Annotated in this window: 51 protein-coding genes (2 of these 51 cut by a window edge); 23 read left to right on the top strand and 28 right to left on the bottom strand. The window is 45.5% G+C overall.

All coding sequences use genetic code 11. The features are described from left to right. From mtlA to ACVA58_RS10380, 15 genes are all read right to left on the bottom strand, one after another. Positions 1-473, bottom strand: partial view of a mannitol-specific PTS transporter subunit IIC gene (gene mtlA, locus ACVA58_RS10450; RefSeq protein WP_446510383.1) — the start only. The gene continues 1,084 nt to the left of window position 1, outside the view; 473 of the gene's 1,557 nt are visible here — the first part of the coding sequence; it begins with the start codon at positions 471-473; the stop codon falls past the left edge of the window. A 286-nt stretch (positions 474-759) separates the two neighbouring features. Beyond that, positions 760-1,041: a hypothetical protein gene (locus ACVA58_RS10445; RefSeq protein WP_446510382.1), complete on the bottom strand. Its 282-nt coding sequence runs from the start codon at positions 1,039-1,041 to the stop codon at positions 760-762. 248 nt (positions 1,042-1,289) lie between these two features. Then, a complete protein-coding gene (phnE, locus tag ACVA58_RS10440; RefSeq protein ID WP_446510381.1) occupies positions 1,290-2,105 on the bottom strand; it encodes a phosphonate ABC transporter, permease protein PhnE in 816 nt (271 codons plus the stop codon). 8 nt (positions 2,106-2,113) lie between these two features. Beyond that, entirely contained in the window at positions 2,114-2,914 is an 801-nt protein-coding gene (phnE, locus tag ACVA58_RS10435; protein WP_446510380.1) for a phosphonate ABC transporter, permease protein PhnE, read from the bottom strand. Beyond that, on the bottom strand, positions 2,914-3,732 hold the full coding sequence (gene phnC / locus ACVA58_RS10430) for a phosphonate ABC transporter ATP-binding protein (protein WP_446510379.1): 819 nt from the start codon (positions 3,730-3,732) through the stop codon (positions 2,914-2,916). The genes phnE (ACVA58_RS10435) and phnC overlap by 1 nt, the downstream gene beginning before the upstream one ends. An 11-nt stretch (positions 3,733-3,743) precedes the next feature. Then, complete coding sequence (gene phnD / locus ACVA58_RS10425) at positions 3,744-4,682, bottom strand: phosphate/phosphite/phosphonate ABC transporter substrate-binding protein (RefSeq protein ID WP_446510378.1); 939 nt, start codon at positions 4,680-4,682, stop codon at positions 3,744-3,746. 255 nt (positions 4,683-4,937) lie between these two features. Then, on the bottom strand, positions 4,938-5,282 hold the full coding sequence (locus tag ACVA58_RS10420; protein ID WP_446510377.1) for a hypothetical protein: 345 nt from the start codon (positions 5,280-5,282) through the stop codon (positions 4,938-4,940). 226 nt (positions 5,283-5,508) lie between these two features. Continuing rightward, positions 5,509-6,636: an anhydro-N-acetylmuramic acid kinase gene (locus ACVA58_RS10415; RefSeq protein WP_446510376.1), complete on the bottom strand. Its 1,128-nt coding sequence runs from the start codon at positions 6,634-6,636 to the stop codon at positions 5,509-5,511. Between the two features lie 47 nt (positions 6,637-6,683). Next, positions 6,684-7,676 (bottom strand): M23 family metallopeptidase, encoded by a 993-nt coding sequence (locus ACVA58_RS10410; RefSeq protein WP_446510375.1) that lies wholly within the window; start codon positions 7,674-7,676, stop codon positions 6,684-6,686. A 9-nt stretch (positions 7,677-7,685) separates the two neighbouring features. Then, positions 7,686-8,069: a PilZ domain-containing protein gene (locus tag ACVA58_RS10405; RefSeq protein ID WP_446510374.1), complete on the bottom strand. Its 384-nt coding sequence runs from the start codon at positions 8,067-8,069 to the stop codon at positions 7,686-7,688. A 268-nt stretch (positions 8,070-8,337) separates the two neighbouring features. After that, positions 8,338-9,549, bottom strand: coding sequence for an enoyl-ACP reductase FabV (fabV, locus tag ACVA58_RS10400; protein ID WP_446510373.1), 1,212 nt, complete (start codon positions 9,547-9,549; stop codon positions 8,338-8,340). Positions 9,550-9,694: 145 nt separating this feature from the next. Then, entirely contained in the window at positions 9,695-10,156 is a 462-nt protein-coding gene (locus ACVA58_RS10395) for a methylated-DNA--[protein]-cysteine S-methyltransferase (protein ID WP_446510372.1), read from the bottom strand. Then, complete coding sequence (locus ACVA58_RS10390; protein ID WP_446510371.1) at positions 10,153-11,547, bottom strand: AlkA N-terminal domain-containing protein; 1,395 nt, start codon at positions 11,545-11,547, stop codon at positions 10,153-10,155. The genes ACVA58_RS10395 and ACVA58_RS10390 overlap by 4 nt, the downstream gene beginning before the upstream one ends. Positions 11,548-11,777: 230 nt before the next feature. Then, positions 11,778-13,367: a BCCT family transporter gene (locus ACVA58_RS10385; protein WP_446510370.1), complete on the bottom strand. Its 1,590-nt coding sequence runs from the start codon at positions 13,365-13,367 to the stop codon at positions 11,778-11,780. A gap of 21 nt (positions 13,368-13,388) precedes the next feature. Beyond that, a complete protein-coding gene (locus tag ACVA58_RS10380) occupies positions 13,389-15,380 on the bottom strand; it encodes a CocE/NonD family hydrolase (protein ID WP_446510369.1) in 1,992 nt (663 codons plus the stop codon). A 156-nt stretch (positions 15,381-15,536) separates the two neighbouring features. Between ACVA58_RS10380 and ACVA58_RS10375 the strand changes: the two genes are divergently transcribed. Beyond that, on the top strand, positions 15,537-16,403 hold the full coding sequence (locus tag ACVA58_RS10375; RefSeq protein ID WP_446510368.1) for a LysR substrate-binding domain-containing protein: 867 nt from the start codon (positions 15,537-15,539) through the stop codon (positions 16,401-16,403). Between the two features lie 73 nt (positions 16,404-16,476). On the opposite strand, the gene ACVA58_RS10370 is transcribed toward ACVA58_RS10375, so the two are convergent. From ACVA58_RS10370 to ACVA58_RS10360, 3 genes are all read right to left on the bottom strand, one after another. After that, entirely contained in the window at positions 16,477-16,791 is a 315-nt protein-coding gene (locus ACVA58_RS10370; protein ID WP_107299531.1) for a heavy metal-binding domain-containing protein, read from the bottom strand. Between the two features lie 135 nt (positions 16,792-16,926). After that, a complete protein-coding gene (locus ACVA58_RS10365; RefSeq protein ID WP_446510367.1) occupies positions 16,927-19,104 on the bottom strand; it encodes a bifunctional 2',3'-cyclic-nucleotide 2'-phosphodiesterase/3'-nucleotidase in 2,178 nt (725 codons plus the stop codon). 297 nt (positions 19,105-19,401) lie between these two features. Then, a complete protein-coding gene (locus ACVA58_RS10360; RefSeq protein WP_446510366.1) occupies positions 19,402-20,145 on the bottom strand; it encodes a dienelactone hydrolase family protein in 744 nt (247 codons plus the stop codon). Between the two features lie 165 nt (positions 20,146-20,310). Between ACVA58_RS10360 and ACVA58_RS10355 the strand changes: the two genes are divergently transcribed. Then, positions 20,311-21,282 carry a glycosyl transferase family protein gene (locus ACVA58_RS10355; protein ID WP_446510365.1) on the top strand — a complete coding sequence of 324 codons (972 nt, stop codon included), beginning with the start codon at positions 20,311-20,313 and terminating at the stop codon, positions 21,280-21,282. 96 nt (positions 21,283-21,378) lie between these two features. After that, on the top strand, positions 21,379-21,747 hold the full coding sequence (locus ACVA58_RS10350) for a hypothetical protein (protein WP_446510364.1): 369 nt from the start codon (positions 21,379-21,381) through the stop codon (positions 21,745-21,747). A 41-nt stretch (positions 21,748-21,788) separates the two neighbouring features. Here ACVA58_RS10350 and ACVA58_RS10345 read toward each other — a convergent pair whose 3' ends face one another. Continuing rightward, a complete protein-coding gene (locus tag ACVA58_RS10345; RefSeq protein WP_446510363.1) occupies positions 21,789-23,837 on the bottom strand; it encodes a methyl-accepting chemotaxis protein in 2,049 nt (682 codons plus the stop codon). Positions 23,838-24,659: 822 nt separating this feature from the next. On the opposite strand from ACVA58_RS10345, the gene ACVA58_RS10340 reads away from it, so the two are divergent. The 3 genes from ACVA58_RS10340 (at position 24,660) to ACVA58_RS10330 (ending at position 26,899) form a co-directional block, all read left to right on the top strand. Further along, positions 24,660-25,625, top strand: coding sequence for a TDT family transporter (locus ACVA58_RS10340; RefSeq protein WP_446510362.1), 966 nt, complete (start codon positions 24,660-24,662; stop codon positions 25,623-25,625). A 145-nt stretch (positions 25,626-25,770) separates the two neighbouring features. Continuing rightward, positions 25,771-26,157: a DUF2799 domain-containing protein gene (locus ACVA58_RS10335; protein WP_446510361.1), complete on the top strand. Its 387-nt coding sequence runs from the start codon at positions 25,771-25,773 to the stop codon at positions 26,155-26,157. A gap of 562 nt (positions 26,158-26,719) precedes the next feature. Next, positions 26,720-26,899, top strand: coding sequence for a hypothetical protein (locus tag ACVA58_RS10330; protein WP_446510360.1), 180 nt, complete (start codon positions 26,720-26,722; stop codon positions 26,897-26,899). A gap of 603 nt (positions 26,900-27,502) precedes the next feature. Here ACVA58_RS10330 and ACVA58_RS10325 read toward each other — a convergent pair. Beyond that, entirely contained in the window at positions 27,503-28,672 is a 1,170-nt protein-coding gene (locus tag ACVA58_RS10325; RefSeq protein WP_446510359.1) for a p-hydroxyphenylacetate 3-hydroxylase oxygenase component, read from the bottom strand. Between the two features lie 183 nt (positions 28,673-28,855). Here ACVA58_RS10325 and hpaA point away from each other — a divergent pair, with 183 nt between their 5' ends. Then, a complete protein-coding gene (gene hpaA / locus ACVA58_RS10320; protein ID WP_446510358.1) occupies positions 28,856-29,731 on the top strand; it encodes a 4-hydroxyphenylacetate catabolism regulatory protein HpaA in 876 nt (291 codons plus the stop codon). 57 nt (positions 29,732-29,788) lie between these two features. Here hpaA and ACVA58_RS10315 read toward each other — a convergent pair whose 3' ends face one another. The 3 genes from ACVA58_RS10315 to ACVA58_RS10305 all read right to left on the bottom strand — a co-directional run bounded on the left by ACVA58_RS10315 (position 29,789) and on the right by ACVA58_RS10305 (position 33,886). Next, the gene (locus tag ACVA58_RS10315; RefSeq protein ID WP_446510357.1) at positions 29,789-30,736 is read right to left on the bottom strand and encodes a phosphatidylinositol-specific phospholipase C/glycerophosphodiester phosphodiesterase family protein; all 948 of its coding nucleotides are present in this window, start codon (positions 30,734-30,736) and stop codon (positions 29,789-29,791) included. A gap of 684 nt (positions 30,737-31,420) precedes the next feature. Further along, a complete protein-coding gene (gene uxaC / locus ACVA58_RS10310) occupies positions 31,421-32,827 on the bottom strand; it encodes a glucuronate isomerase (protein WP_446510356.1) in 1,407 nt (468 codons plus the stop codon). 72 nt (positions 32,828-32,899) lie between these two features. Then, complete coding sequence (locus tag ACVA58_RS10305; RefSeq protein ID WP_446510355.1) at positions 32,900-33,886, bottom strand: TRAP transporter substrate-binding protein; 987 nt, start codon at positions 33,884-33,886, stop codon at positions 32,900-32,902. Between the two features lie 204 nt (positions 33,887-34,090). Between ACVA58_RS10305 and ACVA58_RS10300 the strand changes: the two genes are divergently transcribed. The 6 genes from ACVA58_RS10300 to kduD (ACVA58_RS10275) all read left to right on the top strand — a co-directional run bounded on the left by ACVA58_RS10300 (position 34,091) and on the right by kduD (ACVA58_RS10275) (position 43,076). Beyond that, positions 34,091-34,609, top strand: a complete 519-nt coding sequence (locus tag ACVA58_RS10300) for a TRAP transporter small permease (RefSeq protein ID WP_446510354.1) — start codon at positions 34,091-34,093, stop codon at positions 34,607-34,609. 11 nt (positions 34,610-34,620) lie between these two features. Then, entirely contained in the window at positions 34,621-35,934 is a 1,314-nt protein-coding gene (locus ACVA58_RS10295) for a TRAP transporter large permease (RefSeq protein ID WP_446510353.1), read from the top strand. 352 nt (positions 35,935-36,286) lie between these two features. Continuing rightward, positions 36,287-38,293 (top strand): heparinase II/III domain-containing protein, encoded by a 2,007-nt coding sequence (locus ACVA58_RS10290; protein ID WP_446510352.1) that lies wholly within the window; start codon positions 36,287-36,289, stop codon positions 38,291-38,293. Positions 38,294-38,843: 550 nt separating this feature from the next. Beyond that, positions 38,844-40,619: a sodium:solute symporter family protein gene (locus tag ACVA58_RS10285; protein ID WP_446510351.1), complete on the top strand. Its 1,776-nt coding sequence runs from the start codon at positions 38,844-38,846 to the stop codon at positions 40,617-40,619. A gap of 103 nt (positions 40,620-40,722) precedes the next feature. Next, positions 40,723-42,129 carry a glucuronate isomerase gene (gene uxaC, locus ACVA58_RS10280; RefSeq protein ID WP_446510350.1) on the top strand — a complete coding sequence of 469 codons (1,407 nt, stop codon included), beginning with the start codon at positions 40,723-40,725 and terminating at the stop codon, positions 42,127-42,129. 185 nt (positions 42,130-42,314) lie between these two features. Beyond that, positions 42,315-43,076 carry a 2-dehydro-3-deoxy-D-gluconate 5-dehydrogenase KduD gene (kduD, locus tag ACVA58_RS10275; protein ID WP_446510349.1) on the top strand — a complete coding sequence of 254 codons (762 nt, stop codon included), beginning with the start codon at positions 42,315-42,317 and terminating at the stop codon, positions 43,074-43,076. An 81-nt stretch (positions 43,077-43,157) separates the two neighbouring features. On the opposite strand, the gene ACVA58_RS10270 is transcribed toward kduD (ACVA58_RS10275), so the two are convergent. Next, positions 43,158-43,484, bottom strand: a complete 327-nt coding sequence (locus tag ACVA58_RS10270; protein WP_446510348.1) for a cupin domain-containing protein — start codon at positions 43,482-43,484, stop codon at positions 43,158-43,160. Between the two features lie 459 nt (positions 43,485-43,943). On the opposite strand from ACVA58_RS10270, the gene ACVA58_RS10265 reads away from it, so the two are divergent. Continuing rightward, positions 43,944-44,582, top strand: a complete 639-nt coding sequence (locus ACVA58_RS10265; RefSeq protein WP_446510347.1) for an RpiB/LacA/LacB family sugar-phosphate isomerase — start codon at positions 43,944-43,946, stop codon at positions 44,580-44,582. Between the two features lie 296 nt (positions 44,583-44,878). After that, the gene (locus ACVA58_RS10260) at positions 44,879-45,289 is read left to right on the top strand and encodes a VF530 family protein (RefSeq protein ID WP_446510437.1); all 411 of its coding nucleotides are present in this window, start codon (positions 44,879-44,881) and stop codon (positions 45,287-45,289) included. Between the two features lie 55 nt (positions 45,290-45,344). On the opposite strand, the gene ACVA58_RS10255 is transcribed toward ACVA58_RS10260, so the two are convergent. Beyond that, the gene (locus tag ACVA58_RS10255; RefSeq protein ID WP_446510346.1) at positions 45,345-45,911 is read right to left on the bottom strand and encodes a YgjV family protein; all 567 of its coding nucleotides are present in this window, start codon (positions 45,909-45,911) and stop codon (positions 45,345-45,347) included. Positions 45,912-46,019: 108 nt separating this feature from the next. After that, positions 46,020-46,781: a 2-dehydro-3-deoxy-D-gluconate 5-dehydrogenase KduD gene (gene kduD, locus ACVA58_RS10250; protein WP_446510345.1), complete on the bottom strand. Its 762-nt coding sequence runs from the start codon at positions 46,779-46,781 to the stop codon at positions 46,020-46,022. Between the two features lie 274 nt (positions 46,782-47,055). Between kduD (ACVA58_RS10250) and kdgR the strand changes: the two genes are divergently transcribed. The 8 genes from kdgR to ACVA58_RS10210 all read left to right on the top strand — a co-directional run bounded on the left by kdgR (position 47,056) and on the right by ACVA58_RS10210 (position 55,189). Further along, a complete protein-coding gene (gene kdgR / locus ACVA58_RS10245) occupies positions 47,056-47,838 on the top strand; it encodes a DNA-binding transcriptional regulator KdgR (protein WP_446510344.1) in 783 nt (260 codons plus the stop codon). Between the two features lie 83 nt (positions 47,839-47,921). Further along, positions 47,922-48,860: a sugar kinase gene (locus tag ACVA58_RS10240; protein WP_446510343.1), complete on the top strand. Its 939-nt coding sequence runs from the start codon at positions 47,922-47,924 to the stop codon at positions 48,858-48,860. 10 nt (positions 48,861-48,870) lie between these two features. Continuing rightward, on the top strand, positions 48,871-49,494 hold the full coding sequence (locus ACVA58_RS10235) for a bifunctional 4-hydroxy-2-oxoglutarate aldolase/2-dehydro-3-deoxy-phosphogluconate aldolase (RefSeq protein WP_446510342.1): 624 nt from the start codon (positions 48,871-48,873) through the stop codon (positions 49,492-49,494). A 222-nt stretch (positions 49,495-49,716) separates the two neighbouring features. Further along, a complete protein-coding gene (locus ACVA58_RS10230) occupies positions 49,717-50,514 on the top strand; it encodes a substrate-binding periplasmic protein (RefSeq protein ID WP_446510341.1) in 798 nt (265 codons plus the stop codon). 402 nt (positions 50,515-50,916) lie between these two features. Beyond that, positions 50,917-52,131: a PfkB family carbohydrate kinase gene (locus ACVA58_RS10225; protein WP_446510340.1), complete on the top strand. Its 1,215-nt coding sequence runs from the start codon at positions 50,917-50,919 to the stop codon at positions 52,129-52,131. Further along, positions 52,131-53,102: a nucleoside hydrolase gene (locus tag ACVA58_RS10220; protein WP_446510339.1), complete on the top strand. Its 972-nt coding sequence runs from the start codon at positions 52,131-52,133 to the stop codon at positions 53,100-53,102. The genes ACVA58_RS10225 and ACVA58_RS10220 overlap by 1 nt, the downstream gene beginning before the upstream one ends. 8 nt (positions 53,103-53,110) lie before the next feature. Next, on the top strand, positions 53,111-54,331 hold the full coding sequence (locus ACVA58_RS10215) for a NupC/NupG family nucleoside CNT transporter (protein WP_446510338.1): 1,221 nt from the start codon (positions 53,111-53,113) through the stop codon (positions 54,329-54,331). A gap of 117 nt (positions 54,332-54,448) precedes the next feature. Then, complete coding sequence (locus ACVA58_RS10210) at positions 54,449-55,189, top strand: outer membrane protein OmpK (protein ID WP_446510337.1); 741 nt, start codon at positions 54,449-54,451, stop codon at positions 55,187-55,189. A 200-nt stretch (positions 55,190-55,389) separates the two neighbouring features. On the opposite strand, the gene ACVA58_RS10205 is transcribed toward ACVA58_RS10210, so the two are convergent. Continuing rightward, a complete protein-coding gene (locus ACVA58_RS10205) occupies positions 55,390-56,841 on the bottom strand; it encodes an NAD-dependent succinate-semialdehyde dehydrogenase (protein ID WP_446510336.1) in 1,452 nt (483 codons plus the stop codon). Between the two features lie 11 nt (positions 56,842-56,852). After that, positions 56,853-57,671: the 3' portion of a 3,4-dihydroxyphenylacetate 2,3-dioxygenase gene (gene hpaD, locus ACVA58_RS10200; protein ID WP_446510335.1), read on the bottom strand. The gene runs 39 nt beyond the window's last position; 819 of the gene's 858 nt are visible here — the last part of the coding sequence; the start codon falls outside the window, past its right edge — the gene reads right to left on this strand; its stop codon occupies positions 56,853-56,855.

The following is a 57,671-nucleotide window of genomic DNA, read 5'->3' as shown; positions in this document are numbered from 1 at the left end:
ATTACGCTTACCGTAGGGCCAATAAAATAAAAGGCCACCACCGCACCCAGCATCCCTACGAGGCCAGCAGAAAAGTTGTTTACCAGCATTTCAAAGCCGCTTTTCACTTTACCATTAACGGCCATATCAAAATGTTTTATTGCCAAGCCACCTAAGGGACCTGCAATCATTGCCCCCATCAGCATCGGTATATCAGCCCCTGCAATCAGGCCCATCGCCGTTATAGTACCGACAATTGCACCTCGCTCCCCAGAGACCAAACGGCCACCGTGGTAACTGATCAATATAGGCAATAGGTAAAACATCATCGGATCGACTAACGTTGCTAAATCACTGTTTGGAAACCAACCAGAAGGAATAAATAGCGCGGAAATTAATCCCCAAGCGATAAATGCGCCAATATTGGGCATAACCATATTCGAGAGAAAGCGCCCAGCCCCCTGGACCTTCATCTTTGAATCTGGTGAAAACATCTGGTTGACCTCTGTACTGTATAGCTCGCTATCCGATATAGCAGGCTGTTTGAATGCAGCAGGAATGTATCATGGCAATATAAAACATCGCGCATGAATAAGGCCAATAAGTAGACATGGATCACACTAACGCAAGAGCGACTCACGACAGCAAAGTGATAAGCGTCACAATAAAATCAAAAAACATTGATTAAAACACCAATTACTCTCTACAAAACAACTAATGTGTAATTTCACAACCGATTCAAAGGATCCTCCAATGACCTAGTGAGCCTGTTTCCACAAGCTATTTCTTGCCACGGATCGATTTGAATGCCTCGAAAACGAAAGTCGCAATACCACCTGCTGGGTCTGAATTCGCATAATCCTCTAGCGGCGCAACGAAGTTTGATTTGAATTTGTCTACAGCCTCCTCTGATGAATCCGCATAAATCACATCACCCTCAACCTCGAATCCCATATCCAATAACTGCTGTTTCTCAGAAGAAAAGCTGTTGCTTGCCATTTCAATATACGTAAACGCTTTACAGTTTGAATCTGGTTTACAAAAGAATTGATACTTTGCCATTCGTCTTTCCCTGCCGTTTTCGTTGATGGTTACTGCACTTCATCATTCTATATGAAGGCGTTTACAGGGACGCATAAGACGCTATTTTTTGCGAGCCACTAGGGACATAGAGATGCTCATCCACCTAAAGTGTACCCAAGTGGCCTCAAGTTGTAGATTGAATAGCCTCATCAGTGCATTGACTTACTGTGTTATCAAAAAAAAGCTCACCGAAGTGAGCCTTTTCGCTGCCGAGAAGTTTCCGACCATTAAATCAGTGCATGACGGCAGCGGGCTGATACCCACTCAGACACTACAACGGTTGCCAGAATCGAGAGAAAAATCACGGTTACCTGCGGCCACGCCAGCACTGCCATTGACTCTTGCAGTTTTAGACCGATACCACCAGCACCGACCAAACCCAGTACGGTTGACTCACGGATATTAATATCCCAACGGAAGATCGATGTACCGATGAAGTTTGGTAATACCTGTGGCATCACAGCGTAATCGAGGATCTGGAGCGATGATGCGCCAGTTGCAGTGATCGCGGCCACTTGGGTTTTGTTCACTTCTTCAATTGCTTCATACATTAGCTTGGCAACAAACCCAATCGAGCGCAGGGCAATGGCAATAATACCCGCCAGCAGGCCTGGACCCAGTACTGCCACCAACAATAAAGCCCAGATCAATGAATTGATCGACCGACTTGCGGCTATGATATAAAGCGCCACCGGACGAACGAATACCGTCGAGGGTGTGGTGTTCTTAGCGGCCAAGAATGCCACCGGAAAGGCCATAACGACCCCCAGTAATGTGCCTAGGGTGGCAATGTTGAGCGTATCCCACAGAGGTTGCCACAATTGCTCCATATAAGACCAACGTGGCGGCCACATCCGACCGGTAATATCTGCCACTTGATTAGGTGCATCAACCACAAAGAACCACATCGTGTCCTTGTTCATCACCTGCCAGCAATAGATACAAACCGACACAAAAATCAACCAACCAAACCAACGCCACAAGCTCTCTTTTGCCGAATATTTTTGCCATTGGGCCTGATACGTAAAATGAGTGTTAGACATACCGGCTCCTATTGAATGCGGTTACGAATGATGGCTGAAACATATTCTGCCAACATGACAAGACCAATTATGATCAGCAAAATCGCAGCTGCCGAGCTGTACTCATAACGATCCATCGCGGTATTGAGTGTTGCACCGATACCTCCGGCACCGACAATACCGATCACTGCAGATTCACGGAAATTGATGTCCAAGCGATACATACTCAGGCCTATCACGCGCGGCATAACCTGTGGTTGAATCGCATAATTCACCTGCTGGAACCAGCTAGCACCTGTGGCTTTCATAGCAGTCAGCGCAGCAGGATCCACCGACTCAATCTCCTCGGCAAACAGTTTTGCCAAAAAACCGATCGTGGCAAACGTCAAGGTCACGAAGCCGGCAAAAGTACCGAAACCAAACAAGGCAACACACAAGATAGCGATGATAATTTCCTGGAAGCTCCGGGCAACAGCAACGAAACTGCGGCAAAACAAGTAAACCGGGCGAGGAGCCAGATTTTTTGCGGCACCCAACCCGAAGGGGATCGACAGCAACACTCCGGCTACCGTCGACGTCAAGGTCATCGTCAGGCTTTCAACCAAACCGATACCGATGTTGTCCCAGCGACTGACAAAGTCCGGTCGCATGAAGGCCATAATAAAGTTCAGGCCCCGATCGGTCCCCTCATAAACTCGCATCCAGTTGATTTCAACCGAACCAATTGCCAAATAAAAATAGATACCGGCACCGAGCCATAGCAGCCAGCGCCAAAAAGGTTGCGCAATAAAAGGCGGCTTTTTCCATTCAGTCGGGTAAGTTTGGGCCATTATGCAGGCTCCAGCATCAGCTCGGCCGTCACAGGCATACACTCTTCTTCCACCGTATCAGAAGCACTGTTCCAATCTTCTTCACCGTAAATACGAGTCAAAGCATCATGGCCAAGTTCTTCAGGCTTACCATCAAAAACGACTTCACCGGCTTTAAGCCCGATAATACGATCAACAAACTGTTTGGCTAAGTTCACATCGTGAATATTAATAATGGCCGGTAGCTGGTTCTCATTACAAATATCACTGATCAGGCGCATTACCTGACGGGCAGTACGTGGATCAAGAGCTGCAGTTGGTTCATCGATCAATAGCAATTCTGGTTGCTGGGCAAGGGCGCGGGCAATACCCACACGTTGGCGCTGGCCACCGGACAGAGCATCGGCGCGTTTATCAGCATGCTCCATCAAACCGACACGATCAAGCAGCGCATAAGCCGATTGGATATCGTTACCTTGATATTTACGTAGGAAACTGCGCCAGAAAGGTACATAGCCCAAACGACCAGACAGTACGTTTTCCATTACGGTAAGTCGCTCAACCAAGGCGTATTCCTGGAAAATCATCGCAATTTTTCGGCGTGATTGACGCAGTTCACGACTTCCCAGTTTGGTCAAATCCTGCCCTTTGAACAAGACCTCTCCAGACGTAGGCTCAGTTAAGCGGTTTACGCAGCGGATCAGTGTTGATTTACCGGCCCCTGAGGGGCCGATAAGTCCAACAACTTCACCTGCTTGGATGTCTAGCGATACATTGCTCAGCGCTTTATCTTTTGGTGAGTACTGCATCGTTAGCGAACGAAGTTGAAGTGTTGACATAATGGTTCCTATTAACGGCAAGTGTAAGAGACATCGTTTGCCTCATCAATGGTACGGATCACCGCCCAATGCTCTTGGTATGTAATAGGAATGAATTTCGCCTCGCCGTTACGAGTGAACTCTTCTTGTAATTGAGTTCCTTCCCAATCAAAGCTGAAGAACGCCTCTTTGATCTTCTCTTGAAGCTCTGGGTGAAGGTTGTGTGCGACACCGTATGCCGTTGTTGGGAAAGTTTGTGACGTGTAAATGTTTTTGATATCTGACTCTTTAACCACTTCACGGTCTAGCATGCGCTGTAGTACAGAGTTCGCTACTGCTGCAGCGTCATAGTCCTTGTGAGCAACACCAATAACCGAGTTATCGTGTGCTCCAGAGAAGGCTGGCGTGAAATCACGTTCTGGGACCATATCGTACTCTGCTTTCAAGATTGCTGAAGGCGCTTTGAAGCCGGAGTTCGAGGTCTGTGCAGTGAACGCAAGATTCTTGCCTTTTAGATCTTCAACACTCTCGATACCAGAGTCAGCATGCGTGATGATTTCCATCTCATAACCAAAAGAGCCGTCTTCACCGGCCATAATTGTAAAAGGTACGAAACCAGAACAATTAACGGCTAGAGGTGTAGAGCCAGTGTTGAAACCCGCAATATGCAAACGGCCAGAACGCATGGCTTCAATTTGCGCAGCGTTATTTTGCACCGGGAAGAAGCGTACAGACTTACCCGTTTTCTCTTCCATGTGCTCTAGAAACTCGCTCCATACGCTAGCGTATACCGATGGGTCTTCAACTGGCGTATAAGCAAAGATTAACGTTGATGGGTTAGACCACTCAGCTTCACTCTGTGGTAGATCGGCAGTAAGATTGCCGGTACGATCTTCGTAACGCGTATCCATTGCAAAGACTGACGTCGTCAATACCAGTGATACCGCCGCAGCTAGTGATTTTTTGAACATATTAATCCCGTAATATATGAGCATGTTTGAAATTCATGCTGAATATAGGGATTGGGAGTGACAGAAAAGCTTAAGTTCGATGATGGAAAAAAGACAAGATGTTTCAATTCATTACAAAAGGGATAACAAGCAAAGACTATGCACGATAGGCTCACATCAAATGAAATTACTTACTATTTCGTACTCGTTAGATAAAAATAACCGCAATAAACAGTCGTTGTCACAACCTAAAGTGCATCTAAACTCAATAAAAAGTTAATAACTGAGTTCAAATTTCACCGCGCCGCTGTCAATATCAACTGTACTGTCATCAACCATTGCGCCACCAGCCTCGACAGAAATACTAAAGTCATTGGTCGCATTGAATTTTAGGCCCGCACCAAACTCAGTAGGATCTTCAACATTTTTATTTTGGTAAATACTGAAATTGTCCCGTCCCGTATTATCGACAGGACGGCTACCCTGACCGATAAACTCTAGCGGCTGCTTAGCTTGTGACTCTTCAATAAAGATCTCACCCAGCTCCCGCTCTTTGACCGCGTGCGCAGTACCAGCAACCAATAACAATACCAACAGTCCATGTCGCCACTGACCCATCATGTATAACCTCACTACTTACCACATACATCTATGGCTTTTACTTACTGATTTATAACCCACTCATCACAATATGCCGGATACTAAGGAGACATTTCTATACTGAAAAGGTCCTTGAGATAACTGGCAGTATATATGGTTGTAAACCATCGCTTTGTGAAAAACAATGCTTATGAATTATCATCTAACCATTTTTGACAAAAATACGCTTAGCATCAACAAGTACCGTTTAGGCTGGGTAGATAACACCTAATGAAGCCAATTCTGCTGCTCCTGTGACTTCCGGTACATTGCTAGGTTGGCCATGAATGCGTTGGCGGGCAAGCCAAGCAAAGGCCATCGCCTCCATGTAATCGGGGTCAATGCCTGCATCGCGGGTATTAGCCACTAACCAGGCAGGCAATAGCTCAGCAAGGCGAGACATCAGAATAGGGTTATTCACCCCACCGCCACACACCAACAAACGTGGTTGCTCACCAATGGTAAAGCAGGCCACCTGTTCGGCAATCGTTTGTGCAGTAAACTGCAACAAGGTTGCCTGTACATCCTGCTCCGAGACGGCGTCTACCAAACCATTCAGTTGGCCTTCCAACCACGGTAGATTGTAGTGCTCTCTTCCGGTGCTTTTCGGATAGGAGCGGCTAAGGTATGGATCTGCCATTAATTTCGTTAGCAAAGGCTGATTGACCGTCCCGGATGCAGCGAGGACACCACATTTGTCATATTTCTGGCCATGATGGAGATACACCCAAGCATCCATCAACATATTACCCGGTCCTGTATCGTAGCCAATAACAGGCTGTTCGGGTTGCAGTACCGAGATATTGGCAATACCGCCTATATTCAATACCACCGTTGTCGAGTCTAGTTCGGAAAATAAGCCTTTGTGGAACGCTGGGACTAAAGGTGCCCCCTGCCCACCCAGCGCCATATCTTTACGACGAAAGTCGGCGACGGTTGTAATACCGGTTTTAGCGGCCACGATATTGGCATCACCCAACTGCATGGTGAATGGGTAATCGCCATCCGGCTGGTGGTATACCGTCTGCCCATGGTTTCCTATGGCTGTTACAGCAGAGGCCTTCACCTCCGCCTTTTCCAGTAATTGATTAACCGCATCGGCAAAAAGATGCCCCAATTGGTGATCCAGCTGACCAATTAGTTTTAGGTTCGTCGCCTGCCCTATGCACACATCAAGCAATGCTGATTTCAATGCCTCAGGCATCGGGTAGGCATCGGTTGCCAACAGTTCAGGCATTGAACTCTGGTGAGACTCACTGTCAAATGCCACCAACGCCGTATCCACGCCATCTAGGCTGGTACCTGACATTACACCAATATATAGCTCGCGGGTCATAGCGTTTCCTTTCACAGACGTGGTAATTTCAAACCTAGGCCGATGAGTTACCCTTCTTCACCTGTGAGGCCTTTTTCATTGCTTGCCGTTTGGATAGGACGAGCAATATGAGGCGACTGGGTGAGCTGTACCTGCATCGACACCACATTATTGATCATATTAAGCAAAGACGCCCATTGAACGGTTTTTTCTTTTTCAAACAAGCTCTCGAAGTTATCCGGTGTCCACTCAACAAATGGTCGAGGATTCAAGGCTCGTCCCAAAAAGCGGATTTCATAGTGCAAATGTGGACCCGTCGACAACCCCGTATTGCCCGTCCAGCCAATCAATTCACCTTTACGGACAAACTCACCACGCTTGACATTAAATTTCTTCAAATGAGAGTAGGTGGAGGTAAAGCCCATGGTGTGATCGAGCTTAAGGAAGTTACCCGACCCCTTGTTACTTGGGCGGATCACTTCTATCACGCCATCTGCTGGCGCGTAGATCTCGGTGCCGGTATTGGCGGCAAAATCCAAGCCCAAATGGCGCTTGCGTTTACCCGTTACCGGATGAACTCGGGTACCGAACTGCGATGACATCCTGATCCCTGGCGTCGGATTGCCATTTGGGATCATACGGAATAAGGTTCCTCTTACTGCAGAGCTGATCGCTGCGCTGTCTACTCGCTCCTCAAGGGTAACCACTTCACCATCTTCGGCGGTTTGCAGACCCAGGATGGTTTCTACGTCATCAATACGCAATGAAAGTGCATCTAGCTCCGCTTTCTTATCATTGAGTTCTTCAATCAATTCACGGTTACTGGCACTTTCTTCAGACAAGGAAGCACTGAGCTGCTGAGCCTGAACATTAAGCAGATTAAGCTGCTGGTTGGAATGAAGCTTCTCTTGATAAAGGGTATATACACTGTACCCACCAGCTGCGGCGGCAGATATAATAGCGGTTGTCGCTAAGGCGATATAACGTTTCTTGAAGCGATTAATAAGATAATGAGAGGTGCCACGATGATCGGACACCGAAATACAAATGTTTTCTGACATGATAACAATTCACGACTCGTCGAGATGGTTTTGCAAATCAGCTAGTTGTTCCAGCTCACGATGTAATAGTTCATCAGTGCCAACATTTAATTCGACCAAACGCCGGAGATGCCCGGCACTTTCTAAATCAATATGGAAGATATGCATACGTAAATAAGCAGCATCATGGTGAACCAGCTGGGTTTCCATCCGCAGCTCAATGTCAGAGTCGTGCAGGCAAAACGATAAAAGATATTTATCGTCAGTATCTTGAACAGTCCAGCTCTCCGGCTTGGTCAACAAGATCCCCTGCAGGGACAGGTCCCGTATTTCCGCCTGCCAATCACCATTGGCATTCGTTAGCGTAGCTGGAGCCTGATATAAAATACGACTAAAGTGACGACGTTCAACCATAATCACTGCATTCTTTGTTGTTGTTTTATTGAACTAATTGTAATGATTATTCGCTGAATAGACCAGATTTATCCTCAGACAGAATTAATAATATCGAGGTTTTATGATCTCAATACTGATAAAACGCTGGAGAAAGGGGCATGTACAATGCAGAGTGCGTTTCATTTGTGAGAAAATACAAGTCGCCATTACCTTCACCTATATTAAGGCGACAAGATAATGACGATATTATCAACAGAGTTGCTTATCGAGTTTGCAACACTATAGGCTAAGGCTGTAATGCTTTGAGGCTATCCAGAACTATATCCTGCTGGTAATCAACACCTGCTAAGCCGAAGCCATTGAGTTCCATAAAGTCCTGCTTATAACCTGCATAGTCACCCAACTCGGCAAAATTATCAGTATTCATCTCGGCCATTAGCTCATTGACCTTCTGCTGCACATCAGGCGCCAACTCCCAATCATCCATACGGATCAAGCGCTGCTCATCGGTTAATACACATTGCTGAGAATCTTTCTGGGTATAAAACCGCGCACTAAACAATCGCTGCATCTGCTCGATACAGCCTTCATGGGTGCCCTTCTCTTTCATCACCTTGAACAAGGCAAGAATGTAAGGGGTGAAAGCCGGAATGAATACGCTGGCTTTAGTCACCAAGGCTTTACACACGGCAACATGGGCTTGTCCGCCAATTACTGCAAGTTGCGTATTAAGTCCCTCGGCAGTGTTATGCATGTGCTCTTTGGCCCGCCCGAGGGTACCATGGTGATAGATAGGATAAGTCACTTCTGGGCCTATGTAGGAATAAGCCACGGTACGGCAACCTTGCGCCATAACACCAGCGTCAGACAAACACTGTATCCAACTGGCCCAGTCTTCCCCTCCCATGACTTTCACGGTATCGGCAATCTCTTCCCTGCTAGCTGTTTCAACCGTCATTTCCGCTAAACTGTCGGTCTCCAGATCCAAGGTCGGACCGACGACTGGCTTACCTGTGGTTTTGATCACCGAGCGCCACATGTCGCCGGTGTCAGGGTTTGGTCGGACGCCGGTTGCCAAGCTATACACGACAAGATCAACTTGGCCGCCAAGATCGTTACTGATCGACTCGATCACTTGCTGGCGAACTTGCTCTGAAAACGCATCACCGACAATATTTGTTGCAACTCGACCCGCGTTCTCCGCTTCCTGCTTAAAGAAGATATTGTTATACCAACCAGCACTGCCAACACCTTTGTCACTTGGACCACGCTCAAACGACACGCCAACAGTGTCAGCTTCTGCGCCACCAAAGGTATGGGCAATACGCGATGCCAAACCAAACCCTGAAGAAGCACCCAGTATCAGTACCCGTTTTGCACCTTGCACAATCGGCTTGGCCTGTTTCACATAGTCAATTTGCTTACGTACCGCTTGCTGGCAACCATAAGGATGGGCCGAGCGAGCGACAACACCTTTTATCACAGGCTCAATAATCATTGTTTACTCCAAACGAATCACTAAAAACCGCCACTGATGCCACCCTATCGAAATTTAATCGGTAGCAATAGCAAAGAAATCAATAAATGCTCAGAGTCCTGATTTCTTAGCACCTAGCTTTTACGCAAGATGATTGAGTGAAATGTTATTTAGCTAAGTGCTGCTTTTCATGATCGAGCAACCATACCTTGATATCCAAGCCACCCGCATACCCTGTCAGCTTACCAGAGCTGCCGATCACCCGATGACAGGGCACAATGATCGGTACTGGGTTTTTGCCGTTGGCTGCGCCGACAGCACGCACCGCTTTCGGGTTGCCGATATCTTTGGCGATATCACTGTAAGAGCACGTATCGCCGTACTCGATACCATTCAATGCCTGCCATACTGTTTTTTGAAAAGTCGTGCCAGCCATTTCCAACTCGACATCAAAATGCTCTCGCTGACCGTTGAAGTATTCAGCCAATTGCTGACAGCATAGCTCGGTCGTCTCTGACGGCTGCTGCACCCGATCATGTTCGGCGGCAAACTCAATGGCAGTAATCGCATTCGCGCTCGCCACTACATTCAGCCAGCCGATTGGTGTATTGATAAGCTGATTACTCATAATGTTTTCCATAAATATAGGGTTAAATAACTTTGCCAAGGCGCCGCCAGATCGGGCTGACATGGCTTTAGCTGATCTTGTCGTTTCTGCAGTGCTTTTTTTACACCCAAATCACCGATAAGGAAGATATTGGGATCACTCAAGCCACGCATTTTAAGGTAATCAACTGTCCACGGACCTATTCCAGGTAAGGCCAGTAACTCATTCGGATCCTCTATCCCCTGTTCAGCCACATAGCGGCCAAATCCCCGCAAGGTCTCCCGGCGACGTTCAGGCATACCCAGCGGGTTCAAGTCATAGTCAACGAAAGCATCAGGCTCAGGGAAGAACAGCCGTTCAGGAAGGTTATCCGGGTTCATTAGAATCAGCTTCTCGGCCAGATTACGCGCAGCTTTTACTGATACCTGCTGGCCCAAGATAGCCCGAATGCCCGCCTCAAACGGGCTCCAAGTTCCCGGTAAACGTAGGCCCGTTTGACTCAAGGGCTGCCCCATTGCCGCTTCAATCGCACTATCAATCACGCCTGAATCGGCATCCAAATCTAAACAACGGCGAATATTGGCAATAGCTCTAGGTAGACGCTGCAAGTCAGAAAGCCTCAGCTCAACCTGAAAGCGCGCTTTACCTTCTTCATGGAAGGCGGTAAACCAACCCTGCCCGTATTCTTTACCAAACGTTCGGCCATAGCTGTTTTCGTCCAGCCACTCCAAACCTTCAACCAAACGGGAAGCGAAGAACTCGCGCACTGAATCCCAGTCGTAAGGCGGCCGATACGACAAGGTGACCGTCACTATCTGAGTTTGGTTGTCCGAATGACGACTCAGTTCAGCGTCATTTAGCTGCTTACGCACTTGCGATGGAGTCAGTGAAAAGTGTTGTTGAAAGCAATCATTAAATCGCCGGATGCTGTTAAACCCACTCGCCAACGCGATATCCGTAACCGGTAATTGGCTTTCATGAAGCAACTTTTTGGCCAACAGACATTGTTGATAGAGGCTATAAGCCTTAGGAGACAGACCCATCTCATCATTAAACAACTGTCTCAAATAGCGATCGGTTACACCGAGGCGCTCGGCCAATTGCACCAAGTTACTGTCGATCAGTGCCCCTTCGTCAATCAAGCGCTGCGCCCGCACAAAGGTCGTGCTTTTGCCCTGCCATGCTGGCGATCCCGGCGCGCTGTCTGGCCGACAACGCAAACAGGGACGATAACCCGCCTGTGCCGCCGCCACTGCTGAGGGGTAATACTCAACATTCTTTTCCAATGGAGAAGGAGCCGGACATATCGAGCGGCAATATATACCGGTGGTTTTCACGGCGGTAAAGAACAGTCCGTCGTAACGTCTATCCCGTGCCATGCGGGCTTGCTGGCATTCGGTTGGGGTCATCATGGTGGGGTGTCCTTGCAGGTACTAAACCATTGGGTTGATAGCTATCCTTTTAGTCTACCCCGCAGTAAGGACAATACTAGCCATTTTCGGAACTGAATGATTTCAATTGTACGCTTGAAAAAATATAGCGCCTTCTAACAAGAAGGCGCTATTTAGCAATGGTTATAAACAACCCAGTGTTAATCACGATAAGTTGCTACAGACTAATGCTCGACATGTACAAACGTCCCCTAATTACCTCTGTCATGCGATTGTGTCAATGTATTGAGCAAAGGTTCACCCACCTTATCGTAGTGGTGAATGTCTGAGGTCAACAGCTCTGGCTTATATAACCAACGAACCAATGTCGCGCTGCAAGCCAGAATGATCACTGTGGCAGGTAACCCACCTAGATTCGACAATTGTTTCACGCCGTTAATACCGACGGTACTGACCATAATCCAAGATACCAAGCCAATGACTCCTCCCCACAAAATTTTGATTGGAAGAGAAGACCCTTCATCGGATTCTGAGTCAAAATCTTTGGTACATAAATCGCCGATAGCATCAGTGCTTGAATCCGCCGCCGTTACATATGAAATGAACGCAATCAAGATCAAAAAGAACGAGGTTATTCCGCTCAAAGGTAACTGCCCCATAATATGATAAAGCAATTGTTCTATGCCTTTTTCGTTGAGAATTGCATACAGTCCACCGTTACTTTGTGTATCCATAAAGATAGCGGTACCTGAAAAAACGGCGACCCACATTAAAATGAACAGACTTGGGTAAAACAGGTTGATCTGGATAAACTCTTTCACTGTATAACCACGAGCAATCTTACCGAGGAACATTGCAGTGATCGGTGCCCATGCAAACCAAACCGCCCAATAAAAAACACTCCACCACTGGGGCCATGGGTCATTGGCTGCCTGGCCGGTAAATAAACTTAACCGAAAGAACGATTGAAGAAATTCACCTAGCCCTTCAACACCAAGAGAGAGTATGTAAGTTGTTGGCCCAACGAAAAGGACAAAGATGAACAACGCAATGAGCATCCAAAAGTTCGCCTGCGACATACGGGCAATACCTTTTATCAAGCCACTGGCTGCTGAAAAGATAAACGTGCCTACGATAACCGCAATGAAGATACCTAACGTAAACGTATTACGCTCTATATCAATAAACTGGCTGACACCACCCACCAAGGTCAGTGCACCGGTACCGAGTGATGAAGCCATACCCACAACCAATGAGTAAAGTGCCAGGGCATCAATCACATCACAAACCTGGGGTGTCAGGTAGCGGCCAAACACCGGACGTAATGAGCTCGAAATAGAAAACGGAAGCTTAAGGTTATAAAAAGCGAGCGCAAAAATAAGCGCAGGAACACAATAGATAGCGTATGGCGTCGGCCCCCAGTGCAAAAACATTGCTGAGATCGCAAACAGTATCGCATTTGCGCTACCTGGTTCGATACCCAAGCTTTCCGGTGGCCCATAGATATGGTAAATAGGCTCAGCTGTCGTCCAAAACAGGACACCCACCGCTAATGTGGTGCAGAGTACTATCATAAACCAACGTTTTTTATTGATACGAGGAGTACTGGATTCCCCCCCAATACGAATATTACCCAATTTTGAAAAGTAGGTGATCACGATCAACACCAGCAGGTAAAAACTCCCTAGGCTGAATAGCCAAGAAAAATGCTGCAATATACTGTTGTTTATCGCACCTGTTAAATCGGTGAACCCCTCTAAGTCAACCAAGCTAAATACTAATGCTGCCATCAATATCAAGAAGGTCGGGAAAAAGACCAAAGGTCGAATATTTTTAATCATTAACTCATCCTTGAACATTGATTACATGTAATTACGCTTGATGGTTTCATCAAAACGTTTTTCAAAAATCAAATTCCCATCGCTACAGGCTTTCCATTGCGCCTGAATATAAAAATGCTCTGCATCACACGTCATTACATAATGTGCCTCTATCGCCGTGCGCCAACCGTCACGCCCCATATCCACACACAAGTGAATATCATTTTTCGCACTTAAAGGGTCTTGCGGGTGAATAGACAACGATTGCTCAATGGTAAAATCAATGTCGCTTTGTGATGAAGTGATAAACTGACAACCAAAATCTTCAAAGGTCTCAAGCGTAGTCATATCGGTTTTATAGTCCCGATGAACGACACGTTTGCTGCTTGACGCACGCAAGACTTGACCATCAAACCCCACAGGTTTGTCATAACTAGGGACCAGATCTGACACTACAGGCGAGTCGTTTAGTGGCATACTCACCGAACATTGTGATGGATATAATGTCAACGTAGCGTCTTCCGCACATGGCCATATCAGAGGCCAGTAAGCAGTTGAAACGGCAATACGCACCTTATGACCTTTTGGCACAACGTAAGCCATATGGTTTAACGCAACATCGACTTCATAGACCGCATCCACAACTAGAGGCTCTGGAAATTCGTGACTGTTACGGTGAGATAGATTCAATAAACCGTGAGTAACTCGAGTCACTTCCCCAGTAGGGTGCACATCAGAGATCCGAACCACTGCATAGGCTTGCGGTTTATCACTTGATAAAGATAGGCGCGCCATTACCTGTCCAGCTAATGGCAAATCTTCCGTCAGTGTATCGGAATCAAATACCAGTGAACCAGCGTCATCTAAACGCTGATCTGCCGGATTTTCCATATCCAGGCGAATGCCAACACAGAAGCGTCCTCCCTCTAAGCCAACAGTTTGCGGCGAACGAATACTCAATGGACAACTGTCTGATATGGTTTCCGACAACCCTTTATCAGATAGGTACCATTTTTTATAACTTGTGTTTATGGATGGCCATGTTGACTCACTGACCCAAGTCCCAGCACGATGTTTATAATCGGTTTGTGGTAGTACGCTGTCTTGCAAGTAATAATGCAGCTCCGGCTCTCTATCTATAGCATTATCAACACCTTTCAACCATCGATCCCACCACCTGACAGACTCAGCAACGTAATCCATTTTGGGATTAGGATAAGCAATATTAGGGTATTTATGGGCCCATGGCCCCACCAGCCCTTTCTTGGGACCAGACAAATTACTCAACAGAGAAAATACAGTGTTGCGGTACCCATCAGCCCATCCCCCCATCGCATACACGGGGATGTTGATGTTTGAATAGTCTTCACAGACCGAACCATGTTTCCAATAATCAGAGCGTGTTTGCTCTGCCAACCACGGCTTGGCCAAAAATGGCATCTGCTCAAGCCGATCAAGCCAGATATTTTTCCATTCTTCGCCAACCAGTTTGGCATCAGGAGCACGACCCAGCGCATAAGCCCAAAAAAAGGCAGCCCAGTCCATATTATCATTAAGTAGACAACCGCCCGCAAAGTGAATGTCATCCCTAAAACGATCATCCGTCGAGCACTGGGTAATAATCGCTTTTAATGCCGTCGGTTTCAGCGCGGCAATCTGTAGCGAGTTGAACCCGCCCCAAGATATTCCCACCATGCCTACGTTTCCATTACACCATTTCTGCTCGGCAATCCAGTCAACCACATTACAGCCGTCTTGAAGCTCCTGCTGGGAATATTCATCCTCAAACAAGCCTTCTGATTCACCACAGCCCCTAAGATCCACACGAATACAGGCATAACCATGTGCGGCAGTTTCCGGCATCGTGATTTCATCACGAATGATGGTGCCGTCATTTTTACGGTAGGGAAGAAACTCTAGTATGGCGGGGACAGGATAGGTAGCAACGTCAGCAGGCATCCAAGCTCGGTAGGCAAGCCGTGTGCCATCAGGAAGGGTCAGCCAGTCGTGATGGATCTCTTGTACGGTCTTCATTATCATCCTTGTTACATAAGCAAAGGACCTCCTATGTTATAGAGTGCCGTTTGTCAGTAAATCAGTATTTAGTTACCATGGTGTTAACTATAAGTTCATACAAGTAATACTATGCCCATAAACTCCAAGTTAATACCCTCCACTAATAGTCTGATAATGTTTGAAGCGGCTGCGAGGTTGGGGAGTTTAACAAAAGCTGCAGATGAACTTTGCGTGACGCCAACAGCGGTAAGTAAGCAGGTTAAACAGCTAGAGTCGCTGCTAAGCACTGAGCTATTTACCCGCTCGCCGCAAGGCGTTCGTTTGTCTGACGAAGGGCGGCGGTATTTAGACCGAGTAACCGAAGCTCTGACAATACTTGCTGAAGAAACACTCCTCATGGATGAGGCTGCTAATGTTCCAGCTTTAGATATTGAAGTCGGCCCTTGTTTTTTGCACTTTTGGTTATTGCCTAGGTTAGATCAATTCCGCCAAGAGCATCCTGATGTTCAGTTCAATATTAATGTAAACAATGAACGTCAAATCGCAACAGATGACAGCTACGACGTGGCGTTTTTTTACTCCCCTATACACTCGCAAAATCAAAATAACTATCTAGTTTTTCATGAGCGGGTATTACTAGTATGTAGCCCGGGATTCCTCGAAAAACACGGCGGAAACATTGATATATCAACAGTTTTTGATTTGCCTCTTGTCATGCTCAAGGATGAACTCGAATTCTGGGAAGGTTGGCAAACCTGGGCTGATAAAGCCGGGTTAGAATACCGTATACCACACGACGCAATTTGCATGACAGATCAAGTTGCCGTAATACAGGCAGCCATCAATGATGCAGGTATTGCCCTCGTATGGGACTGGCATGTTGAAGAGTTATTAGAAGCCGGCCAGTTGGTTGCTCTAACTGAGCTGCTTGATTTTACTGACAAAGCCTACTTTCTTTCGATTGCCGATCACTGTACCGACCCCGCGGCACAGACATTTGTCGAGTGGGTATTAAAACAAGAACAAGAACACAGTTCTTGAAACAAATTAACTAACTCATATTGTCATCACCAAAAGCTTTTGTGGGTTAGTCATAAATAGCGATCCCGACTGCTTAGCGCAATTTCACTGCCGTCCCATAAACCAAAATTTCAGACGCCCCTTGCATGATGGCGCTAGTAGTAAAGCGGACATTGACAATCGCATCGGCACCCAAGGCTTCTGCTTCGGCGATCGCACGTTGGGTCGCTTCCTGCCTGGCTTCTGTCAGCATCTCGGTATAGCCGCGGATTTCACCGCCGAAGATGGTCTTAAAACCTGCCATGATATCGCGGCCAACATGCTTGGACTGCACCACATTGCCAGTCACCGTGCCAAGTACTTCCTTGATTTCGCGACCATATACTTCAGGAGTTGTCACATAGAGCATATTGTTCATCCTTATATTCGAACACTGCTTCATGCGCAGCGGTTTCTTTTTTGACTGTAGGTCATTACAAAGGTTCAGATAGCAAAAAGCCAGCAGGAGTTCTGCTGGCTTCATTATAGGTTCAAGTCACTTGCTTTATTGCATGTTCATTTCAAACACACGATAACCAGACTTATCTTCGATAATGCCAGTTTCATCGGTTGCCTTAAGCAAACCAGACTCAATATGGTCTTCGGCAAATGTCGCGGCGTCTACCAATCCTGATGTCATAAAGGTCACAGTTTTACCCTCAGCACCCGTTAACTTGAAGTTATGCATGTTTTCAAACTCTATCACTGGCTCATCACAGTCAGCATTATCATTGCATTGTTCAATGGCTTCTTCAGCACGCATATCAAGGTATTCAGCAACAATGTCACGGTTCGTGTCAGCCTCGTCATCATAGATACGGTCTGAGTTACCCACCCCAGGATAAGTACTACTTGCGCGGAAGTTATTGGTTACAACCAGAACATAATTATCTAGCTCAACCGTTTCACCTTTATAAGTGAAGTTCTTAATACGGTTGTATTGCTCACGAACTATGAAGTTATCGTCTTCATCGGTTTCAAGCGTGCCATTGGCTTTGGTTAAATAACGCGACGGGACAGAGACATCAATCTCGTACTGCAAGTCATCCAAATCAAAGCCGCCAAAGAACACATCATAATTATAAGTACGGAATGTTTGATGTAACAATGCTATGTTGTCATCAGTGATTTGCTGGTATTGCTGGGAAGCAACCGATTCCAACCACTCAATGACATCTTTAAACGTCAATTTAAGAACTGAAGGCGTGTTGTTATCAAACACATACAGATCGGCAACACTCGCACGGGTAAGCGCATCATCAGTAATGTTGGTGTAATCTTTATGACCGCCTCGACCGCCTTTGAAGGGAGCGGATACCGATAGCAATGGAAGATCTTTGTTCTCTTCGCCAAAGACACCTTCTTCCTGCCACTCCAAGCCTTTATGATATTGCGCTTCGTTAACAATTTGCACCGACAGATCAGGTACAATATTCGAGAAGAAACTATTGATAGGCTCTTCTATCGCACCAATTTCTTCCGCCATAAAGTCAATCGTGCCTTGGTGATCATCTTCGACTAACCAATTCACCACAGCATCTTGTGTATACGGCTTCAAGTCACGAACTTCAGCTGTACTCGCTTCAACCGTCCACGTTGCTCCGTTGACAGACTTAAGGTTTAGATCGATAACACCAATATGATTTCCCCAGAAACCAGGCATAACGGCAGGCTTACCAAAAATAGTTCCTTCCTCAGGATTTACCCCTGGAATACCGTCATAGGCATCACTTGTGGTTGGGAAGTTCTTATGGTCATGGCCAAACATTAAGGCATCAATACCGTCAATTTGTGCCAATTGCCACACCGCATTTTCCATAAATGGTTCAACATTGTGCGAATTAGTTAAACCGGAATGCGGAACCGCCACAATAATATCTGCCCCTTCTAATTTCATTTTAGGGACATAGTATTCGGCTGATTTAGCGATATCCGCGACCATTGCCTTACACTCAAGGTGGCGTTTATCCCAGTCCATAATTCGTGGCGGAACAAAACCAATAACACCGACTTTAACCGGGTAATGGTTTCCATCATCAGCAATGAATTCACGGTCCAAAATCACATATGGGTTAAAGTATGGCTGGTACTCGTCAAAAAATTCATCGTAGTCTCCAGCATAGTGATCTTCAATATCGAAGCTACACTCTTCGGTATTTAATTGAACCTTACCAGAGCGAATGGCATTTTCATCAAACTCAAAGACGTTGGCACTTACATAAGGGAATTGAGCATGGTCAATGGCAGCATCAAGAAAGTCTAAACCATAGTTGAATTCATGGTTACCTATGTTGGCAGCGTCATACTGCAAGTAGTTCATTGCTTTATAAACAGGGTGAGGGTGTCGCTTCAAATGCTCTACACCTAAGTCAGCAATATAATCACCCATCGGGCTGCCTTGAATAAGGTCCCCATTATCAAACAACAGTGAATTATCCACTTCATCTCGAGCTTCTTGAATAATGACGGCTGTGCGGGCCAGGCCATATTCTTGATTGCCTTTTGATGCAAAGTAATCGAATGATCGAACATTCGAGTGCAAATCTGTTGTTTCAATTAATCGCACATTCATTAGAATGCTTTTTTCATCCGTCTTTCCATCTGTTGACGAACTACTGTTACATCCTACTAACCCAGCAACAATAGTAGCCAGAGCTAGATATTTAAAAGGCTGTTTACTCATTAGATATCCATCGATAAATTATTAAAATCGAGAATGAAACTAATCAGAGTTAATGAACAATTTATGACAATACGCCAGCAATCCAAAGCATAATATCAACACTAAGCTAGCGCGCAGCCAGAATATACCTAGAGTTAATGGATTACATGAAGGTTATTTTAACTTTAATAAAACTTGTAGATAATTCCGCTAAATAATTTACAAAAGAGACCAATAACCCACTTTTAAAATCACTATTCCTAGCGAATTATCGATCTTAATTAATTATTTTTGTAATACAGACAATTAAATCGTCATCTACCACTCAACATCATCAAGGTAAGTTAAGAAACGCTGCCACGATTTATAATCTGCATCCTGACGGTAGTTATCCGAACCATACACAGTGAAAGCGTGTGGCGCACCGCTGTAAACAATCATTTCATTGCTCACGTCCGCTTTTTCCAGCTCCCCCGATAAAACAGCAAAATCAGACATTGGGATCGCTGTATCCGCCGCGCCATGAAGAACCAATATATTCCCTTTTGCCTTGGAGTAGTCCTGACCTTCCGGGGTTTTCAATCCGCCATGAAAGGTGGCAAAGCCTTTCATGTCTGAGCCAGAACGGGCTAACTCCAGTACCGCTGCGCCACCGAAACAATACCCCATCGCCACGGATTTATCGGTATTGGCTCCAAGCGAGTCCGCCATTTGCAGCGCCCCATTCATCAAGTCACGCATTTTCATTCGGTCTTTATAGAGCTCTCCGGTATGCTGGCGCTTATCTTCCACTTCGGTCGGCCGTACCCCAGCACCAAACAAATCAGCCGCAAACACCGCGTAACCTTGCTCTGCCAGCATCTCAGCACGCTTAACTTCATAGTCAGTCAAACCATCCCAATCGTGGATCAGCAACACAAGTGGCGCATCTTCTGATGGAGAAATGTAATACCCCTCGTAGGCCTCATCATTGACCTTGTACTCAATCGCCCTACCTTCAGTTGCATTTGCCCCTAAAGGTATCACCGCCAGCAACGCACCTAAAATCAAACGTTTCTTCATCACACTCATCCTTATTGACTGCGTTATAACTTAGTTTCCAGAAATAAGTGTAGGCAAGCACTGACGAAAGTGTAGAAATGACCAGACGACAATCCTGTTTCATTATGTGAATAAATCCATTAGCTTAGTATTTAAATACTTGGGTACATTTACACGGAAGGCACCATGACAGCATTTTCAGAGTTTATTAAACACGTTGGCCGCGGAGAAAAGGGCCGTCGCTCGCTCACCCAAGACGAAGCGCGTGAAGCGCTGGATATGTACCTCGACGGCAAGGCCGAGTTATTACAACTTTCCACCTTGCTGATGCTGCAACGTGTCCGTTGTGAAACCAGCGAAGAAGCCGCCGGATACATTCAATCTCTACGTGGCCGTATCTCAGCAGACTGGCGTGAGCTAGATGTCGATGTCGACTGGCCATGCTTTGCCGGTAAACGTCGCCAGCCGCCTTGGCTTATGCTGGCTGCCAAATTACTCGCGCAAAATGGTATCCGTGTCATGCTGAGTGGCCATATGGCTGTTGATGCGATCAAATATCAGGTTGAAAGTGCATGTCCTGCATTGGATATTCAACAGGCCGCGACACCGGATGAAGCGAGACAGATCCTCGCCGAAGAGAATATTTGCTACATCCCGCTCTCTAGCTATTGCGAGCCACTCATAGATTTGTTGGCACTGCGAAATTTAGTTGGACTCAGAACCCCGCTCAACACCGTAGCCCGGGCACTCAACCCAACCGCAGCACCTTATGCGATTCATGGTATTTTCCACCAAGGCTATGAACAACTCCACGCCGAAGCAGCTCAATTAGTGGGAGACACAAACATGGTCGCCTTTAAAGGTGAAGGTGGAGAGAGTGAACGAAGCCCACGTACAGCCTGTCGTTTATCTGGCGTCAATCAAGGACAGCTATACACGGAAGAGTGGCCAACTTACTTGGAAGGCGCATCCGGTAAACACGGTGAGATCAGTGGCGACTTCTTGCAACAAGTTTGGCAGGGAGAAACCAACAACCATTATGGTGAACACGCGGTGGTTTCTACTCTCGCTATCGTGCTAAAAATGATGGGCATTTGCAGCGAACAAGAGCAAGCCTTGTCGATAGCCCGCGAATGGTGGGAAAAGCGCTTGAGCTAAATTGAACTCAGCAACCTGCATAACTGATAACCACATTTGGTAGTCGAAAATAGGTAGATTATCCGCATTCCCAACCTCTTGCTACGAGACGAATGTATGATTTCCCCAAGACTACCAAGTGTCATCTTCACCCTGCTATTAGGCGCAGCAACAGCCACCAACGCTTCTGCGAGCTCTCTGGCCACCGTCACTTCTGCCGGCCAGTTGCATGGTGTCTTGGACTCTTGCCAATTCTTCGAAACACTGCCCGATATGACTATCCAGCGAGTCAGCGATTACCTGCTCCAAAGCACGCTCAAAGCTGATAACACCGACCATCATGTAGCATGGGTAGAAGCCCGGGTGGAAGGTCGGCAATATGCCGATAAGCTGCATATCGCCAACAACACCCTCCATGATGCCAAATGCAATGGCATTGTAGAGTCATTTTGGAATGGCACCCTACCTACAATAAACAGGGGCTGAAAAGCCCCTGCTAATTAGCTTCTGTATGGCCTGATGCGATTTTAGTGAGACGCTGTTATAGCAAATTCACTGGTTTCTGGTGACTGATTCGTAGTGCGAATGTGAAACTTATCAACTTCTGACATCAATTCCATCATGCGTTGTTTAATCAAATGCATCTCTTCATGAATATCCACTATCGCCTTCATGGTATTTCCAGCAAGCTCCAACAAGCCATCGACATCAGCATCCACACTCTGTGCCGTTTGAGATTGCTGAGTTGCCGCTGTGGCAATGCCAATATTAAATTCAGCAATTTCGTTGACGTTACCTATTAATCCTTCCACCAAAGAACTTGCTTCCGACACCACGCTTTGGGTTTCAACGGTTGCCTCTCGACTTTGCTGCATATTGCTGTAGGACGCCTTAGCATTTTGGGTAATACCATCGAGTAACTGGCGAATGTCTTCTGTGGACATTTTACTGCGCTGGGCCAAGGTTCTCACTTCATCCGCGACAACGGCAAACCCCCGGCCTTGTTCACCCGCCCTTGCCGCTTCAATCGCTGCATTAAGTGCCAACAAATTGGTTTGCTCAGAAATGGCATTAATAGTGTCGAGAATAACGGTCACCCCTGCCATTTGCTGCTCAAGAGTCTCAATACACTGATATGTTTCATTCACACTAACCAGCAGCCGCGAAGTCGTCTGTTGCGATTGTTCACTCTGAACATAGCTAGATTCTGCACTTTGGCGAGCCAATTCCGTGCTGCGCTGCGCATCGTTGGTGATACCGGCAACCTGTTCACTAGTTTGCGCCATTTCGGTCATTGCGGTAGCAATACTGTCACAACGGGAGTGGGTTTGCTGGCTGTCCGTACTTGCCAGTGCTATTAACTTCGCCATCTCCGCCATTTCTTGCTGGGTTTGGCTTGCGACACTATGAGCCTTATTGAGAGTATCACTTACGCTATCTGATAACCTATCCAGTTTGTCACCGATCTCGCCAATCTCATCATCATGGCTATCAGCAAGGCGAATAGTCAGGTCTTTGTTTGCCGCCATCGCAGCTAACTTGTCCGAAAATGCAGAAACACGTCGCGTTAAACGCTTGAGTGAAACTATGGTGAACAGGATCAGAGGTAGAATAACGAGAGCAACGAGACCAGCAAGAAACTGCAGTTGTTTCATCACATACTGTTGTTCAGCCTGTACCTTTACCGTTAATTCAGCCGCCATCTGATCTCGCAGAGTTTTTACAGCAGAAATTCTTTCTGTGGCTAGCCCAAACCAACTTGTCGCGTTAGGCCCCTCCACCCCAGTCAATGATGCTTTTTGGGCTAGAAACGAATCTTGAATACTCATCACTTGCTGCCAAGTCGGTGAACGAATAATACTTTCAAGTTGGTGTAAATATTCCCCACTTAGCAGTAAGCGGGCCTGGCGGATAGCATAAGCTTCGTCATTGATGTATTCCTGGATTTGCGCATAACGGTCGAGGCCTGATTGCTTACTGGCAAAGACACCATTAAGCGCCCCACGTGCCATTCCGGCTTGCTCTTTAGTGATCAGCAACTGCAGCAAGCCCTGCATTTCCTGCTTGAGTTCAGCATTGCTGATCTGAGCGAGTAAGATCGCTAGATTATCCAATGCCAAGCGATTGATATTGGAGTAATAGGCAAACGGGGAGTCAACCAACTGCAACGTATCGACTTGCTGCCGGATTGCATGGCGCTTATCCAATTGCGAGCGAACGGCTTCAAGCAGCGGTTCAATGGCTTGGCTATCCAAGTGTTTGGTGGTGAATGCCAACAATGACTGGAAAGCATTGTCTGCAAGGACTCTTTGGTTTCTCAAGGTCTGCACCTGAGGGCCTTGCCCCTTGGCTCCGATCACCCCCGCGGTTAATCCTCGCTCAACCGCAAACTGGTGGGCGACTTCATCATAGAGATGAAATAACGCGACGGTTTCCTTAGTGATACCAGCTTGGGATCGTTTATCCATTAATTGATAGGTTTGCCACCCAATCACAGACAACAGCAACAATGTGGGAATAATGAAGATGACGAGCAAGGTTTGGCGTATGGTCAAAGAGTTGAACTGGCTGATCATGGTTAACCTCTTGATATTTATAATTCCTTTTACGAATTAAAAATAGCAAACAACAGTTATAATATCCTGTAACCCCATCACCAATTGAGCAAATATTGAACTCCCTCAATAAATTGTTAAATGATTACATTAATATCTCTTTTTGTTCGCTTGAGTGCCACTTGTTGACGAAATAATCAATATCGTAGGGATTTACCATAAAGTTACCCACTGTTTTTGTGGATAACATAAAACGAGTGTTTAAAAACAACAGGTTAGTATTTTCAAGAAGATGGCGATATTTTTCTAGCTGCAAAAGAAAAGCCGCACCATTGCAGTGCGGCTTAGTTTTTATCTCTATTCTGTTGCTCCAGTCTACCTACACAGCACACATAGAGCGATGATTGAACTACAACTTGAGGCTTCGCCACTCATTACGTTGAGTATGCCGTATCCGATATAGTCACAAATTTAAATCGGACATCTTTGTGTTTGACGAAGAAGTACTTTGTTTTTTTGTCACTTAACCAAATTGTAAACTAAGCAATACCGACGCTTAGTGTGGTTGATTCACATCAACCGGCTTCCTGTACCCTTGAGCCACATGTACGAAAACAGCTCATTCCTCCAGAAGCTAAATATAAATCAGCTCATTTACAGGTCACAAATTAAATATGGTACTAAATTCCACTTTTAGCAAACCTGATTTGCCAAATCTTCTACCAAAATGTGACCGACTCCAAACTCTGTTTTGATCCATCCCCCGTAATCTCACTGCCAAACTGGTGTAGAATGCCCCCTTCTCCAGTCTGTTTAATGTTCAACGAAGGTTTTTATAGCTCAATGGCAGCATTTACCAATGCTTTGATACACATTCCAACGGCCCAAGCCGCTTTGGCTTTAGCCTCAATGGGAACTGGCCTTGCCTGGTCACTGTATTTCCCTGAACATACCGATTGGTATCGCGGTATAGGTGCTCTGATCGGCGCTATTCTGCTGATCCCCGTGGTGCTTAAATACTTATTCAACCCCAAGCGTTTTATCCAGGATCTCCGCCACCCACTCTATGGGAGCTTAATGGCCCCGATGTCGATGACCTTACTGGTCTTATCCGACTACCTGTCTTCGCTCCATGTTGAAGTCGCTCGCTTGCTTTGGTACCCCGCACTGGCCTTGCATATGTTTATGATGGGGTTTTTCTTTTTCTGCCAAATCAAAAACTTTCGATTAACTAACATGTACCCAAGCTGGTTCCTCTACCCTGTTGGGGCAATCAGCGGTACCTTGGCTGGCCCACAGCTTGGCCACCACGATTTCGCTTTGGCCATGACAGATGCCTGTATCGCCATTTACTTCCTTATGTTACCTGTTGTGCTCTATCGCCTGTGTTTTGCCGGGCGGTTACCACGACCAGCCAGGCCAACACTCGCTATCATGGCCGCTCCAGTCAATCTCTCCCTAACCGCTTACCTATTGAATGTCAGCGAGCCGGATCCTGTCTTGACCGGTGCTTTAGCTGGAATTGGTATCACCATGACTATCTTGGTTTATCTGTGCTATTTCAATTTACTTAAGCAACGTTTTCAACCATCACTGGCTGCGGTTACCTTCCCATCAGTGATCAGTGCCGTTGCCCTGGAACGCCTCACTGACTGGTTTGCAATCTATTATCCGCATTGGTCATGGCTCGAACGATTGGGTATTTTTGAAATGACCGTCGCAACCGGGCTCGTGCTTTGGGTGGGCTGGAATTACCTCGGCTATTACTGGCCTCGCACCGCTCCATCACGGGTGCTCTCCAGCAGATAAAGATAAAACCACAATAAAAAACGGGCTTTTATGCCCGTTTTTTCATGAGGATTTATACTTGAAGTGTAAGACCTGCCCAGCAGTCAGATAGCCTATCTATTTGCGCTAGCGGGATCACTTTCACACTTGCTTGCGGAGGTAGACGATGAAACACCTAGTTTTACTTGTAGCTGTCCTCAGCTTAGCGGCCTGTACCGGTCAGTCCTATGACACCGACCTGGCTCAAGAAAATCAATGGAAAATGCTTGGTGTCAAAGACGGTGAAAATGGCCGCTTAGTTCGCACCGAGACTGAACTGAATAAACTGAGTGAGATGCCTGAAGGTGCGATTAACGATTATCGCCTGGGTTACCAACAAGGTATTGAAGATTACTGCCTACCTTACAAAACCTATAAACATGGTAAACAAGGGGAGCAGTACACTGGTCAGTGCCTCAATACTGAGCATGAAAACCTGGCCATCCAAGGATGGGAAGCGGGTTACAATGAGTATGTTTCCGAACAAGATTTGCTCTGGTTAAATAACGAATAACGTATTAAAAAAGCGGCTCATTTTCATGAGTCGCTTCTTCATTGTAACTCTTTCCGATAGCCAACAGCCCCAAGGGGCCAACGATTCATTATCGTTTTATTGCTTAGCGTCTTGCTGCTTGGCTTCTTGCTGTTTGTTTTTTTGATCTTCTGCTTTTTGACGAGCCAGAAAGATTTGGGTTAATGCCAACATTTCAATCATTTTGCCATCTCATCGTGTAATTTATTATCAATAGACGGCATGAATACTACCCATCAATGTGACGCACTTCAAATTAATATGCTGTTTTCATGTAATAAAACAACAAAAATGGGCAACTTGAACAAGGAGAAATATTTTCATCCAATTAGAAAGCCCCCAGTAAACACAAAACAACATATTTTACTTTTACATGAAAAAGACGCTTTCTAACGTTCTGCACACCAAGACATTCTGCATACATCACACAAATGAAAAAAGAACCCGAGACAGCTAAATAAATGCAACCAATTGAGCATCTACGTCAACTTATATTCAGGTTAGACCACTATGCTGGTATCAGTATCTGTTTATGGAGAGAACGATGAAATTAGCTGATATCAAAAGCCTCCGGCAGCTTAGCAGCCACTACCAAAAGAATACACAGGGCAGTCTTCATCGCCGCAGAAGAAGCCGGGTTAGGGAAGAAAATCCGATTGAAGATTTGGCAGACACGACGATTTGGTCTGGACGCAACCGCCGTTACAATACAGCCAACACTTAAGCCACATTTTCACATTGCCCAGCCATTTGGCCAGACAAGAAAAAAACGCCCCTGAGCTTTCGCTCAGGGGCGTTTTCCGTTCCTAATATCCTGGGTTCCAAGCAGGATATCCACTGGGCTTCCCCAGTCGGTCTCAATCACACAAGTGCATTAACAGACCTTTAAACCACCCTCCCCCGTTCTAAGGAGAATGATCTTTTTATTCGCAATTTGATGCTCTCAAATCTTGAAATCAATTTATCACATAATTTTATTTATGCAAAAAAAATTTGAGTGATTGCTGCATTTTTTGATTAAAATCATCCGACATTTCATTTTATGTTGATCCCAACAAAACAACGACCATAACAACCCACTTCATAGTCACCTCGTTACAACCGATAAAAAACACACCCAGAAACAACAAAACAACCTATAAAACAACAACTTAATTATTAACCAAAAAGATAACAGCCCATATAAAAGGATAGCGGTAACACTGGAACAAAATGTAATCTAGAATGTAACGCCACCATACACTCAACAAAAGTTGAATCTCATTATCCTAAAATGAAAAGGCCCCCCTAACAGGGGGGCAAGAACACCACTCGAGTAAAGTGGTTATCAGACCATACTTGGGTCCGGCTCCAAGCCCATTAACTGACGACCAAGGATCTGGGCACAAACATCGTAATCGGTATACGCATGAGCTGCCGTCATATGGGAATCGCGGAACAGACGCTGGCCTTCATTGTCATTAAACCAAGACATTCCCCCCATCGCTTCAAACAAGCGATCCACAGCCTGGATACACATCTTCACCGCGTAGGCCTGATTGGTCCTCCAGTAAGCTAGCGTATCGGCAGATGGGTACTCTTTGCGCTCTCCATGTTCTTTGTGCTCTTCCCAGGTTTTCTCTAGGAAAGCTCGAGCTGCTGCAACTTGGTGGGTTGATTCTGCAAGACGCATGAGTGCAGGTGTTGCCGCCCCCACTTTAGCCCCCGTGTAAGCACGGACACGGTTTTTAGTTTTTTCCTTGTAGACTTCCAACATACGCTCGGCAATACCCAAACTGATTGCTGCGAAGCCGCAGGCAAAATAGGGACGGTAAGGGGTATAGAAAATATCACTGTCAGGGTAAAGCCCAAATCCTGCAGAGTATCCTTCCATCATACCTTTGGCTGTTTCAATACGGTGCTCAGGTATAAATACGTCTTTTAAAACTAAGGTTTTGGTACCGCTAGAACGCATCCCCGCCGCATACCAGTCGTCAATAATGCTGTATTCATGGCGCGGTACAACGCCAAAGCAGTAGACTTTATTGCCGCTAACATCCGTTCGAAGAAAGCCCAAAATAGCCCAATCACCATGGTCACTGCCGCTACTCCATCGCATGTCACCGTTAAAGATCACCCCACCTTCGGTTTCTTCCGTTTTTCCAAAAGGCGCAATGCTGCTGCTGGCGGTTGCTTCTGGATTATCTCCCCAGAATTCATCTTGGGCTTGCTTGGAAAACATCGCCATTTGATGACTGTGCGTGGCTAACAGACTCGCCCCCCATGCTGTGCCACCGCACGCCCCTGCTAATGCCGCTACACAATCAGTAAACTCAGGCAGTGAAATCTCCGAGCCACCGTATGCCTTCGGTTGTAAAGCGCGGAAAAAGCCTACTTCACGTAACAGGCGGATATTCTCTTCTGGTGGTGTGCGGTCAAGTTCAGCCTGCCCTGCATTAGCAGCAATAGTCGGCAGGATAGCTTGCATCTTTTCTAGCAGGGGATTCGGTCGCTTCATGTCCAGTTCCTTTTGATAGTGAGCATTGCCGTTTCTTTTCAGCGGCTTCTTTACACTTATTATGGGAAATCACCGTTCACTGTTAAATGGATGTTACAAGTATTTAATTGTACTTTTCGCCAAATTAGATAACATGTTAAATAATTTAGAAATAATAAAAACAAAAGTACGGAAGGTCACGCCATGGAAGCACTCACAATCCCTAACCTGAATATCGGAAAAGTTTACGATTCTCGCTATAACGACAACGAGTTCCATCTTGAAAGACTCAATAGTCTGGCCCTGTTTTTTGGTCGAAACATGCCAACTCACTATCACGACCGCTATTACCAAATACACTGTATTCTGGAAGGCAGTACTCATGTCCTGCTCGATCAATCCCATTACTCTATGCAGGGAAAAACCCTGTTCTTCACGCCACCTACCGTACCCCACTCATTTGTTACCGACGACCATGCCCATGGATTTGTAATCACTGCCAGTCAACAACTGGTATGGCGGCTACTCGATATTGAAATTGGTCGCAATGATATTGCTTCAACGGCCATGCAGCCCTTTTGTATTCCCCTACCAGAGTCCTCACCGTTGCTGACGTTATTTGAAATGCTTGAGAAAGAATCAGCACAACAACAATTTATGGCTGAATCGGCCAGCCAGTCCTGGCTTCAATTGATCTTGATAGAAATCATGCGGTACGCCAACAACCAGCCGGTGACAATCAGCTACCGCAGCAGTGACGTTAGCGTTTTCAATCAATTCAACTTGCTAATTGAAGAGTACTACCGATCCCACTGGACACTACCGCAGTATGCCGAGAACATAGGGCTGACTACATCAAGGCTAAATGATATCTGCCGCCGGATCAGCGGGCTGTCTTCAAAGAGGTTGATCACTGACAGAGTCATGCAGGAAGCTCGCCGGTTGCTGCTACTCACTGCGATGTCTATCTCTGAAGTGGGTTACGAACTTGGCTTTACTGATCCGGCCTATTTCGCTCGCTTTTTTCGTAAAAATGCAGGAGTCACTGCATCTGCTTTTAGGATGAGAGGGAAAGAATAGAAAAGCACACTACGAAAAGCAGTGTGCTTAAATAGTTTTAATAATCAACCATAGGAGCTATGGATACATAGGATCCCAATCTTGACTATCTAGCCAATTTACCGAAGGCTCTGAAGGATGCGGATCATTTTCCAGCAACCAATCGTGCAGATCTTGTTGGTGATCAGTATTAATAAAGTCGACATCGGCTTTTACTAATTCACTCCAAATATGGTTATTAATAAAATCATCACCTTCCGGTGTCGCCCAGAAGCGAATTTTCTGATCATTGGCATGTGCTTCGGTCACAATTCTTTCCAGCTCATCAAGTGCTTCCTGCGGCCATTCTCCCTTACCAAAGAAATTACCAAATTCTGGTTGGTTAAAGTGACTGAAGTTATTACTGACAAGCGGCATTAGTCTTGGGTCAGTTATTTCACCCAAGTCTCCTAAACGACCATCCACGAAGGAGTAGCGAATAGACGCAGCATCCATTTGGTCGATCGGACGATGGCCTGAAATAATTGCCGTTACCGGCCCTTGCTTCACTACACCATTTTCATAGGTAGTGAAGATATCTGGATATTGGCTTAACACTTCTTCTACCGCCAACCAAGTTTCATAGCCGCTATCATCACTGTCTATTTGTGTTTTAATATCAATCAGTAATACAGCAGAATGCGACCAGTTGTTATAAAAACGGTATTCGTTGTCCCTGACATACTGGACCAATGGCTGGATATACATCTCATCAAACGACCACTCAAAAACCGTTTCCCACTCATCATGGGCCACCAGCACTTCATCATAACCTTCACGGTAGAACACATCGGCTTCAAAACTACCAAAGCCCAAATTTACCGCACCAAAAAATGGCTCGTCACGATAATAATCATTGTGTGAGTGAGAGCGAACAGTGGGGGTTACTTCCAGCCCTTTTCCGTCATCATCAGAGTCACTTGAATTACAAGCTGTTAGCGATATAACAGCAGCTAGTATGCCAACTAATTTAAGAATGTTTTTCACAATTGCTTCCCTAAAATATGTATTAAAGCGATGAACATGCGTTCACAAAACAGCCGTTATATTTAGGTTGAATCATTTCATCTTGATGACTTTAAGATGATAATAAATATCTAAAAATATAAAATACAGTTTCCCAAAGGCAACGCTGGACTAGAGAAACTGTAAGCATTGTTATGCCTTAAATAAAAAGCGGCCATTTACTTGAAGCAATGTCGACTTTTTAATGAAAACCAACATGACACAAAACCTACGGCTGAGACATTTATGCCGGTTAATAAGAACTTCATAGAAGAGGTTTCATTCCCCTACCTCAACGACCATTTAAACCAAATTTTATATTTTTCTTATTCCGTAATAAAAAAAGCCAGCACATTAGTGCTGGCCTTGATTGGTAACTCATACCTTATCCAGGCTTCGTAGCAACATATAAGACACGTTAATGGTCGCTAGATTATCCAGAGCCTGTCCAGTAAGCAGTCCAAAATGAATAAAGCCCCCAAAACGGGGGCAAAATACAACAAGCTTTATTCAAAGCGTCTTGCAACAAAATAGATGATCAACACTAAAACCAAATTATCTTCAGATCACGCTTAATTCAGGCTCCAAAGCCATCGACTAGCAGCCTAAGATCAGGGCACGCACAGCGCAGTCTATATAGACATGACATGTTTCATTTAGTTGATATTACAAGTCAAAGTACTGTTTAGCGTTGTAGTAACAGATACCTTCGACAGTCTGCTTAAGTAACGCTTCATCGTTCGGTAGCTCACCGTCTTTAACCCATTGACCAATCAGGTTACACAAGATACGTCGGAAGTACTCATGACGAGGCATAGACAACAAGCTTCGCGAATCTGTCAGCATACCAACAAAGCGGCCAAGCATACCGAGGTTACCCAGTGTTGTAAGCTGGTCGATCATACCTAGTTTCTGGTCGTTGAACCACCAGCCTGAACCGAATTGGATCTTACCTGGGCCAAAGTCACTGTCTTGGAACGCACCAATAAGGGTGGCAACCATTGCATTATCGCGTGGGTTTAGGCAATAGACAATAGTCTTGGTAAGCTGGCGATTATAGTCTAAGTCGCTAAGCAGATTCGCTAGGTTAGCAGCAAAAGTCTGATCATCCATTGAACTAAAGCCTGTTGCTCCACCCAGTTCTTCAACACGGCGAGCGTTTGGATCCTGCAGAACACCAATATGTAGCTGCATAGTCCAACCAAGCTGATGGTTTTTCTGGCCAATAAAATGGAAGATCTGAGTCTTAAAGATTTCCACTTCATGAGCATTGATATCTTCACCAGCCAACACTTTTTTGAATACTAGGTCAGCGTCTTCCACAGTCGACGCAACGTATGGCACGACCTTGATACCCATATCAGATAGACGACATCCCGCTTCATGGAAATAGGTAAACCGCTGGTCTAGTGCAGAGAACAACTCATCAAGCGAGGTAATATTGATGTCCGTTTTTTCAGCTAAGGCTGTAACCCAGCTTAGGAACTTATTAGTGTTCTCGATGTAGAACAAATCGTCTGAGCGGAAGGTAGGCAGCACTTTGACCTCAAAGCCTTCATCTGCCAACGCTTTGTGGTACTCAAGATCGCTGAGTGGGTCATCGGTGGTGCATAATGACTCAACGTTCATCATACGAAGCAAGTTACGCGCACTGTGGCTAGGCTGTTTAAGCTGCTCGTTACAGGTTTCCCAAATCTGGGCCGCATTCTGCTCGTTGATAATCAAGTCAATATCAAAGTAGCGTTGCAGCTCAAGGTGGTTCCAGTGGTATAGCGGGTTACCAATCAGGTAAGGCACGCTTTGACACCATTTATTAAACTTATCACGAGAGTCAGCATCACCAGTAATAAAGGACTCGTCGATACCATTTGCACGCATCGCACGCCACTTATAATGGTCATGCCCCAACCAAGCTTCTGCAATAGAAGAGAACTGAACATCGTCATAGATCTCTTTAGGGCTTAAGTGGTTATGGTAGTCGATGATTGGCAGTGATTTCGCGTAGTCATGGTAAAGATGCTGTGCGATTTCGTTACTAAGTAAAAAGTTATCGTCGAGAAAATTCTTATTCATTGTATTACCTTTGAAAAAAATACAAGCACGCTACCTGAAACTGCTTTCAGGTAGCGTGCAAGGTTGCCCTTATTATTGCTGCGCTAGTTTGATTTGATTTAGGAACTCGTAAACTTCTGGCTCATTTTTTTCCAGATCTTGATACATAGGCTGAATCGATTGAATCATTTGCTCACGCTGTTTTTCTGTTGGCTGAACAATAGTTACCCCCATTTGATCAACCGCTTTTTGTTGCAGCGCCATCTCCATATCCCAACCAGTGGTGTAGCTATAGTTCATTGCATCTACCGCCGCTTCGCGAACGATCGCTTGCTGATCTTCTGATAGGCGGTTCCATGAACGGTTGCTGATTGCAATCACGTTTGCCATCTGTACATGGTTGTCTTCAAAGAAATATTTAGCAATTTCACCATGACGCGCTGTGTATAACGATGGGCCAGCACCTTCAACACCATCAACCATACCTTGCTGCAGTGCAGAGAATACTTCTCCGTATGGTGTTGGAGTTGGGATGCCGCCGATGTTCTCAACTAAACGGATCATCGTGTTCGACTCTTGAACACGCAGTTTCATCCCTTTCAGATCTTCTGGGCCGTTGATTGGCTTTGGAGAGTAATAGCCACGTGGTGTCATCATGATGTAACCCAAACCGATAAAGCCACGCTTTTCTGTCGATTCAAGTAGTTCCTGGCCAAGTTCACCAGACACGACTTCGTGCATTTTTTCTGTGCTTTCAAAAACGTATGGGTAGTTCAGCGCTTTGTATTTAGGTTCAATGTTCTCAAGCATTGAACTATCAACTTTGGTCATATCTAACAGGCCATTCGTAACCTGCTCAAGCATTTCACGCTGGGTACCAAGCTGCGAGTTAGGGAAAATGCGAACACGAATGTCACCATTTGACTTTTCAGCAACTGCTTGGGCAAACATTTCAAAATACTGGCCAGTTGGACCGTCTGGATGAGTGTTATGGCCAAGGCGCAATGTAGCTGCGTTAGCAGCAAATGCACTAAAAGTTAAACCAGCGATAAGGGCAGCATTGAGTTTGTTTAGTTTCATGGTTCTATCCAATTAATCGTTTTGAGTTGAAATCAATATAAGTCGAAACCTGACAGATGGAAATAGATAGAAATCACAATTCCTTTTTATTGAAACGATATTTTATTTTTATTGCTACACCGATCTGATTTTTTGGATTTATTCATTGAAATAGCGTTTCAGATGGACAGAATGGCACCAGGATTTTTACAGGAGCATGTTTTCATGTTGAACTTTGTTCGAAAGCTATTTGATCGGGTCATTGGGGCCGGGGTCAGTATTCTCACCATTAGTTTGGTGACGTGCGTGGTATGGCAAGTGTTTTCCCGCTTTGTTTTGCATTCACCAAGTACATCAACCGATGAGATTGCACGCTTTCTATTAATGTGGTGCGGCCTGACTGGTTCAGCCTATATGGTCGGCCAAAACCAACACCTTGCAATTGAAATGCTGGGTACACGTTTGACAGGAATTAAGAAGCTGGTGCTGAGTATAATTGTACAGCTGTTTATCGCTAAGTTTGCAATGATGGTAATGATTTACGGAGGTATCGTGCAGTACAACAATATCTCCATGACAGGCCAGCTTACGCCTTCTCTCGGTATGCCTATGTCTTACATCTATATTGTGGTACCTATCTCTGGATTGATCATTTTGCTGTACAACATGCTAAATATCGCGGATTACGCGAATGAGATCGCCGAAGAAAAACGAAAGCAAAATTTAAAGCTATCTGAAGTATAGGGAGAAGGAATATGAGTCTTGAAATTCAGATGATGCTGGTGATGCTAGTCACCTTTGTAATAACCTCATTCGGCCTGGGTGTCCCAGTCGCGTTTTCTATTGGGCTTTCAACCATTGCAGCAACCATGATGATGTTCCCACTGGAACAGTCAATTTTGATTGTGGCACAGAAAATGATCACCGGCGTAGATAACTTCGCATTCCTTGCACTGCCATTCTTCATGCTGGCGGGTAACATTATGCGCGTAGGGGGGATTGCCGATAAGTTGATCAACGTTGCATTGCTGCTGGTTGGTCGTCTACCGGGGGCACTATCACACACAAATATCGTAGCTAACACAATGTTTGGTACGGTTTCTGGTTCAGCAATTGGTTCGGCGGCTGCGGTTGGTGGTGTTATGGTACCCGCGCAGAAAGCAAAAGGTTATGATCCTGCTTTTGCTACTGCGGTAAACATCGCTTCATGCCCAATTGGTATGATTATCCCGCCATCAGGCGCGCTGATCACATACTCTCTACTAAGTGGTGGTACTTCAATTGCCGGTTTGTTCCTCGCAGGTTACATCCCAGGATTACTGATTGCCCTATCGCTAATGTTTGTGACCTACTTCTGGACTAAGCGCAAGGGTTACCCTAAAGAAGATCGAATTACTTGGGCTATTGTTAAAAAGACACTTTGGGAAGCGATTCCGGCACTTGGCTTGGTTGTGATTATCCTTGGCGGTATCATTGGTGGCGTGTTTACCGCCACTGAAGCATCTGCAATTGCGGTTGTGTACTCATTGGCGCTAGCGATGTTCTACTACAAGCAAATGAGTTTGCGTGATATTCCTCGCGTATTCGGTGAGGCAATGTTGTCGGCTACGGTTATCCTTATCCTAATCGGTATCTCTAGCTCAATGTCTTGGACAATGTCGATTGCTGATATCCCATACATGGTGGGCAGCACAATGCTAGGCATTTCTGAAAACCCAATCATTGTTCTATTCCTTATTAACATCATGCTGCTGTTTATTGGTGTGTTTATGGATGGTGCACCAGCTAAGCTGATCTTTATCCCTATCTTACTGCCAATTGTGACTCAGTTTGGTATGGATCCAATCCAGTTCGGTATCCTAATCACCTTTAACCTATGTATTGGCCTATGTACTCCGCCAGTGGGTACGGCTCTGTTTGCCGGTTGTAAAATTGGTGATGTGCCAGTAGCAAGTGTGATTAAGCCACTGATCCCACTTTGGGTCGCGCAGATAGCGGTACTTATGCTGATCACCTATGTACCATGGGTCACTATGTGGTTACCAAACCTATTTGGCTACGGCATGTAACCTTCTCACTTCGAGATTAACCCCGGAAAAGCCAGTAGGGTATCCCTGCTGGCTTTTGTTATATGCCCCCCAACAAGCAGCCATTCCTTTACACGCTCACCGCACACAACCAAAACACAACCAAAACACAAACACAAACACAAACACAAACACAATAATTAAAACAATGTTTCACTCATCACAAAACAAGACTTTTCTTATCGATCGCTGCAGCTTTATGTGAATAATGAACCATCGTTTCAAAAAGTTTTGGTTACTATAACAATAGCCTGATCACACATTAGGCTAAAGAGTTACTAACACCAAGTCGCAAAAATTTTAATCTATTAGCTTCTCAGGGGAGTAAGTGAATATGCTGCAGTTCTCATCACAACAGATGGTCGCGATTAAGAACAAAGCCACTCAATCAATGATTGATGCGTTGAAAAACGACAATGAAGTAGTGCTGAACAATCCAGTGTTGGTACCTGAAGATGGCCGTGCAACATGGAATCTATATTACTTTTGCCCGGAACACGGAGTACGTCTAACATGGGATCGTGATAAACCCCTGTCACACATCTGCCCAGTTGATGGTAAAGAGTTTACCGGTGAACCGTATGACGGTGCTTGGTGGCGCTGGCTAAATGGGTTGAACGCCAAAGCCTGTTACGATTTGGGCTTGCTATGGCAAATTACCGAGGAGCCGATATATCTAGAAAAAGTTCGCGAAATCTTACTAGCATATGCAACTTACTATCCTGATTACGAAGTTCACGGCGGTATTCCTTACAATGGGCCAGGAAAAGCAAACGCACAAACCCTATGTGAAGCGAACTGCCATATTGATTTAGCTCGTGGCTATGATTTCATTAAGCAAGCACTGACAGAGCAAGAGCAGGACAAAATTGAAAAGCGCTTACTACGTGAAGGGGCTGAGTTCTTAATGGATCATCGTTCCGCTCAGCTGCATAACCATGAAATGAAAATCAATGCGACTATCGGTGTGATTGGACTTATTCTCGATGATCACCGCTATATCGACTTCGCGCTAAATACCGACTACGGAATTCACTACCAGCTAAATAATGGTTGCCTTGGTGAAGGTATGTGGTTTGAAGGCTCAGTGCACTATCACTATTACGCCCTGCAAGCTCTGCTGAACTTTGAAAAGATCGCCCATAACACACCATATTCTGTGAGCAGCAACCCGAACTACCTCAAGATGATGAAGTTCCCACTCAAACTGGTGATGAATAATGGTGATTTCCCTCGCTTGAACGACAGTATTGCCGGGCAAGAAAAGCTAACTCATGCACACCTATTTGAGTTTGCCTACAAGCAAACACCGTGTGAGGAATTTGCACAAGTATTGACGAGCATCTACCAAAATATCAGCCGCGATAATATCGACGCACTACTGTATGGTGTTGATGAGCTGCCAAATGCTGAGCCGATAAAATGTCAATCAATGCACGCTGAGCAAGCGGGTCTGACTATCTGCTATGACGAAGCTCGCAACAATTCAATGCTACTTAAGCACGCTCCTTATGGTGGTGAACACGATCACTATGACCGCCTTGGCTTGATCTTGAACCGAAACGGTAAAGAGATCCTACCGGATTTAGGTACCACAGGTTACGGCGCAGAGCTCCACTACGGTTATTACAAAAACACTGCCACGCACAATACCTTGGTCGTTAACCAGCAAAACCAGTCTCCGATCAATCCGACACTACTTAACTACCAGCAGAATGAGAAGTTTACTCTGGTCGCAAGCGAAGCGAACTGGGCAAACGAACCAGCTGAAGTCGACAGCCACACTCTCGTACAGTGGGATGAAGAGGCTTACCGTGATGTCTGTTTCCGCCGAGCTATTCTTTGGTTAGGAGATGCAGCAGTTGAACTGAATACGGTTATTAACCCACATCAGCAACAATTAGATTTAACTTACCACGTGCGCGGCACACACCTTGCAAATGAACAACGTAAATCAATCGTTAACCCATTGAGCGGTGCTCTGGAGCGCATGCGTGATGTCCAGCTAATCGAAAGCCAAACTGAATTCACTCAGAGTTATGCAATTGAAGGACAGCCTGAATTTAATCAGCACTTTGCAGCAGATCGTGAAGTAGATGTTATTACTGGGTATGCACCTGATAACCCTGCAACCTCTGATATAGCTTATACTTTAGTACGTTCAAACCAAGCTGAGTTGAGAACTGCGCTACTACACGATTTATCTGAAAAGCAAGCATATCAGTTGCAAAAAGTCATTTGGAGCGAGGAGTGGGTAGAGTTTAGTCTGATCAAATCAAATCTTACGCGCCGTTTCCAATACAACCTGACCAACAACCAGATCAGTGAATTGATCGAATAACAGTTTAAAGAGTTAAATCGTCTAGTTTGGCTACAGCCAATTAGACTTTGATAATGATCAAGGCCTAGCTTTCCAAGCTAGGCCTATTGCACCGATGGCAAAGGTATTTTCCAGTATCCAATGATCAGTACAGAAGTAATGCAAGTCTCAAGCTAAGTTAAAAATGACGTTGTCATTGTATGATTATTACCTGTGGATTTTCGATTATCGTAAAGCCATTCTTGCTTTGACCTATTCCACTCAATCTCTGGCAAATTGCGAAACCCCACCTCGCCATTTTATTAGTCGTCGCTCCCCCCCCTCCACAGCAAAGCAAAGCAAAGCAAAGCAAACTTAAAACATTGGATATTTTTCAACCAACCCTCGATAAACACACAAGTAAAAACGACCAACCACATAAAACAAAATACCGTTTCATTTTTACCAGCAAGTGGATTTCGATCACAGTTTTACCGTTCAATAACACATAAAATTCCCGCATTAGATTTTAACTTTGAATTGCAACCACTCAATCATCATATGTAATGATTGGCATACCTAAGAGAGCACTATGAATATAGAGATTATGGTAATAGGCGGTTACTTTGCGCTGATGGTATTCATCAGCCTCGCCTTCAAAAAAATGGCCAGTAACTCTTCCAGCGACTACTTCCGGGGGGGAGGCCGCATGCTTTGGTGGATGGTAGGCTCCACCGCGTTCATGACCCAGTTCAGTGCCTGGACTTTCACCGGTGCAGCTGGTAAAGGCTTTAACGATGGGATGTTGGCAGCAGCAATATTCGTCGGTAACATACTAGCCTACGGTGTCTCTTACCTTTATTTTGCCAAGCGCTTCCGCCAGACCCGTGTCGATACCCCGACTCAGGCGATCCGTAACCGTTTTGGTAGCACCAACGAACAATTTTTCACATGGGCGATCATTCCACTTAGCATTCTAACTGCCGGTGTATGGCTTAACGGCCTGTCTGTCTTCGTCGGCGCTGCATTTGGCTTCGACATGACGACAACCATCTGGATGACAGGTCTCGCAGTATTGGCTATCTCATTGCTATCCGGCGCTTGGGGTGTTGTTGCATCTGACTTCGTTCAAACAATGGTGGTTGCCGTAATCTCTGTTGCTTGTGCCATCGTCGCGCTTGTTGCTGTAGGCGGACCAAGTGAAATTATCACCAAGTTTCCATCTGGCTTCGTCATGGGTCCAGACATGAACTACCCGCTGATTATTGTTGGTACTTTCCTGTTCTTTTTTGTTAAGCAAATTCAGAACATCAACAACATGCAGGATTCTTACCGCTTCTTGAATGCCAAAGACTCCAACAATGCGAGTAAAGCAGCATTGATGGCTATGGTTCTAATGGCTGTTGGTAGCTTGATTTGGTTCATCCCACCATGGGCATCGGCCATTCTTTACCCTGATGCAGCTACCCAATACGCAGAGCTAGGCGGTAAAGCTTCTGATGCGGTATACCTCGTCTTTGCAGAAAACACTATGCCTGTCGGTACTGTCGGCCTCCTTGTTGCGGGTATCTTTGCAGCAACCATGTCTTCTATGGATTCAGCACTGAACCGTAACTCGGGCATCTTTGTTCGCAGTTTCTGGACACCTATTGTCTGCAAGAACAAGCCTAGTAGCGAGAAATCACAGCTTCGCGTTGGCCAAATCACCTGTATCGTCAACGGTATTATCGTCATCCTTGTTGCACAGCTATTTGCTAGCCTTAAAGAGTTGAGTTTATTTGAGCTAATGATGACTGTATCAACATTAGCCTCATCTCCTATGCTTGTTCCTCTTTTCATGGGTATGTTCATAAAACGAACACCTCGCTGGGCTGCATGGGCTACGGTAGTGTTTGGTATTTTTGTCTCTTGGTTATGTATCAATGTCTTCACTCCAGCCGCTTTGGGCAATTTGCTAGGCATCGAGTTCACGGGTCGTGAAACGTCTGAATTGCGAAACATGATCGCTATCGCCGCTCACCTTTTCCTAACGGCCGGGTTCTTCTGGGCTACGACATTGTTCTATAAAGAAGACTCTCTGAATGAGCAGGAAAAAGCGGAAGTCGAGATGTTCTTCGAAAACGTTGAAACCGAATGTATTGCAGATAGTGAACAAGACGAGTTCGACAAAATGCAGCGCGAGAAACTGGGTACCATCACCATCATGATGGGTACCGGTCTACTAGCAATGACCCTTCTACCAAACCCGCTATGGGGACGCTTCTTGTTCCTATGCTGCGCAGGTCTGATTTTGCTGGGAGGCTACCTACTAAAAAAGAGTGCCCACAGCAATAGCCAAGCTGCTGAAAACTTATCAGCGCAGCGTTAATACCAACTTGCCATTCAATGCCGCTTCATATCCTGAAGCGGCACTTCATTTACCCACCCCATCTAGCCAAACTGACAACGATATTACACAAAAAGAGTATGTAATGAAGAAGCCCTTTCTTGATCAGCACTTTCTGCTTCACACCCCAACGGCTCAGCATCTATACCACAGCTATGCCAAAGAACTTCCTATCATTGATTACCACAACCACTTAAGTGCCCAAGATATCTATCATGATATTCACTACCGCTCTATTGCTGACGCCTGGCTCTCCCATGATCACTATGTCTGGAGGGCGATGCGCAGCAACGGGATCGATGAATACTACATCACGGGTGATGCCAGCGATTATGAAAAATTCCATAAGTGGTGTGAGACCGTGCCTTATCTGGTTGGTAACCCTTTTTTCCACTGGGCCCATATGGAGTTGCAACGATACTTCGGTGTCACTGATCTGATTTGTCCCGAAAACTGCGACAAGATTTGGCAACAATGTAATGAACAGGTCGGTGATGAAGGCTTTTCAGCAAGGCAATTATTGCAGCGAATGAATGTCGAGTCACTGTGTACCACCGATGATCCTTTGAGCGATCTTCGCTACCACCGGCATTTGGCAGAAACAGACTTCAGCATAAAAGTACTGCCAACATTCCGGGCCGACGATGTGTTCAATATCGACAATAACAAAAAGTTTGTTACTTGGATTGCCAAACTCGCTTCAACCACTGATTCAAGAATCCATAATATCGATGAACTTTTCAAAGCATTGGCGCTGCGAATTGATTACTTCCACCAACATGGTTGCCGCCTATCAGATCTGGGGGTAAAGACTATCCCATATGCAGACAGCACACTCGAAGACGCCAACCAAGCTTTTACCAAAGCTCTTGCAGGTAAGTCATTATCAGACAAAGAGACCCACCAGTTCAAAACCCAGTTATTCCAGTTTCTAGGACAGAAAAACCATGATCTGGGATGGGTTATGCAAATCCATATTGGAGTTTTACAAGATACGAATAAACGCCGTTTCGAGCAACTCGGCGGGGCAACGGGTTTTAGTGCTATCGATGATACTTGCATTGCGCAAAGCCTTGGTAAGCTACTCAGTTCGCTGGATTACCAACATTCGATGCCGAAAACCGTCCTTTATTGCCTGAACCCGAAGGATAATTACGTGCTAGGGGCAATGATCGGGGCTTTTCAGGACAGCGATTGCGGTCCGGGTAAAATTCAGCTTGGTGCAGCCTGGTGGTTTAACGATCAAAAAGACGGCATTGTTAACCAGTTGAAGACGTTGGGTAATCTAGGTGCTCTTGGCCGCTTCATCGGCATGCTGACCGATTCGAGAAGCTTTCTCTCCTACCCTCGTCATGAATACTTCCGACGTATTTTGTGCAGTTTGATCGGCAAGTGGGTTGAGCAAGGCGAACTGCCAGATGATGAAGTACTGCTACGGCGCCTTATCACGGACATTTGCTACCGTAACGCTAAAAAATACTTCAACCTATAGCATCGCAACCTTGCTTGCAAACGGCTTTCAACACGAAAGCCGTTATTCATCAATAACTAAGCTCAAAAGTGAATCTGTAAAATTAAAACACAGTTTCATTTATATCATTTCCCATAAAGCAATGATAATATTGTATGGGTAACATCTTCTGCTTTTTTAACCAACCATCATCACGAGGAATAGGCATGATACTCAACGCATTTAATCTTGAAGGCAAAGTGGCCATTGTTACCGGTTGCAATCGTGGGTTGGGACAAGGCATTGCACTAGGGCTTGCCCAAGCTGGCTGTAGCATTGTCGGTGTGAGCTCATCGGGTAGTAATGAGACTAAAACCAAAGTAGAGGCGCTAGGGCGTCAGTTCATCGATATTCGAGCCAATTTGATGAAAACTGACGATATACCAGGCATTGTGGCTTCAACGCTAGAGCAGTTCGGTAAGGTCGATATTCTAGTCAACAACGCCGGAATTATCCGCCGCGAAGATGCTATCAACTTCAGCGAGCAAGACTGGGATGATGTCATGGACATCAACCTCAAAACCGCCTTTTTCCTCAGCCAGGCCGTTGCCAAACAGTTCATCGCACAAGGCAATGGTGGCAAGATCATCAATGTCGCATCCATGCTTTCTTTCCAAGGCGGGATCCGCGTACCGTCATATACAGCATCGAAAAGTGGTGTCTTGGGTATCACCCGTCTGATGGCCAATGAATGGGCGAAGCATAGCATTAATGTCAATGCGATTGCGCCGGGTTACATGGCGACCGATAATACCGCACAGCTGCGCCAGGATGAAAAACGCAACCAAGAAATTCTAGAGCGCATTCCTGCCGAGCGCTGGGGCAAGCCAGAAGATCTTGCGGGCCCGGCCGTTTTCCTCGCGTCTGAAGCAGCCAACTATGTCAATGGCTTTACCATGGCCGTTGATGGCGGTTGGCTGGCGAGATAAGTCCTCCATAAATACACAAGCTAATAAAAAAGGCCGGAGCAACTCAATGCCCCGGCCTTTCTTCATTTTGTGTTTCGACGCTTAAGCCGCGACGAAGTCCTTACGCATTGGCGTGAAGGTATCAATCAGTACGCCAGCTTTCAGACAACGGCAGCCGTGTAGGATCTCTGGCTCTTTGTACATGGTGTCACCAGCCTTCACGATTTTAGTGTCATTGCCAATAGTGAATTCAAACTCACCAGATAACACGTAAGTTAGTTGCTCGTGCGGGTGAGTGTGCAAGGCACCGATAGCCCCTTCTTCGAAATGTACTTCTACCGACATCATGTTATCACTGTGGGCCAGAATTTTGCGGCTAACACCTTCACCCAAGTCTTCCATCACAATATCGTTATTGAATACAAACATTTGCGTACCTTCTCTATGATTCTGCATTTTTCGTAACAAATTTCGCCCCAAAACTCAGGGCGACTCCGCACATCTTACATCAAAAACACTACAATATAAAATAATTGAAATGACGTTTCACAAACAAAGATGCCAAACTGTCAGCTGGTAGAATAGCCGTGAAACCAGTGTCCATTGAAACGTCAAATCTTAAACCCACATCACTACAACGAAATAAAAAACAAATTAAAACAAATTAAAACAATGAGATAAACAAAGAACCACACAATAAAACAAGTTGAAAAATAATGAAAAATGACGTAAAACCTTGCCCTTCACTTTCATAAACACCTTGAAATACGTGATGTGCCTCGCTCTAAGTCACATTTTGAATGATTTAATTTTTATTTTTTTGAAAAGGCTTTTCATTTTTAAGGCTCTGACTTATACTTTAATCATCAACGACAGAGAGATATTGTTATGAAAATTGCACTTATGATGGAAAACAGCCAAGCGCCAAAGAACGCTATGGTTGCAGCTGAACTAAACAACGTTGCAGGTGGCCTAGGTCACGACGTTTTCAATGTTGGTATGACAGACGAGAATGATCACCACCTAACTTACATTCACCTAGGTATCATGGCGAGTATCCTTCTCAATTCTAAAGCTGCAGATTTCGTTGTGACTGGTTGTGGTACAGGCCAAGGCGCATTGGTGGCAAGCAACCTGCATCCAGGTGTTGTTTGTGGTTACTGCCTAGAGCCATCAGACGCATTTCTTTTCAACCAAATCAACAACGGTAACGCTATCTCTCTAGCGTTCGCGAAAGGCTTTGGTTGGGCTGGTGAGCTAAACGTTCGCTACATCTTCGAAAAAGCCTTTACTGGCAATCGTGGCGAAGGCTATCCAATTGAGCGTGTAGTTCCTCAGCAACAAAACGCAGCAATCCTTAATGAAGTAAAAGCTGCTGTATCTAAAGATATTGTTTCGGCCTTGCGTGCGATTGACCAAGAGCTAGTCAAAACAGCAGTTGGCAGCAAGCAGTTCCAAGACTGTTTCTTCGCAAACTGCCAAGACGAAGCCATCAAAGACTACGTACTATCTGTACTAGAGAAGTAATTTAACAATAAACCGTTAACGCTTGGTTTATTAATTTGAAATAAAAAAGGCTCTGAGCATGCTCAGAGCCTTTTTGTTTATTGGCCTCTTTTAACCGCACGTAAACTAGATCGAGCTGGGTACAGGTCTTGGCATTTATTGTAATAATCATAGGGAAGGAAAGCATACTCTGTTAGACTCCCATGCCCTCTTTCCCTCTGGGTTTAAGAGCCTGTAGCACTGTCGTGTTTGATTGAAGACTAGAGCGTAAATCCCCAACCAGCCTTGGTTAACTAGATACTTAGGAACTCATTATGATGACTGATGAAGAAAGAATTGAATTACAACAGAACAACCCATTGCACGGTCTTAAGTTAGAAACTTTACTGCAAGAGCTGGTCGACTTCTACGGTTGGGACATTCTTGATACGGCAATGCGTTTTAACTGCTTTAACACCAAGCCATCGATTGCCAGCAGTGTAAAGTATTTGAAGAAAACTGAGTGGGCAAGAGAGAAGCTGGAAAATTTCTACCTCTACCGCTTTAAGCGTATGCCTCGCGCATCGAGCGAAGAGTTTGAAATGTCACCACGCGCTCGCACCTTCCCACACGGCCTTGAACCAAAAGAGCCGATGGAACTGACGGTTGAGTCAATTTTAAAATCACAAGCAAAAGCAGCATCAGCCCACAAAGAACGCTCATCACGTGGTCGTCACTCGCGCCGATAGTTGACGTCGGCCTCGACAATAAATGCGGGGCCGTGAGTAAATTACGAAGAAATAGCTAAGGCTGATTGACCTGTTGTTCCAAATTTGGCACCTCCGATTTGGAACAATCAGTCAATTTTGGCATAGCCCGCTGCTGCCGACGTAACCTCAGTATGGTCACCACATTCACACTCAAAAGTGTTGCTTCCAACAATGTGCCACCAATCGAGCCAACCACGATATTGTTACTCAGCCAACATAAAGCCCCAACGAAGAACGCCAACCTCATCTTTATCCCTTCAAGACAAAACAGGGCATATGTGCCGATACACGCACCGGCAATAGGAAGTAAATCCAACCAACGTTCTGACAAATAAAAGCCGACAACCAAGTTACAGGCAATAAAAAAATAGGCGAGATACTTCGATTGGTACTTTACGGACAGCGCGGTCCGAAAAGCCGAGAGCAGCGCACTGAAGCCTGCCGTTACTGCACCGAGCAAGAAGAAGTGCATCATGTGGTTGATATTAAATATCACCATGACCACTTTGAGCTTTTTGTCGTCTTTTTGATAGAAAGCAGTGATCCCCAACGCGAAGCTAACAAAACCAAGCAATTGGGCTAGCGATAGTTCACTCAACAAATTCCGATCCTCTTTTTATTCCTAATCCCGCCTCAAAAACGGAGCGTTTCAAATACGAAAAAGCGGCCGCACCTCATAAAGATGCAGCCGCTATAAAAATTGTTGCGATTAACGTGCCAACCAGCCGCCATCAACAGCAAGTGTATAGCCGTTAACATAAGAGCCAGCATCAGACGCTAGGAACACACAAGGGCCCGCCAAATCAGCTGGCTCTCCCCAACGATCAGCTGGGATGCGCTCAAGGATTTCGGCATTGCGCTTCTCGTCAGCACGCAACTGAGCGGTATTGTTGGTCGCCATGTAACCTGGTGCGATCGCATTAACATTGATGTTGTGTTTCGCCCATTCGTTAGCCATCAAACGTGTCACACCCATCACACCACTTTTTGATGCGGTGTAAGAAGGTACACGGATACCGCCTTGGTATGACAACATAGACGCGATATTAACAATCTTACCGCCATGGCCCTGAGAGATAAACTGCTTCGCAACAGCCTGAGACATAAAGAACACTGACTTAATATTGATGTTCATCACGTCGTCCCAGTCTTGCTCGCTAAAATCAATCGCATCATTACGACGGATGATACCAGCGTTGTTAACTAGAATGTCAACCTTACCGAATTTCGTCACAGCCTGATCAACGATCCCGTCAATATCATCTGTTTTCATCAGGTTCGCGCGGATATCAAGGAATTCACGGCCAGTTTCTTTGATTTTTTCAATTGTTTCAGTTGGCTCAACAATGTTAACACCTACAATGTTACAACCAGCCTGAGCAAGACCGAGTGCCATACCTTGGCCAAGTCCCGTATCACAACCAGTTACGATAGCCACTTTACCTTCAAGGTTGAATGTATTAAGAATCATGTCGTTTCCTCAATGAATGTTCACGGCCCTACAACCACGAACAAGAAATTTGCGTTCCGTTAATGTGACTGCACTATATCAATCATAAAAAAACACATCAAGTTTTTTGAAAAGCTGTTTTATTTTTAATATTGCAGCTTTGACCTTTGTCACATTAAACACACTGTAATTCGCGCTGATTCATATTTTCTAAAAAAGGCTTTCATAAAAATAGATACATAAAAAGTTAAAACGTATAATGCAGACTACAAAGACGATGAAGATGGAAATTTTGATGGAATCCGCAAAACAGCCTGAAGCCGTCTCCTCTGTGATGAAGGTGTTCGGCATCCTTCAGGCGCTGGGGGAGCAGAAAGAGATTGGTGTTACCGAACTATCGCAACGCTTGATGATGTCAAAAAGCACCGTATACCGCTTTTTACAAACAATGAAGATGCTAGGTTATGTATCTCAAGAAGGTGAAACAGATAAGTATGCACTTACTTTGAAGTTATTTGAGCTTGGAGCAACCTCACTAGAGCATGTGGATCTTATAGATCTCTGTGACAAAGAAATGCAGCTGATCTCCCAACAAACCAATGAAGCTCTTCACCTTGGTGCGCTGGATGAGAACGCCATTATCTACATTCACAAAATTGATTCCGGCTACAACCTTCGCATGCAGTCACGCATTGGCCGCCGTAATCCGCTCTACAGTACTGCAATTGGTAAAGTGCTACTCGCTTACCGCAACGAAGAGTTCACACGTAATGCATTGGACGGTATTGAATTTATCAAGCACACCGATAAAACTCTTGAAAATATCGACCAGCTGCTGAGCGAGCTAAAAGCAGTTAAAGAGCAGGCGTTCGCAGAAGACAACGAAGAGCAAGAGCCAGGCCTACGATGTCTAGCCGCACCGGTATTTGATCGCTTCGGCAATGTTATCGCTGGCCTTTCAATCTCACTGCCGACTATTCGATTCGACGAAAAACGTAAGTCCTACTATGTAGAACTACTGCAAACCGCTAGCCGTAATGTCTCAAAACAGCTTGGGTTTCACAATTACCCACAATAAATAGAAACGCGGTTTCATTTTTATTGACTTGTGGGTCTTTATTGTTAAAAATACCTTCAATGACCAAAATTGAGGGTTTTTTTATGGCTTTAAATCGTGTTGCTGTGATCGGTGAATGTATGGTCGAACTGCAACGTAAGGGCGAGCTCATCAAACAGAGTTTTGGTGGTGACACGCTGAATACAGCACTTTACCTTACCCGTTTGACCCACCAGCATGGCATCGAAACTAGCTATATTACTGGATTGGGTACCGACAGCTTCAGCCGCGACATGTTGGCTGACTGGCAACAAGAGCAAATCAATACCGAATTGGTCTTTCAATCCGAAGAAAAGAACCCTGGCTTGTATCTGATCGAAACTGACGATACTGGCGAACGTACCTTTCATTATTGGCGCAACGACTCTGCAGCCCGCTACTGGCTGGATAACATTGACATCCAAGCCTTGATTGAAAAGCTAACAGACTTTGAGATGGTTTACCTGAGCGGGATCAGCTTGGCGATTTTGCCAGAAGCAGCCCTTGATAAGCTTTTCCTCGTACTCAAAGCTTGCAAGAACCAAGGCAGCAAGATTGTTTTCGACAATAACTATCGTCCTCGCTTATGGCAAAATGCCGACATCGCTGCAAAACGCTACCAAACCATGCTGTCACTCACCGATATCGCCTTGCTCACATTCGATGATGAAATCATGCTGTATGGTGAGCATACCGTGGAAGACTGTATTTCACGTACCCAACAATATGGTGTGGGTGAAATTGTTATCAAGCGCGGCGCTGAAGACTGCCTTGTGGTTACCGCTGAAGGCTGTAAATCCGTTGCTGCAACCAAGGTCGACTCCGTAATTGATACCACTGCCGCCGGCGACTCATTCAGTGCCGGTTACCTGGCAACACGCCTGACAGGTGGTAATGGCGAACAAGCCGCAAGCAATGCCCACTTATTAGCTGGCACCGTGATCCAACATCAGGGCGCCATTATTCCAGCCACAGCAATGCCTGTGTTATTCAATTCGAATTAAGGAAGAGATCATGACGACGTTAAACGCCCGTATGGGTGAGCTGAAAGTTATCCCTGTTATTGCCATCAAAGATGCAGATAAAGCAGTAAAACTGGCTCAGGTACTTTCTGAGAACGGCCTTCCTTGTGCCGAGGTGACTTTCCGTACCGAAGCGGCCGCGCAAGCTATCCGCAACATGCGTGATGCTTACCCTGACATGCTGATCGGTGCCGGCACGGTACTTAATGCCGCGCAAGTAGACCAAGCTATCGATGCAGGCGTAGATTTCATTGTCAGCCCGGGCTTCAACCCAACCACAGTGAAGTACTGTCAACAGCGTGAAATGCCTATCATCCCAGGCGTTAACAACCCAAGCATGGTTGAGCAGGCGATGGAACTGGGGCTTGATACCCTGAAGTTCTTCCCGGCAGAGCCTTCTGGCGGCGTGAACATGCTAAAAGCGATGACAGCGGTATACCCAGTTAGCTTTATGCCAACTGGCGGTGTTAGCCCATCTAACGTTAAAGATTATCTTGCGGTTAAATCTGTGTTTGCGTGTGGTGGTACTTGGATGGTTCCAGGCAACTTGATCGACGAAGAGCGCTGGGACGAGTTGGCAGAGCTGGTTAAAGAAGTGGCTAACGTAGTCGCTTAATTGGCTATTGGCTATTGGCTATTGGCTATTGGCTATTGGCTATTGGCTAATAGTATTCTCAAAGGCAGTGGTTTCCACTGCCTTTTTGTTGTCTTATTTTCAAAGCACTCAGGCTGATTTACTATACATCGGCCACATAAACGACCTGAAGCAAAGCAGGTTTTCCCTCTGCTGTTAAACTTGAAAGATACTTTCTGCTTCTAATGCCTGAGGTCTTTCACAATGAATTACGCCAAATCAAAGCCTCGCTATCTGATCCCTTTAAGACTCGCTATTTACAGCTCAGCCTTGTTCGCAGTTGTTCACCTTCATGCCGAGCAAGGCAAGCTGACTGTCGCCATCTCAACTGATATGCCTCCGTATGTGATGGATAGTGGTAGCGAAGGACTTGAAGTGGATATCGTCAGGCAGGCATTGGAAGGCTATGAACTCAACTTTGTCCAAATGCCGCTGGGTGATGTACAAAATGCCGTTCAGGATAAAAAAGCCGATGTGGCGATTGGCGTTTTAGTGGATGGCGGCGAAATTTACTATTCCGATCATCTGGTGACCTTTGTTAACTTTGCCATCAGCAAGAAAAGCGATGATCTCGCGATTGATTCTATCGATGATCTCAAAATCCACCCGGTACTGACTTGGCAGAACGCCTACCTTGAGCTAGGAGATGAGTTCCAAGCACTATTTTCTCCAGGTTCTGACTACCGCAACAACTACCATGAGTTTGGTGACCAAGCCGATCAAGTCGCCCAATTTTGGAAAGCCGACAAGCAAGTGATCGTCATCGACCACAGCATCTTTGAGTTCTTCAGCAAAGCAATGAAGCAATCGACCGACAGTGTCACTTACCACAGCCTTTTCCCACCTGTCACTGAATTCAAGGCCAGCTTCAAAGACAAGGCTGTCAAAGATTCCTTCAACAAAAAGCTCAAGGAAATGTGCCAAAGCGGCGGTTACGTCAAACTACTTGAAATGTATGACGTCAAGGTGGAAGCCACGGTGTGTGACAAACTTCCGCAATAGCCAGAAAAGTAGAATCGAACAAAAACACCACGGACACGCCTGTGTTCGTGGTGTTTTCTCATTCTGAAGTCTGTGCTCACAGCAAGATAAGCTCGCCATCTGCTAGCAAAATGTAATACATCGCGACTCATTCCCTGACGCATATTCTGAAGGGCTATTATGCTCTTAACTTGCTCAAGAATGACATGGCAAAACCCAAGAATGAGTTGGACTTTTCATCATTAATCAAGCTGAAGTTATTTAATTACTCCCCTTCTTCTGATGCTGCAGTACAAAAATAGAGATTAAAAAATATCCTAGAGAAAATCGGACAGAGTATGTCCGAATTCGCTTTATAATTGGGCGTAGACAATCAGATCTAATTCAGCTCTCCCCTTATTATTTAACACACAAGGAGGATCTATGCTCAAGCATCAACGTATCAACACTATTCGCTCTTTGTTACTAAAAGATAAACAGGTGTCAGTTGCTGAGCTAGCAAGATTGTTAGAGGTAACTGATAGAACTATCCGCAGAGACTTAAAACAATTAGAAGAATCAGGTGTCGCAGAACTATTCTTTGGCGGAGCAAGGCTCGTAACTATAGAAAATAACGTTTTATTCAAACAGATGGGTATTAACAATATAATGAATGCACTCTCTGGTAAGTATGTTTCCGGACAAAATGAAAAAGCACTGAGCTCAAATCAAATGTTAGGGGTGTACATCCTAGGCTCTTTTAATATTGATATTGTTTCTGAAGTCCCTGACTTTCCAAGGGAGGGAGAAACTATCCATTCCCTTTCCACTGGATTTTATGCCGGGGGAAAAGGCTCTAATCAAGCTACTGCAGCCGCAAAAGTTAATGGCCTAGTACATTTAGCCGTAAAAATCGGTGACGATGAATTTGGCAGCAAAGCACGACAGTACTTTTCAACTACCGATATCCACTCATTCTCTATTCTAGAAGACAAAAAAACACATACTGGTAATGCATCCATATTTGTTTCCCAGAAGTCAGGTGAAAACTTTATTGCGATTGATTTAGGGGCCAATAAAACTATTACCGCCATGGAGCTTCATCAAGAATATGATCTTATTGAGAAAAGTAAGGTATTTCTGACCCAGCTGGAAAACAACTTTACTGCCACAAAACAAGCGATAGAGTGTGCAAGTACCACAGGATCATTGGTAATGTTAAATCCCGCTCCTTATATCGACGAATGCAAAACGATATTACACTTGGTCGATATTATCACCCCCAATGAAACCGAAGCTCAAGATTTGACCGGTATCAAGGTCATAGACCTTGATACTGCCCAGCAAGCTGCACAAGCAATTCATGACATGGGTGCCAAAAATATTGTCATGACTCTGGGAAGCAAAGGCGCATTGATGTTCGATGGTAAACAATATCGACATTACCCACCATATAAAGCAGTTGTCACTGATACATCAGGTGCTGGTGATTCTTTTAATGGTGCCCTCGCGGCCTGCTTGGCTAATGACCAACCACTTGACTACGCAATTAAATTTGCCTCGTCCTATGCGTCTCTCGCTGTAGAGCGAAAAGGCGCCTCGAACATGCCCGAAGCATCACTGGCAGAAGCTCGACTAACAGAACAGGAAAAAATGTAATGGCTAACCACGAACTCGTTTTAACCCAAATGAAAACCGAATTTGCTTCAATGACACTCACTGAGCGGATGGCAAAAATGGATGTCCCAGCTACAGGCAAAATTGCCACTGTTATTGATAGTGATACCTTCAATGAAATTGATGACCAGTTTGCCATTGCATGGGCAATGCTCAGAAGTGATCGTATTGACCTGCAAGCAATATATGCAGCACCATTCACCAACTCGATGTTTAATGACAGCCATGAAGCCGTTTCAGATCCTATTGTTGGTATGACACTGAGCTATAAGGAAATTGAACGAGTAATCAATCGGGTTAAGGTTGATAAGAAACCAGCCATGTTCAAAGGTTCAACCCATTACGTTTATCAATGCGCGAAACCTGAACACTCTGCTGCTGTCAGAGACTTAATTACTAGGGCTCATGCCTGTGAAAGCATACTTCAGGTGATCAGTATTGGTGCACCAACTAACATTGCCCACGCCCTTATTGCAGACCCATCAATTGTCGACAAGATCCACGTATTATGGTTAGGTGGTCACAGTTTTGACTGGCATAACACCGAAGAATTTAATCTACGACAAGACATCGACGCGAGTCGAGTATTATTAAACTCTGGCGTCTCCCTCACATTATTCCCTTGCATGGGGGTCACCAACACACTTGCTACCTCTGTACCAGAGCTTCAGTACTACCTCGCAGGTACCAGTGAAATAGGTGATTACCTCGCGCAAGAGGCACCAAAGTGCCCTTGGATTGGTTTTGCTAACCGAAAAGTGATCTGGGATATCGCACCGGTTGGTTACCTTATTGACGCTAGCTGGTACACCGAAACATTTGTAGCCTCACCGGTGCTAAATGACAACTTAACCTGGAGTTTTGATAATCGACGCCATCCAATACGCGTTATCAAGTTTATCGAACGCGATAATCTGTTTATCGATTTATTCAAACGGTTAATTAAAGGGTAATAGCTAAGATGCAAACATTAACTCCTCTCTTAGGTATGGCAGTTTTACTCTTTATCGGTTGGGTCTTTTCATGCAACCGAAAAGCGATTAAATTACGCACCGTTAGCATTGCCCTTATTCTCCAGGCTTCTATTGCAGCATTTATTTTATTTGTGCCAGCAGGCCAGGTCATATTGATTGGTATTTCAAGCGCCGTTAGCTCCATCATGGACTATTCAGGCGAAGGGATCCGATTCCTGTTCGGAGAGTTAGGCGCTTATGGTTCTGGCTTTATCTTTGCCATTCATGTATTACCAATCATCATCTTCTTCAGTGCATTTATGTCAGTGCTCTATTACTTAGGCATAATGCAACGTCTTGTAAAATATATCGGCATGGGTGTTCAAAAAGTATTAGGCACATCTCAGGCGGAATCAACCGCCGCAGCAGCCAATATATTTATCGGCAACACCGATGTCTTTGTCATGATGAAGCCCTACGCCCCCAAAATGACCAAGTCAGAGCTCTTTGCTTTGATGACCGGTGGTTTTGCCTCTATTGCTGGCTCGGTGTTGGTTGGCTTTGCGGGTATGGGAATTGAAATTAAGTACTTAGTATCTGCAGCCTTTATGTCTGCACCTGCAGGGCTGTTATTTGCAAAAATCATCTACCCTGAAACCGATGAGCCCGTCGAGGTCGATTTCGATATCTATAACGATGAAGATAAGCCAATCAACATCATCGAAGCGGCAACCAGCGGCGCATTCAGTGGCTTGAAAATGGCATCAGCCATCGGTGTCATGTTGCTGGCACTTATTGCTTTGATCGCGATGTTTAACGGCATGTTGGGAAGCCTGTTTTCACTGGTCGGCATTGACGGTGTAACCCTACAGGCAATCTTTGGCTATCTGTTTGCACCTATCGCCTTCCTACTCGGTGTACCCAGCAATGAAGTCCTTATTGCCGGCAACTTCCTTGGCCAAAAGCTAGTATTGAATGAATTTGTCGCCTTTATGAGTTTCTCTGAAGTGCGTGAAACCTTGAGTCATGAGACTCAGGCCATTATCACCATGGCACTGGCTGGCTTTGCCAACCTCTCAGCACCTGCCGCGATGATCGGTGTTCTAGGAACCATCGTACCCAAGATGAAGCCTTTTATTGCCTCCATGGGAGTCAGGGTCATTCTCGCAGCAACCCTTGCCAACTTGATGAGCGCAGCCATCACCGGTTTATTCATCTCTTTCGTATAAATTAAAGTTGGGAGTCATTGTGACTCCCTCCTCTTTCAAATATCTCACATTAACTCGGCAATAAATAGCTGAGGGCTTTGTGATGCCTAAATCCAAAACAATACGGTGAAATAAAAAATGAAAAAAGTTATTGGTTCATGCCTACTATGCTGCGCTCTCGCAACAAGCACAGCCGTTGCCGATGAATATTCAGGTTGGGGAAACCTTCACTTTGATTACCAAGCATGGGGACATGGCGTATCTGACAGTGAATTTGACCAAGCATTAATCGGTATTGAAGGTGGTTTTAATTTCGAATGGGGCGAACTGTTTGGTTTTTATGACTTCGAAGGACTTGATCGAGATTCAGGCGAGCAAACCGCAACGTATAATTTGCAAGCCCATACTTATCTCGGTGATTCTGGCGCCAGTATTTTTTCCAAGGTTTACAGCTCCCACGGTACTGAAATTAAAGAAACAAACAGTTTCCTCGGCTTTGGCTATACCGATATCAGTGGTGACGGATGGTGGTTTACACCTTGGGTAGCCGCTAACTATACAACGGTTTATAACGAGTTTGCTGATATTACCAATGTTAACGGGTTCAATGGTGCAACATTAGGGTGGAGTGCAGGGTATGTCTTTGAGGCTTTTGGCCAGTCTTTCTTGTTAAGTAACTGGACAGAAATTGAAATGTTCAGAAATAGTGAATATGCCCATAATAATTATGGAGAAACAGGAGTTAATGGTGGCCTTAATTTAGGTGTTGATATAACTAAAAATATAAATGCAACAGTAATGTACCGATACTACTATAATAAACTCGGAGCTGATGGCTATGGTGATATAATGATTTACCGTTTAGCCTACAAGTTTTAACTGATATTTTCTTCACTAAGAATTTACTTATTCCTTTATTTACACAATAACATGCCTTTTAATTTACTAGGTAGGTGATCGTGTAATGCTCATCGCCACTCCAATCTAAGTAACTTATTAGTTTCTGCTAATCGTATTATTAGGCGCTGCCTACTTTCAGGCAGCGCATCGTTCTCAAAAATGTCTCTTTACTGATCTTTTTAGCTCAACCCGCCCATAAACAAATATTTCATTTCCAGATAGTCTTCCATGCCATGGCGGGATCCTTCACGGCCAAGGCCAGATTCCTTGACCCCACCAAATGGCGCCGCGGCGGTGGAAATCAAGCCTTCGTTGATGCCGACCATGCCACTTTCCAATGCCTCCCCGACTCGCCATGCACGGCCTAGTGAACGGGTATAAAGGTAAGCAGCCAAGCCCGAATCGGTGTTATTGGCACGCTCAACCACCTCCTCTTCCGAGCTGAAACGGAACAAGGGGGCTAGTGGGCCAAACGTTTCTTCACTTGCTACCAGCATCTCATCAGTAACATCAATCACCACATGCGGTTGGACAAACAACCCTTTTTGCCCTGCGAGGTTGCCGCACAGTACCTTCGCGCCTTTGGTAAGGGCATCATCAATATGAGTACGGACTTTTTCAACGGCACCAGTATTAATCATCGGGCCAATTTCGGCTCCTTCAGAAAAACCGTCGCCAACCTTTAGGTTCGCCACTCGAGCTGCCAACTTTTCAGCAAACTCATCATATACCGCATCATGAACAAAAATTCGGTTGGCACACACGCAGGTTTGCCCGGCATTGCGAAACTTAGCAATCATGGCACCTTCGACTGCGGCATCGATATCGGCATCGTCAAACACGATAAACGGCGCATTGCCGCCTAACTCCAGCCCCATTTTCTTGATAGTTGCTGCCGACTGGTTCATTAAAATCTTGCCAACATTGGTTGAACCTGTGAACGAAACTTTGCGCACCTTCTTGTGGCCTGTCAGCACGCTGCCAATGGCCACCGCATCTCCGGTGATAACATTGAGCAATCCGGTTGGCAGACCCGCTTTTTCGCCGAGTTCTGCCAACGCCAGTGCGGTAAACGGCGTTTCTGGAGCAGGTTTAAGAATAACAGCGCAACCTGCAGCAAAAGCAGGGGCACACTTACGAGTGATCATCGCCGCCGGGAAATTCCACGGCGTAATGGCGGCGACCACACCGATAGGCTCTTTGGTCACCACTATCTTGCCATCCATTTTATGGCTTGGAATCACCTCGCCATAGGCGCGCTTAGCCTCTTCGCTGTACCAAAGAACAAAGCTAGCCGCATAGGCAATTTCGCCTTTCGCCTCGGTAAAGGGTTTTCCTTGTTCGGTGGTGAGGATTCTGGCGAGATCATCGGTGTTCTCAACGATCAAATCATACCAGCGACGCAGCACCACTGAACGATGATCTGCTGTCGTTTGTTTCCACAGCTCAAATGCCTGCTGGGCGATATCGACACATTGTGCCGCTTCCCTCTCGCCCATCGTGGGAACATAACCAATCACGTCCTGAGTGGATGGGTTGGTGATCGCTGTAGTCTGGCCATCCAACGCATCTGACCATTCCCCGCCGATGTAGCATTGCTGCTTAAACAGTGCCGGGTTATTAAATTCCATCAATGCCCCCATTATTCCGTCACCTCGAACAACACGTTAACCTGCCCAGTTCCCGAGCTTGGGAAGTAATCGGTAATAATTTCCGCCTTTCCCTCGTACTTATCCCAACCCAATGCGCCAAACAACATGGCGGTATCGTGCATACCACCTTCTCCCGAGCACAGCGCAGCGTAGTCAGGTAGCATTTCCAGGAAGGTTTTGTATTCACGGCTCTGCCATAGGTCCAGCACGCGTAAGTCGACTTGGCGGTTGAATTCCTTGGAAATGGTGAACGTACCATTATTCGCGACATAATCATCGTTAGCCCAGATGCGGTGGGACAATGATCCCGACGCCAACAGCATCACTCGGCTGTCACTCTCTTCAATCGCTTCGCGAATTGCCTCACCAAGAATACGAGACGACTCTATGCTATGAACCGAACACCATGCCGCCACTGAAACGACCTTGAAATGGCTGTCTTCATTCATATAGCGCATCGGCACTAAAGTACCGTATTCCAAATCCAGCGACTCGACTTCGTGAGATAAGGTGAAGACCCCTTTATCTGTTGCTTTATCGGCAATCCGGCTACCGAGCTCGGCATTGCCATAGTATTGGTATTCCAAGTTTTGGATAAAGTGCGGGAATTCGTGGCTGGTGTAGTTGCCCTTGAACTGCTGGTTGGCATTGACGTGATAACCGGCATTAACCAACCAATGGGTATCGAGCACAACAATGGTATCAACGTCCAAATCCTTGGCGAGTTGAGCAAGCTGCTTGTGGCCTTCAATGGCAGCTTTGCGGCACCCGTGCAGCTTACCTGGCTGCTCAGACATGATCATGGTCGG

It is taken from the genome of Photobacterium sp. DNB22_13_2 (assembly GCF_052873915.1).
Note: the sequence above shows the minus strand (reverse complement) of the source record. Positions and strands in the feature narration are given on the sequence as shown.

Excerpts from the sequence above, each read along its gene's own strand:
- ACVA58_RS10375 (WP_446510368.1), top strand. The coding sequence starts at position 15,537 with ATGTTTGAAGCGGCTGCGAGGTTGGGGAGTTTAACAAAAGCTGCAGAT.
- ACVA58_RS10205 (WP_446510336.1), bottom strand. The coding sequence starts at position 56,841 with ATGGAATTTAATAACCCGGCACTGTTTAAGCAGCAATGCTACATCGGC.
- ACVA58_RS10420 (WP_446510377.1), bottom strand. The coding sequence starts at position 5,282 with ATGATGGGTCAGTGGCGACATGGACTGTTGGTATTGTTATTGGTTGCT.
- ACVA58_RS10325 (WP_446510359.1), bottom strand. The coding sequence starts at position 28,672 with ATGAAGCGACCGAATCCCCTGCTAGAAAAGATGCAAGCTATCCTGCCG.
- ACVA58_RS10415 (WP_446510376.1), bottom strand. The coding sequence starts at position 6,636 with ATGACCCGCGAGCTATATATTGGTGTAATGTCAGGTACCAGCCTAGAT.
- phnD (WP_446510378.1), bottom strand. The coding sequence starts at position 4,682 with ATGTTCAAAAAATCACTAGCTGCGGCGGTATCACTGGTATTGACGACG.
- ACVA58_RS10385 (WP_446510370.1), bottom strand. The coding sequence starts at position 13,367 with ATGATTAAAAATATTCGACCTTTGGTCTTTTTCCCGACCTTCTTGATA.
- ACVA58_RS10365 (WP_446510367.1), bottom strand. The coding sequence starts at position 19,104 with ATGAGTAAACAGCCTTTTAAATATCTAGCTCTGGCTACTATTGTTGCT.
- ACVA58_RS10230 (WP_446510341.1), top strand. The coding sequence starts at position 49,717 with ATGAATTACGCCAAATCAAAGCCTCGCTATCTGATCCCTTTAAGACTC.
- ACVA58_RS10380 (WP_446510369.1), bottom strand. The coding sequence starts at position 15,380 with ATGAAGACCGTACAAGAGATCCATCACGACTGGCTGACCCTTCCTGAT.
- uxaC (WP_446510350.1), top strand. The coding sequence starts at position 40,723 with ATGAAGAAGCCCTTTCTTGATCAGCACTTTCTGCTTCACACCCCAACG.
- kdgR (WP_446510344.1), top strand. The coding sequence starts at position 47,056 with ATGGAATCCGCAAAACAGCCTGAAGCCGTCTCCTCTGTGATGAAGGTG.
- ACVA58_RS10300 (WP_446510354.1), top strand. The coding sequence starts at position 34,091 with ATGTTGAACTTTGTTCGAAAGCTATTTGATCGGGTCATTGGGGCCGGG.
- ACVA58_RS10345 (WP_446510363.1), bottom strand. The coding sequence starts at position 23,837 with ATGATCAGCCAGTTCAACTCTTTGACCATACGCCAAACCTTGCTCGTC.
- ACVA58_RS10285 (WP_446510351.1), top strand. The coding sequence starts at position 38,844 with ATGAATATAGAGATTATGGTAATAGGCGGTTACTTTGCGCTGATGGTA.
- ACVA58_RS10370 (WP_107299531.1), bottom strand. The coding sequence starts at position 16,791 with ATGCTCTATGTGACAACTCCTGAAGTATATGGTCGCGAAATCAAGGAA.
- ACVA58_RS10220 (WP_446510339.1), top strand. The coding sequence starts at position 52,131 with ATGGCTAACCACGAACTCGTTTTAACCCAAATGAAAACCGAATTTGCT.
- uxaC (WP_446510356.1), bottom strand. The coding sequence starts at position 32,827 with ATGAATAAGAATTTTCTCGACGATAACTTTTTACTTAGTAACGAAATC.
- ACVA58_RS10265 (WP_446510347.1), top strand. The coding sequence starts at position 43,944 with ATGAAAATTGCACTTATGATGGAAAACAGCCAAGCGCCAAAGAACGCT.
- phnC (WP_446510379.1), bottom strand. The coding sequence starts at position 3,732 with ATGTCAACACTTCAACTTCGTTCGCTAACGATGCAGTACTCACCAAAA.
- kduD (WP_446510345.1), bottom strand. The coding sequence starts at position 46,781 with ATGATTCTTAATACATTCAACCTTGAAGGTAAAGTGGCTATCGTAACT.
- ACVA58_RS10225 (WP_446510340.1), top strand. The coding sequence starts at position 50,917 with ATGCTCAAGCATCAACGTATCAACACTATTCGCTCTTTGTTACTAAAA.
- fabV (WP_446510373.1), bottom strand. The coding sequence starts at position 9,549 with ATGATTATTGAGCCTGTGATAAAAGGTGTTGTCGCTCGCTCGGCCCAT.
- ACVA58_RS10290 (WP_446510352.1), top strand. The coding sequence starts at position 36,287 with ATGCTGCAGTTCTCATCACAACAGATGGTCGCGATTAAGAACAAAGCC.
- phnE (WP_446510381.1), bottom strand. The coding sequence starts at position 2,105 with ATGTCTAACACTCATTTTACGTATCAGGCCCAATGGCAAAAATATTCG.
- ACVA58_RS10355 (WP_446510365.1), top strand. The coding sequence starts at position 20,311 with ATGACAGCATTTTCAGAGTTTATTAAACACGTTGGCCGCGGAGAAAAG.
- ACVA58_RS10335 (WP_446510361.1), top strand. The coding sequence starts at position 25,771 with ATGAAACACCTAGTTTTACTTGTAGCTGTCCTCAGCTTAGCGGCCTGT.
- ACVA58_RS10445 (WP_446510382.1), bottom strand. The coding sequence starts at position 1,041 with ATGGCAAAGTATCAATTCTTTTGTAAACCAGATTCAAACTGTAAAGCG.
- ACVA58_RS10360 (WP_446510366.1), bottom strand. The coding sequence starts at position 20,145 with ATGAAGAAACGTTTGATTTTAGGTGCGTTGCTGGCGGTGATACCTTTA.
- ACVA58_RS10235 (WP_446510342.1), top strand. The coding sequence starts at position 48,871 with ATGACGACGTTAAACGCCCGTATGGGTGAGCTGAAAGTTATCCCTGTT.
- ACVA58_RS10215 (WP_446510338.1), top strand. The coding sequence starts at position 53,111 with ATGCAAACATTAACTCCTCTCTTAGGTATGGCAGTTTTACTCTTTATC.
- ACVA58_RS10240 (WP_446510343.1), top strand. The coding sequence starts at position 47,922 with ATGGCTTTAAATCGTGTTGCTGTGATCGGTGAATGTATGGTCGAACTG.
- ACVA58_RS10330 (WP_446510360.1), top strand. The coding sequence starts at position 26,720 with ATGAAATTAGCTGATATCAAAAGCCTCCGGCAGCTTAGCAGCCACTAC.
- ACVA58_RS10270 (WP_446510348.1), bottom strand. The coding sequence starts at position 43,484 with ATGTTTGTATTCAATAACGATATTGTGATGGAAGACTTGGGTGAAGGT.
- ACVA58_RS10350 (WP_446510364.1), top strand. The coding sequence starts at position 21,379 with ATGATTTCCCCAAGACTACCAAGTGTCATCTTCACCCTGCTATTAGGC.
- ACVA58_RS10340 (WP_446510362.1), top strand. The coding sequence starts at position 24,660 with ATGGCAGCATTTACCAATGCTTTGATACACATTCCAACGGCCCAAGCC.
- ACVA58_RS10260 (WP_446510437.1), top strand. The coding sequence starts at position 44,879 with ATGACTGATGAAGAAAGAATTGAATTACAACAGAACAACCCATTGCAC.
- ACVA58_RS10210 (WP_446510337.1), top strand. The coding sequence starts at position 54,449 with ATGAAAAAAGTTATTGGTTCATGCCTACTATGCTGCGCTCTCGCAACA.
- hpaA (WP_446510358.1), top strand. The coding sequence starts at position 28,856 with ATGGAAGCACTCACAATCCCTAACCTGAATATCGGAAAAGTTTACGAT.
- ACVA58_RS10395 (WP_446510372.1), bottom strand. The coding sequence starts at position 10,156 with ATGAGTAATCAGCTTATCAATACACCAATCGGCTGGCTGAATGTAGTG.
- phnE (WP_446510380.1), bottom strand. The coding sequence starts at position 2,914 with ATGGCCCAAACTTACCCGACTGAATGGAAAAAGCCGCCTTTTATTGCG.
- ACVA58_RS10410 (WP_446510375.1), bottom strand. The coding sequence starts at position 7,676 with ATGTCAGAAAACATTTGTATTTCGGTGTCCGATCATCGTGGCACCTCT.
- ACVA58_RS10405 (WP_446510374.1), bottom strand. The coding sequence starts at position 8,069 with ATGGTTGAACGTCGTCACTTTAGTCGTATTTTATATCAGGCTCCAGCT.
- ACVA58_RS10305 (WP_446510355.1), bottom strand. The coding sequence starts at position 33,886 with ATGAAACTAAACAAACTCAATGCTGCCCTTATCGCTGGTTTAACTTTT.
- kduD (WP_446510349.1), top strand. The coding sequence starts at position 42,315 with ATGATACTCAACGCATTTAATCTTGAAGGCAAAGTGGCCATTGTTACC.
- ACVA58_RS10390 (WP_446510371.1), bottom strand. The coding sequence starts at position 11,547 with ATGATGACCCCAACCGAATGCCAGCAAGCCCGCATGGCACGGGATAGA.
- ACVA58_RS10295 (WP_446510353.1), top strand. The coding sequence starts at position 34,621 with ATGAGTCTTGAAATTCAGATGATGCTGGTGATGCTAGTCACCTTTGTA.